Source organism: Faecalibacterium longum (genome assembly GCF_040094125.1).
In the GTDB taxonomy this organism is placed as follows: domain Bacteria; phylum Bacillota; class Clostridia; order Oscillospirales; family Ruminococcaceae; genus Faecalibacterium; species Faecalibacterium longum.
This window is the reverse complement of the sequence record NZ_JBBNIH010000177.1, coordinates 1-57,644: the sequence shown is the minus strand read 5'-3', so window position 1 is coordinate 57,644 and position 57,644 is coordinate 1. Positions and strand designations below refer to the sequence as shown.

The following is a 57,644-nucleotide window of genomic DNA, read 5'->3' as shown; positions in this document are numbered from 1 at the left end:
CTTGGTGCGGGCCTCGCATCCTGCTGGCCGCGGCCCCAACAGCGACTCCCTGTTTCCGCCGCTGGCGGCGGTCGTCGCCGTTGCCCCCAAAGGGAGAGGCTTTGGCATATCGGAATATCTCTATACACCAAAAGCGCCCGGCGGGTATCCGCCGGGCGCTTTTGGCATTGACAGAACAATGACAGGAGAATAATTGGGAATTGGGAAATTGGAATAGGTCTTAGTTTATGCGACCTTTGCCGGGGCAAAGACCAGAGCCTTCTTGCGGCGGTTCTGCATTGCGCGCACCACACAGCTCAGGGTGAAGTTGATGATGAAGTAGATGACACAGGCCGTGCCGAACAGCACCATGACGTCGGAGACGTTCACCGTGCCGAGACCGTTGTAAGTACCGGCGGCGCTCAGCAGCTGGCGGATGCGGGCCATCAGCTCGATGGTGGCCACGTTTGCCAGATAGGAGGAGTCCTTGATGGTGGTGATGACCTGGCTGAGCAGGGTCGGCACGATGTTGCGGTAAGCCTGCGGCAGGACGATGTAGAGCAGCACCTCAGCGGTGTTGAAGCCCTGTGCATAGCCGGCCTCGAACTGGCCCTTGGACACGCCGTTCAGGCCGCCGCGGACGATCTCGGCGATGACAGAGGAGTTGAAGAGGATGAGGGCCAGAGCGGCCTTGAACAGAAGCTTCATCTCCACGCTGGTCAGGCCGAACATCTTGCGGGCGAAGAAGCCCGGACAGGGGCAGAACACCACACAGATAAAGATCCAGAGCAGGTAGGGCGTGTTGCGGAACAGCTCGATATAGGCGGTAGCGAACCAGCCGAGGATGCGGGTCGGACCCTTTTTGCAGTAGGTGCGGGCCAGCGCCAGCAGAGAGCCCACGATGAGGCCCATGATGACGCCCAGCACCGAGATGATGCAGGTGAAGGCCACGCCGCGCAGCAGGTAGAGCATGACGCCTTCTCTTGTCAGGATGGAAAGGCTTGCAGCAAGCGTCTTCATATCAGGCAGCCTCCTTCAGCTCTACTTTCTTGGCAGCGGTCTTGAGACCCGGGTTTACACGACCCTTGCGCTCCTTGAGGGAAGCCTCCCAGCGGGCTGCCAGCGTGGACAGCGGGAAGCAGACCACGAAGAAGATGAGGCCGCAGACGATATAAGCGGGGGCGTATGCGCCGCCGGTGGAAGCACCGGTGACGAAGCTGTAGGTCACGCTGATGAGGTCAGCGCCGCCCACGATGTAGAGGCAGGAGGTGTTCTTGAAGAGGTTGACCACCTGGTTGACCATCGGAGGGAGCATCACGGGGATGCTCTGGGGCAGGATGATGTAGCCCATCCGCTGCAGATAGTTGAAACCCTGCGCCTGTGCGGCCTCGAACTGGCCCTTCGGCACAGACTCGATGGCGGCGCGGACGACCTCGCCCATGTAAGCGCCGGTGTAAACGCCCAGTGCAATGATGCCGGTGCGGATGACGCCGAGGCTCACGCCTGCAAATGCCAGCGCATAATACAGGAAGCACAGCTGCAGCAGCAGCGGGGTGTTCTGGACGAACTCGACGTAAATGCGGGCGATGATGCGCAGCAGCTTACTGCCGCTGGTGGACATCAGGCCCAGCGCAGCGCCGATGATGAAGGCCAGCGCCAGTGCGCAGACGGCGGTCTGCAGCGTGTTGCCCAGACCCAGCAGAAAACTCTCACGATGCGTCCAGACGGTGGACCAGGACTCTAACGAAAACAAGCCAGACATGGCAAACTCCCCTTTCCCTACGCTCTCTTGGTTCTGAAAAGTCTGGGCTTAATCCAGACCGTTGTCTTTGATGAGCTGCTCGATGGTGCCATCTGCCAGCCAGCCCTTGACGAGGTCGTCGCACAGGGTGGAGAAGTCGCTGCCCTTCTTGGTGGCGACGCCATACTCCTGCGGGCTGAACTCAGCGTCAATGTAGCTGCGGCCCTCGGTCTTGTAGATGGCGAGGATGGACTTATCGACGCAGAAGCCCTGCACTTCGCCTGCGCTCAGTGCGGTGCTGATGGCGGGATAGTCGTCGTACTGACGGAAGGAGATGCCATCCTTCCAGGTGTCGGCATTGAAGGTGTCGGCGTCGAAGTTTGCGCCGTCCAGCACGCCCTCGTCGATCATGGCCTTGACCAGAGCACGAGCGGAGGTGGAGCCGGAGGAGACGCCCACGACCTTGTCCTTCAGGTCAGCCAGACCCTTGATGCCGGTGGAGTCCTCCACCAGAACGGAAACGTAGTCGGTATAGTAGGGGGTGGAGAAGTCCCAGGTCTTCTTGCGCTCTTCGGTGATGGTGAAGGTAGCCAGAACGGCGTCGATGTCGCCGGAGTCCAGCAGCTCGCCGCGGGTGGCGGCGGTAACTGTGGTGAACTCAACGTCCACGCCGAGGTGCTCTGCGATCATCTCTGCGAGGCTGTCCTCGAGGCCCTTGTACTCGCCGGTGAGGGTATCCTGAAAGCTGAAGCCCTTAACTGCGTTCTTGACGCCCACTTTCAGGACACCGCGGTCCACGATGGCCTGGGTGTCAGCGCCCAGCGCTGCAGTGGAAGCGGCTGCGCTGCCGGTGGCAGAAGATGCCGTGGAGGATGCCATAGAGGCTGCGGTGGAGCTTGCAGAGCCGCCGCAGGCGGTCAGGGCAGCAGCAGCGCCCACCAAACCAGTGACTTTCAGGAAATCACGACGCGAGATCTTTTTCATAATAAACCACTCCTCTTTGTTTTTTTTTCGGCCCGAGCGGCTTTCCCTGTCCGCTCCGAAAACGGCCTGTTATCAACAACGGCGTCTCACCACAACTTGTGAGTCCCTGCCGTGTCAACCTTTGTTGTTCGTCCTCTCAGCGGACGATCTTGCTCAGGAACTGCCGGACGCGCTCGTTCTTGGGGTTGGTGAAGAAGTGTTCCGGCGTGCCTTCCTCAATGATCTGGCCGTCCGCCATAAAGACGATACGGTCGGCCACGTTTCGTGCAAAGCCCATCTCGTGGGTGACGACCACCATCGTGATGTTCTTCTCGTGTGCCAGCTTTACCATGACATCCAGCACTTCCTGGATGGTCTCAGGGTCGAGGGCCGAAGTCGGCTCGTCGAACAGGATGATCTTGGTCTGTGCGCAGAGGGCGCGTGCAATGGCGATGCGCTGCTGCTGGCCGCCGGACAGCTGCGGAGGGTAGACATCCGCTTTGTCCCGGAGGCCGACGACCTCAAGATAATGATATGCCAGCTCTTCGGCCTCTGCCTTGGTCTTGTGATGGAGCTTCATGGGTGCCAGCGTCAGGTTTTTGAGCACCGTCATGTGGGGGTAGAGGTTGAACTGCTGGAAGACCATGCTCATGTTGTCGCGGACGATCCTGGTCTTGTTCTTGTTGGTCAGCTCCTGACCGTCGATGTAGACGTGGCCGCTGGTCGGCTCTTCCAGAAAGTTCATGCAGCGGACAGTGGTAGATTTGCCGCTGCCGGACGGTCCGATAATGACCAGCTTTTCGCCCTCGGCGACCTCGAGGTTCACGTCTTTGAGGACGTGCAGGTCTCCGAAGTACTTGTCAACGTGTTCGAGTTTGATCACTGTGATCCCCGCCTTTCCCTATCCTGTTCTGTCGTCCGTGCTCCAGCGCCGCGGACAGCGCATCTTGTGCGGCTTTCCCGAACCGCACACAAAAACGAAAAAACAAAAAAGGCGCAAAGTGAATACATCCACTTAAGCGCCTTTGCTTTCGTTGGTTAAAGTATAGTCTTTTTTTGCTTGACTTTCAATCCATAAAGTGCAACAAAAATCAGAGCGGGTCAATCTGCATTTTGGAAAGCTGCACAAACATCGTACTTAAAATCCGTAAATCAGCGGGTCATCAGCAGGAGCAGCGCCGATGCGACGGCCTGCAGGATGAGCCAGCGGGCCACCACCTGCTCGTCGCTCCAGCCCATGCGCTTGCGCACATGGTCGTGCAGCGGGGTGAGGGTGTTCTTGAGGATGCTGATGTGGAGGAAGCGCTTGAAGCTGATCTTCAGGATGCCGAGGCTGCCGTCCACGATGAACACCAGCGCCGCCAGCAGGAAGGCGAACGGGTGGCCGCTTTTGAGGGCCATGATGGCGAGGAAGAAGCCCATGGCGCGGCTGCCGGCGTCGCCCATCAGGAGGCTGGAGGGCTTTGCGTTGGACCACAGGTAGGCCAGCAGTGCGCCGATAAAGACGATGGCAGCGGTGGAGTAGTCTCCCAGCTCCTCGCCGTAAGCCAGCAGGAAGGTGCCGATGCTCACCACCGCGAGGCTGGCGGACAGGCCGTCCACGCCGTCGGTGCAGTTGACCACATTGATGCTGGCCCAGATGAGGATGACGATGAGCAGCAGGTAGAGCGGATAGGCAATGGTGAAAGTAGTGCTCAGGAAGTTGACGCTCGTGCCGTTGAAGTTCAGGTAGGTAACACCTGCCACCACGGCGATGACGAAGTCGATGAGTCCCTTCTTGTACTCGTTCCACGCCGTCTCGGAGGCGTCGTCAAAGTAGCCCGACAGCATGGAGGCGATGAGCAGGACGGTATAAATAAGGTACTCCACCTTAAAAGGCACCACCGCCAGCGTCACCAGCGCGATGCAGAGCACGAAGATGAGTCCGGAACCCCGGGCCTTGCCCTTGGAGAGCTCGCCGTTGACGGCGAAGGCACGGCCATGGTCGTGGGGGAGCTTGTCGTGAAAGACCGAGTCCATCAGGGCGGTCAGGGCAAACGCCAGCAGGAACGCCAGCGCGTCCACGGTCTGCTGGCCGGTAGCTGAAATAAGCTGCAGCATATTTTGAACCTCTTTCAATGATATTCTTCTTACTCCGAGAGTGTATCACGCCAGAGCCAAAAAATCAATCGCCCGGTTTGACAATTTTCCTCCCCGTGCCTATAATAGTAAGATAACTTATCAACACAGAAAACAGGAGACGACATGACACTTTCTTTGGAGCAGCTCTCGGCCCGGATGCGGCAGGGCGAGGACATCCCGCTGTCCGACACGGCCCGCATCGCGCTGGCGCTGAGCATCCCTTCCATTCTGGAGCAGCTGGTGGTCACGGCGATGGAGTACATCGACGCCGCCATGGTGGGCCACATCGGCGCAGAGGCCACCGCCGCCATCGGCATCGTCAGCTCGAGCACCTGGCTGCTCCACGGCATCCTTGTGGGACTGTACACCGCGTTTTCGATCCAAATCGCCCAGTACCTCGGGGCCGACCGCCGGCAGGACGCCCGGGGCGTGCTGCGGCAGTCCATGCTCTTCAACCTCATCCTGGGTCTGGGCGCTGCGGCTTTCGGCGTCGGCATCAGCCGCTTCCTGCCCGGGTGGCTGGGGGCGGACATCTCGCTTCAAGCCGATGCCAGCGCCTACTTCGCCATCTGGTCGGCGGCCCTCCCCTTCACGATGGCCATGGGAATGTACACAGCCATGCTCCGCGCCACCGGCGACGCCCTGACGCCCAGCCTGATCAGCGTGCTGGTCTGTTTGCTGGACGTGGTGTTCAACTTCTTCCTCATCAACCCCACCCGGCAGATCCTGCTCTTCGGCCAGAGCGTCACAGTCTGGGGTGCCGGCCTCGAAGTCCCGGGTGCGGCACTTGGCACAGCGTTTTCCACGACCATCGGCGGTCTGCTGGCGCTGGGCGTCCTGCTACTGCGGGACGGCCCGCTTTGCATCCGAAAGCCCGGCAGCTGGCGCATCACTTCCGCCTGCCTGCGCAATCTCTGGCGGGTGGGTACACCGCTGGCCGCTGAGCGTGCGGCCCTCTCGTCGGCGCAGGTGCTGCTCGTCCGTATCGTCTCGGGCCTCGGCACGGTGGCCATCGCGGCCAACAGCCTCGGCGTCAGCGCCGAGGGCCTCTGCTACATGGCAGGCTACGGCATTCAGGACGCCTCCATCGCCCTCATCGGGCAGGCCGTCGGCGCACACCGCCGGGACATGGCAAAGCGGTTCGCCTGGCTCTGCACCATGATGGGCATAGGCATCATGGCACTGTCCGGCGTGGGGCTCTGGCTCTTCGCCCCGGCCCTTATGGGCATCTTCACGGCAGATGCCGCCGTCATCGCGCTGGGTGCGCAGGTCCTCCGCATCGAGGCTTTTGCAGAACCGATGTTCGGAGCCAGCATCGTAGCAAGCGGCGCGATGCAGGGCGCAGGCGACAGCACAGGCTGCTTCCTGCTGAACCTGTTCAGCATGTGGGGCGTCCGGCTCACCCTCGCCTTCCTGCTGGCTCCCCGGCTGGGCCTCGTGGGCGTCTGGGCCGCCATGTGCATCGAGCTCTGCATCCGGGGCGCGCTGTTCCTCATTCGGCTTGCAAGGGGCAAGTGGCTCGATAAGGGAGCACTGCAATAAAAAAAATAAACCTCTCCGTCATCGCTTCGCGATGCCACCTCTCCTACCGAGGAGAGGCCTTGGCAAAACCGGGAACTTTCCCTTTTCGCCAGAGGCTCCCCTCGATAGGGGAGCTGGCAAAGCCAAAGGCTTTGACTGAGAGGTTTTTCTTTTAATTACTTCCGGCCATGCAGGATGGGAGACAGAGGCTTATAGATGACCATGCAGAGCACGGCGTCCAGCAGACCCTTGACCAGCGTGAAGGGCAGGTTGAAGATGACGAGGCACTTTATGAGGCTGTCGGCAGAGGGCAGGATGGCCTGATACATGCCGAGGATGGCTTCCAGCGGCATATGGTAGAACTCCACATAGGCCGGGTAGGTGATGAAGTAGTTGGAGGGCACACTGAAGACGGCCATTGCGGCGGCACCCGCTACCGCGCCGAGGATGGCGGTCTTGCGGCTCTTATGATGCTTGTAGATGAAGCCCGCCACAGCGGAGAAGACAGCGCCCAGCATAAAGTTGCACAGCTCGCCGACACAGGCAGTGCTGGTACCCTTGACGACGATGTGGAGCAGGTTCTTCATGAAGCTGATGGCCACGCCGTACACCGGGCCGAGGGCGAACGCGCCCAGCAGGGCGGGCAGGTCGGAGAAGTCCATCTTGACGAAGGACGGGATGAGCATCGGGACGGGGAACTCGATGAACATCAGGATGAACGCCACTGCGCTGAGCATGGCGGCAACGGTCAGGTTGTGGGTCGTATCTTTTCTCATAATTTTCCTCCCGGGGCGGCTGCCCCATTCAAATAAAGACTGGAAAGCCCTTTTCTCGCTCGCTGGAACCGGGAAGACAAATGAAAACGCGCCCTGCCATAGCTTACACTATAACAGGGCGCGCACAAACAAATCAAATTGCCTGCCGTTTCTTGCATCCGGACTATACCGTTGGCCCCGGAGTCTCACCAGGTCAGCACTCTTTGGGAGTGGTCGCGGGCTGTACCGCCAGTGGGGAATCGCACCCCGCCCTGAAACGAACTTTCTTCGCAGAGTATAACGCGGCAGGTTTGTCTTGTCAAGCCCTTTTATGCATTTTTTAACAAGCCTCTCCCGATTTGCACCGCTGGCTGTAATATGATATACTGATTTTATTATTCGTCAGGAAGGTATCTGTTTCTATGCTTTTCACCATCAACGATCTCGGCTTTTCCATCGCCGGACTGCTGCTGGAAGGCTGGCTGGCCTTTGCAGCCCGGTGCGTCTGTGCGCTGGCCCTGCTGTTCATCGGCTGGGTCGTCAGCCGCTGGCTGCAAAAAAATCTCTTCCCCCGCCTGCTGAAGCGCAGCTGGCACTTTGCCTTTACGCACCCCCTGCTGGAAAGCTTTGCCCGCCCGGCGGCCCGCATCGCGTGGTACACCGGCATGTATCTGGCCCTGCGCAGCCTGCCCTGGGCCATCCCCGGCCTTGCGGCCCTGCTGCTCAAAGTCTACCGGATGATGCTGGTCTTCCTCATCGGCACCGGCTTCTACCACGCTTCCGGCATCGCGGCTCTGCTGCTGGCCTCGTCCAGCGAAGAAGTCCGCACCAACCGCACCCTGCTCACCCTGCTGGATAAAGTCTACAAAGTAGCCGTCGTGGTGCTCTGCGGCGCGACCATCGCACAGGAGAGCGGCCTGCCCGTGGGCAGCGTCGTGGCCAGTGCCGGTCTTATCGGCCTTACGATCTCTCTGGCCGCACAGGATATGGCCAAGAATTTCTTCAGCGGCGTGGTCATCCTGCTGGACAAGCCCTTCTCCATCGGTGACTGGATCACCGTCGGCGACGTGGAGGGCGAAGTGGTGGACATCAACTTCCGCTCCACGAAAGTCCGGGCCGTGGATAACTCCATCTACATCCTCACCAACAGCACCGTCAGCAGTGCCACCATCAACAACGCTACTCTCCGCAACAAGCGGCTCTACCGCTTCACGCTGGGCGTTACCTACGACACCACCCGACCCCAGCTGGAAAAGCTGATGGCCGACCTCGACGCCATGCTCAAGGCCAGCCCCGACACCTACGAGGACACCGCCTTTGTCCGGATGACCGGCTTCGGCGACTCGAGCATCAACCTGATGGTCTCTGCCTATCTGCGCACTGCCGACCTCGGCGTGTTTTTGCGGATGCAGAACGATTTGAACCTCAACATCATGGACGTGATGAAGGCCGACGGCGTGGATTTCGCATTTCCCTCCACGACGGTCTACCTCGCAAAAGAGAACTGACAGCAAAAAAGCCGATGCAGCTGCATCGGCTTTTTTGCTACAGCGCAATATCCAGCGCCATCATGAGGGCGAAACCCAGCACCACGCTGATGACGCCCGCCGGTTCGTCCTGCTCCACGGCTTCCGGTATCATCTCCTGAGCCGTCACGCAGACCATGCACCCGGCGGCGGCGCTCATGAGCCACGGCAGAGCCGCGCTCACCCAGCCCGCGAGGGCCAGCGCCAGCAATGCCCCCAGCGGCTCCACGAGGCCCGACGCAGCACCGGCGCAGAAGGCTTTCCGTCTCCCCTGCCCGGCCTGCACCAGCGGCAGGCTCACCGCCGCGCCTTCCGGGATATTCTGCAAGCCGATGCCCAGTGCAAGGGCCAGCGCCCCGCTGACGGCCTCCGGCTCACCCTGCAGGGCCAGCGCCGCCGCAAGTCCCACCACCATGCCCTCGGGCAGATTGTGGAGAGTCACGGCCAGCACCACCCGGCCCATCCGGCCATGCTCTTTTGACCCGGTGTGCATCAGCCGTCCGGCAGCCTCTTCCAGCCGCAGCAGGCCCACAGCACCCAGCACCAACCCCGCCGCCGGGGCCAGCCAGACCGGCAGTATCCCGGCCTCCGCCCTCTCGATGGCAGGCAGCAGCAGGCTCCACACGCTGGCGGCCAGCATGATGCCCGCCGCCATGCCGCAGAGCATCCGCCGGGTGCGGGGCTCGTCGGCCCGACGCACCAGAAAGACCCCCGCCGCTCCCAGCGCCGTACAGAGCGCCGGCAGCAGCAGGATGACCGCTGCAAACAGATAGATGTTCACATTGCATTCCCCCTTCCCACCGATGTATGCGGCGGAAAGGGGGAATGTGAAGAGAAAAAGCTCTCCTCATTCCGGCAGCTCATGCAGGGTAAATTCGTTTTTTGTTGTTTCCAGTATTCCCTCATCCCGCATTTTGCCCAGCTCTTTCGAGAGGGCGCTGCGGTCGAGGTTGAGGTGATCGGCCAGGCCCTGACGGTCGAAGGGGATGCGGAAACTTTTGCTGCCCGCCTTCGCGGCCTGATTGGAGAGATACAGCAGCAGCCGTCCCCGGACGGTCTTCGGGGCCGTGCAGAAGATGCGCTCCGAGAGGGCCAGGTTCTTGTGCAGCGAGATGTTGAGCAGGTTCTGCACGAGGACCGGCTGCCACTCGCTGTCCGGGTGAGGTGTGTGGATGAGGACATCCATGTTCAAAAAGAGCACTTCCGTCTCTTCCGCCGCCACCACGTCCACCATCATCGGCTCGCCGCAGAAGGCATAGGTCTCCGCGAACACCTGCCCCGCCGGGACATAGCTCAGGATGCTTCTGTTGCCCCAGAGGTCGATATTCTCGATGTTGACGCCGCCCGCCTGCACGATGCCCACCTCACGGGTGATGCAGCCCGCCCGCAGAAGGACTTCGCCCTTCGCGTAGGTCTTGCAGCGCGCACCGCCGCAGGTAAACATCTCAGCCAGCGCCGTCTCGCCAATGCCCTGAAAAAGGGGCGTTTTCTGTGTTTTCACCCTCAGCGCCCCCTTTTACCGCTTGACGTGGTAGACCTCGAGATAGACGCTCTTGCGCGTCTCATCCAGCGTTTCCTTCAAATCGCGGGAGAACTCCTCATCGTCCAACAGCGCCACCACCTCGGGCGCATAGCGGGTGCCTCTCTGGGCGCGGAATTCGCCCAGCAGCGTATCCACCGGCTTTGCCATCGTGTAGCAGCGGCCGATATTATCGGTGGCCGCGTCCAGTGAGTCGGCCACGGTCAGAGCGTCCACGATGGGCTTGATGTCCGCCGGGCAGGGCGGATAATTTTTCGGGTAGCCGCCGTGTCCGTCGTAGAAGGTATGGTGGTAGAGCGCCGCCGGGGCCAGGTCGTCCTTTCCGCCCACATTGCACAGCAGCTCGTAGCCGAACACCGTGTGCCACTGGATGCAGGTAAATTCCTCGTCCAGCAGGCGGCGGTAGTTGTTGCCGATGTACATGAACACATAGCTCTTGCCTACATCGTGGTAAAGGCCGCACTCATAGGCCAGCTCACATATTTCAATGCGATTGCGGCGGACTTCCTCCACCGTCTTGCAGCCCATGACGCCCACGAACAGCTCGGGCGACTTTTTGAGCATCTGCTTGACGAACATGCGGGTCAGTCCGGCCACCATCATGGAGTGGACATAGGTCGGCTTGTGAGCCACGAGGATATAATTCAGCAGACTGCGGCGGGCTGTTCCGGCCTCGGCCTGCATCTCCACCAGCTCGCGCACGGCACGGCTGACCACACGGGAGTACTGATTCTGGGGTACATTGTTCAGATACCGCAAGCTGCGGTCCATCACTTCTTCGGTGCGGCATGCCATCTCCCTACGGTCGGCAGGCGGCATCTTGACCTCGTAGGCCATCAGATAAGACACCGCCGTGAGGTTCTTGTTGATGCCAGTATCGCTGTAGTCCTGGATGTCGGTGTGGTGGATGATGTCCAACAGCTCTTCCACCACCTCGCGGGCCGTACACCGTCCGGCATGGAAGCAGGCCGCCTTATAAAGATAGCTGACACGCCAGTTCTGCAGCCGTGCCTCCTCGCCCTTATAGAGCACCCGGTCGCGGTAGATGGCTTCCGCCGACTCCATCACCTTGGCGGCGACCACTGGGTCGTTGTAGCGGCGCAGATAGCTCAGCAGCGTCTCCCGGTCCATATGCATCGCATACTCGAATTTGCCCCACGGAAGATCCGGGTCGAGCCGGTGGTAGTAAGGGTCGGTGATGATCCCCATCGCCTTGTCGAATACCTTCATGTATTCGGCGCATTCTTCCGGCGTACTGCGCGGCATGGACATCCGGCTGTTGCCCAGACAGCGCATGATGTAGCCTTTTGTCGTCTTATCAAAGGACTCATACTCCGCAATATAGCCTGCACCCTCCCGAAAAAGGCCGCGCACCTGCGTCCCGTAAGGGTTGATGGCATAGTCGCTGCCCTTGACATTGAGATAGTGGAGTGAAACCGCTTTTTCATACAGATAGCGGACGATGGCAGGCTTGTCGCCCCGGATGCGGGCGTTTTCCAGCAGGAGGCTGTAGACCTTGTAGGCGATACCGCAGTCCTCGCTGCTGGCGTAGTTGAACATCTTGTCAGCAAACTCCTGCAGGCTGGCAATTTCGGCACTCGTCAGCTCCGCAGGCGCACGCTGGAATACCAGCTCATTGAGGATAGCGTTGTTCTCCTTCATGTAGTCGAAGCACTTGATGGCGTTGGACTGGATGGTTTCCAGCAGCTCCTTCGCTTTCATATCCGGGGAGAATTTAGGCTGGGAGAGGGTGCGGACTGTCCTGAGATTTTCAATATAGCGCTCGAATCGTGCGTCCATCCGCTCTCCCCCTTTTCCGTTTTTTCACGCTCTGCTGTTGGCAGAGTCTTGTTTCCCATAATAGTTTATTATACCGTCTTTTCAAGTTAGAATCAACTGATTTTTCCAACCGGTCCGTTTCTGACGCACAAAAAGACTGCCGTGCATCGTCTTTCTGCACGGCAGTCTTGTCAAATCGGATCTTCAGTTACGGTAGCAGCGATCCTGGCCTACCAGCCAGTCCTCGCACAGGCGTTCGGCCTCTTCCCGGCTGCAGCTCACACAGCGGAACAGCCGCCCTTTCAGCGAGCAGTAAGAATAGCGAACTTTCGGCACCCCATTTGCATCCCGGAATGATTCCCATCGTTCCTGTCCCGGCATCAAATAGCTTTGTTCCATAGCTTTCGCGCTTCCTTTCCGGCTGCTCTGGCAGCACAACGTGTTCATTTTATCACGTTTTGGCCGGAAGGGCTATTCGCTCTTTCCACAAAAAGCGCTCTGCATTTTATGGGAGAATGTGCATTGACAAACCGCGATTCAACAGCGTTTCTTTTTCTTCCAGACAAAATACCCGGCGTATAGGACGAATACCGCCAGCGCTGCCAGCGAGACTTTACTGGCCAGGGAATAACCGTCGGCCTGATAGACGAAGTCGATGGTGTTCTCCCCCGCCGGAGCCAGAACGGCCATCAGCCCCTCGTCCACCCAGACAATGTCTGCCTCTTTGCCGTTGACGTAGGCCGTGAATCCATCGTCGTACGGTACGGAGAAGAAGACAAGGTTATCCTTCTTCAGCGTGATCTCCGCATGGAAGCCGGAGTTGGTCATCTGGAAGGTGCTGCAGGCCGAGGCGCGGCGGTCGGCGCAGTCAGAGACGTAGGTGTCGTACCACAGGTCGTCCAGCTTTGCGTCAGGCAGCTTCTTGAGGTACTTGCCGTAGGTTTTGGCGTCCTCTTCGCTGAGCACCAGCGCCCGCATCAGGAGGTTCGCGCGGGTATTTTTAACGGTCGTCTCGTAGGACTCCTCCGTAATATAGTAGTCGTAGGTAAAGCCCATGGGAACGTAGTTCTCGTTCTCGTAGAGCATGAAGCCGTCTTTGGTGTCGTAATAGCTCCATCCGTCGTCCGCAGCGGCGAGGAAATCTTCCTGCTTTTCGGGCGTGGTGATGAGGTATTTCACGCTCAGCAGCCCCCGCAGGGCGTAGTTGGAGATGTCCGGCTCACTGCGGACATCCCGCTTGACGCCCAGTGCCGGGTAGAAGCTGAGGATGCTGGGCGCAGCCGTGCTGCCGAAATATTGCAGGCTGCTCTTGTCGAGCCAGAGGCCGAGGTTGTCGTGGGTCTTGTAGGTATCCACGCGCCAGTCGCCCTCGGGCAGGTCATCCTTGAGCTTGATGGCAGAGGTGTACTGCTCCACAAGGTCGCTGTCGGTGTGCCACTGGCCGAACTTGCCGATGCCGATGTGTACCATGCTGAACACGCAGGCAAAGGCCAGCACCACTGCCGTCATCCGACGTGCAAAGGCCCTGCTCCCCCGCCAGCGGCGGCAGAGCAGGTGGTACAGGATAAGACCGCCGATGCCGAAGCTCAGGACGGCGACATACTGGCCGGGATTCTGCAGCACACCCAGCGACCATTCTTTGGTATCACTGTCCTGCACCGGCACCAGGGCAAACGCCAGCGTCGCGAGCATCAGCCAGCCGATGCCCCGGACCGGGGCGTCCAGCTCGTCGGCAGAGATGTCGGGGCTTTCCAGCGCACTGGCCGTCATGGCGCAGAGGATGAGCACCGGCATGTAGTACCACCGGGCGTAGTAGCTGGAATTGAGGGCGTAGAAGGCGCTGTTGAGCACCGGCACCAGCGCAAAGATGGCGCAGGTGGCGACGATTCGCTTTTTGCTGTCGCCCTTCCGCGCCCGCCAGTAGGCCATCGCGCCGGCCAGACTGCACAGGGGCAGATAGGCCGACATACTCGTCCACTTGATGATGCCCTCCGACCAGATGGAGGTGATGTAGGGCGAATCGGGCGGTAAGATCCAGCTCAGCAGGATGGCCAGATACTGCTGCACCTTCGAGTAGGTCAGAAAGCCCCAGCCCGACGACAGGTCGATGGTGCGGGGGTTCTGCAAAATGCTGAGTACCGCCGGCCAAAGCAGGACGAAGCCCAGAGCCGCGCCCAGCAGGCTCTCAAACGCCAGCCGGACGAAGAGTCGGACATTCATCGGGAAATCTTTCGTCGTCAGCTTGCAGATGAAGTAGATGACGAGGAAGAGGACCTGTCCGATGAAGAAGAAGTAGTTGTTAAGCAGGTTGACCCCCACCCAGAACGCGAAGAGGCCGTAGTGCTCTTCCTGCTCGTAGAGCGTTTCGTCCAGCGCCCAGAGCATCCACGGGAAGAGGGCCACCACGTCGATAAAGTGGTTGAAGAAGACATTGTAGATGCTGAAACCCGAGAAGGCATACAGGCAGGCGCCCAGCACCGCGTGATCGGAGCGGCGGACATAGCGGCAGAGGTAGCGGTAAGCGCCGCCGCCCGCCACAGCAAATTTCAGCACCAGCAGCGGCACCATGAGGTAGGGCAGCCAGTTCTGGGGGAAGATGAGGGACAGCCAGAAGAACGGCGAACCATACAGGTAGAACGAGTAGGCGTTCATCGCGCCGCTGCCCAGGTCGGTGGCCCAGGAGAAGGTGCTGCGGGCCGCGTCGGCCATGCCGTCCGGGTAGCCTGCCCCCTTGATGAAGCCGTTCATATAGCGGTAGAAGCTGATCTGCTGGCTGTTGAAATCGCCCGCGTAGTGGAAAAATCCACCGTCGATGATATAGAACGGCAGGAAGAATATCGCCGCCGTGAGCGCACAGAGCAGCATGGTGCGGAGCATCTGGTCCCGCCGCCCCGGCATATTGAGCAGCCGGGCATTTCCGGTCTGATTTTTTGAATCGTCCATTGTCTATCCTCTTTCCCCGCCCGGAGGGGCGGCACAGGCCCATCGCCCGCATCGTTCTCGCGTTCCAGTATAGCACGCGGCTGTGTGGAAAAAAAGAATTTTTGTGTTTTGCTTGACATTCGCCCGCCGGGCGGGTATAACCCTCTCAAAGACACTTCAAGGAGGCTGACATGAAGCTATACCCGTTCAGCGCCCTTCTGGCGCGGATGAAGTACATCACCCGGTGGAGTCTGATGCACTCCACCCGCCCGGAATCCCTCAGTGAGCACACCTGCGACACTGCCCTGCTGGCCCATACCCTCTGCCTCATCGCGCGGCGGTACACCGGCACGCCCTGCCGCCCCAAGACGGTGGCGGTGGCGGCGCTCTATCACGATGCACCCGAGATCATCACCGGCGATATGCCCACGCCGGTCAAGTACAGCAGCCCCGGCCTGCGGGACGCCTATAAGGCGCTGGAGGCCGAGAGTGTGGATTCCATGACCCGTCTGCTGCCGCCGGAGCTGGCCGAGGAGGTCAGCCCCTTCATCACCGGCAGCCTGCTGACCGCCGAGGAAAAGCGGCTCCTGAAAGCTGCTGACCGGCTCTCGGCCCTCATCAAGTGCATGGAGGAGCAGCGCAGCGGCAACCACGAATTTGACGCCGCGCTTCGTCAGCAGCGGGAGGCACTGGAAGGGATGCACTGCCCCGAGGCCGACTGGTTCATGGCGCACTGCCTCCCCTGCTTCACCCAGAACCTCGACGAGCTGACCCGCAGCGAATGATCACGGGAAGGGGACTTCCCGCACGTCGTCCGGGTCCAGCCCGGCCTTGCGCTGCTCTTCGAACACCGCCGCAATAAGCTCGTCCAGGTCTTCCAGGCGGGACAGGGTGCAGCAGTAGCGGCGGAGGGCGGCAGCGCCCTTGAGGCCCTTCATATAGTGCATGGTCTGGGCGCGGGCCTGAGGCATGGCGGTGTATTCGCCCTTCTGCTCCACCATCTCTTCCACCTGACGGCGGAGGGCGTTCATCCGGGCCTGCAGGTTCGGCTCCTTGGGAGCGGGCAGGCCCTCGATGGCGGCGTTCACCCGCTCGAAGAGCCACGGGTCGCCCAGCGCGGCACGGGCGATCATGACGCCGTCGCAGCCGGTATGCTGCATCATCTCCACGGCATCTTCTGCCGTGTGGATGTCGCCGTTGCCCAGCACAGGCACCTTCACCGCCGCCTTGACCTTGGCGATGATGTCCGGGTCGATGCCCGGGGTGTACATCTGCTCCCGGGTGCGGGCGTGGACGGCGATGAGTTCAGCCCCCGCCTGCTCGCAGGCTTTGGCGCACTCCACCGCCGTGATGTGGTCGGCGTCCCAGCCTTTCCGCATCTTGACCGTCACCGGGCGGGTGGTGTGGGCCTTGACCTGCTCGACGATGCGGCCGCAGAGGTCGGGATCCAGCATCAGCTTGCTGCCTGCACCGCCCGAGACGATTTTCGGGGCCGGGCAGCCCATGTTGATGTCCAGAAAGTCGAACTCGTATTCTTCAATGGCCGCTGCAGCCTCGCCCATGATCTGGGGTATCTCGCCGAAGATCTGCACGCCGTAGGGTGCGCCGTTGGGTTCGGCTTTGAGCAGGCTGACCGTTTTGTGGTCGTGGTAGACCAGCGCCCGGCTGGACACCATCTCGCTGACCGTAAATCCTGCGCCGTGCTGGGCCATCAGCCGACGACAGGGCGCGTCCGTAAAGCCCGCCATCGGGCCAAAAACTGCCCGGTGGGGCAGGGTGATATTTCCGATTTTCAGAGAATCCATCTTATCCCTCGTTTTGCTTGACAATGGCTTGCAAAAGCTCTATACTATAAACAAGAAAGGCACTGCCTGCGAATGGTCAGCGTCCTTCCGGCTTTAGATCAAAAGAAATGACCGCAAGCTTTGGGGGCGTGGCGGTCATTTCTTTTTGCTGTTAAAAATGGTCCAGCTGATCTGAAACGTGATGTAGATCGCTCCGCCAAGAAGCGAGAGCAGCAATACGACCTGTTCAAACGTCATGGAACATCCCCCCTTTCGCACCATGCGTCAGGGGATAGCAAAAAGTTCACCTCCCCGGCGCAGGGCCGGAAGGGCGTGACCACCTACATTGCAGACAGTACCTTGCTGCACCGGCAGCACCTATAGAATATCATATTTCCCGCACGAATACAACACCCCGGCTTCCTGCAGGCCGGGGTGTTCGTCTTGTCTATCGCAATTTCTCCTGCTATACTTAGGGCAAAGGAGCGGCGGGCAGACCCCCGCCGGAGAAATGGCTATGGAGTATCGTGATTGGACGAAAAAAGACGGCAGCGGGCGGGACATCTCCACCTCGCTGCTGGGCTACGGGTGTATGCGCTTTCCCACCCTGCCGGATGGCCGCATCGACGAAGTACGGGCCGAAAAGCTGCTGAACACTGCCCGGGAGGCGGGCGTCAACTACTTTGACACCGCTTTCCCCTACCACGGCGGTGAGAGCGAACCTTTCGTGGGCCGGGTCATTGCCAAGTGGCCTCGGGAGAGCTTCTACCTCGCCACCAAGCTGCCTGTGTGGAGCTGCAAGACCCTCGACGAGGCCAAAGACATCTTCGAGAAGCAGTTCGAGCGGCTGGGCGTGGACTACATCGACTTCTATCTGCTGCATTCCCTGCACAAAGCCCGCTACGATGCGGCCAAAGAGATGGGCATTGTGGACTGGCTCTGGGAGCAGAAGGCCGCCGGGCGCATCCGGAATTTTGGCTTTTCCTGCCACGACAACGCGGCGGGCTTCGAACACATCCTGCGCGACCAGCCGTGGGACTTCTGCCAGCTGCAGTACAACTACCTCGACACCGATGACCGTGCCGAGGAGATCGCAGGCGACCGGGGCTATGCTCTTACCGAAGAACTGAATGTTCCCCTCATCATCATGGAGCCCATCAAGGGCGGTACGCTGGCACAGCTGCCGCCGGACGCTGCCGCGCCGCTGAATGCACTGGACGCCGACGCCAGCGCGGCCTCGTGGGCGCTGCGCTGGGTGGCCAGCCACAAAAATGTGAAGGTCGTCCTCTCCGGCATGAGCGCAGAAGACCAGCTGGACGACAACCTCGCCACCTTCGGAGATTTCCGCCCCATGACCGACGCCGAGAACGCCGCCATCCGGCAGACTGCCGACGTCCTGCGCAGCCACATCAAAATCGGCTGCACCGGCTGCCGCTACTGTATGCCCTGCCCCATGGGCGTGGACATTCCGGACAATTTCAGCATCTGGAACAAGCTCGGGATGTTCGGCAATAAGGACGCCATCCGCCAGCAGTGGACAGCCTGCTTCCCGGATGCCGAAAAGGCCATTCACTGCGTCCGCTGCGGCAAGTGTGAGGCCATCTGCCCCCAGCATCTGCCGATTCGGGACTCTCTTGCAAAGCTCCAGACGGAACTGGACAATTTATAATGAGTGAAAGCGGGCGCTCCTCTGTCTCTCCGGACAGGTGGAGCGCCCGCTTTTTGTTTAACCTACGTTGATGTGACCCACCGGGAGGACTTTGCGCTTGTTGTCGTCGGGCTTTGCCGTCAAGCTGATCGCCAGCGACACCGGGCCAACGCGGCCCATGAACATACAGGCCATATACAGCAGCTTCGCGCCGGTGTTCAGCTGTCCAGTGACACCCACCGACAGGCCCACCGTACCGAACGCCGAGCAGGACTCGAAGATGCAGTCGATGACCGACACAGTCTCTGCGGTGTTGTAGTACACCACGACGGCAGAGCCGAACGCCGCCACCGCGCCGATGACGATGATGGTCAGAGCGCGGTAGACCGTCTTGGACTCGATGTGGTGGCCGCCGATGACGCAGTCGTCGCGGCCCTGTGCCACGCTGCGGATGGTCAGGATGAGCACCGCGAAGGTCGTCACCTTGACGCCGCCGCCCGTCGAACCGGGAGCCGCACCGATGAACTGCAGCACGCTCATCAGCAGCTTGCTGATGGGGCTGCAGGCCGCGAGGTCGATGGTGTTCATACCCGCAGTACGGGTGGATACCGACTGGAACAGCGCCGCCATTATCTTGCCCGGGACGGACAGGCCGCCCATCGTCCTGGGGTTCGACCACTCGAGCAGGGCCAGCAGCACCGCGCCGCCCACCCAGAAGATGACCGAGAACTGCAACACGACTTTCGCGTGGAGAGAGAGCCGCCGCTTTTTGCGGTACTCTGCCAGCTCCACCCAGACCATGAAGCCCAGACCACCGGCCATGATCATGAACATGATGACAGCCTGCACATAGTAGTTGTTGACGTACGGCACCAGCGAGGAGTAGGCGCCAAACCGTCCGAAGAGGTCAAATCCTGCGTTGCAGAAAGCCGAGATGGCCGTGAACACGCTGACCCACACACCCTCTGCGCCGAACTGTGGCACGAATGCGAAGAGCAGCAGCACGATGCCCACGGCCTCGAAAGCCGCCGCCAGCTTGATGACGATCTTCAGCACCTCAGTGGCCTTGGACAGGCCGTCTGCCGAGACGCTCTCGCCCAGCAGCCGCAGGTCGCGGAAGCCCATCCGCCGCCGGGCCGCCAGCGCGAAGAAGCTGGTGAGGGTGACAAGGCCGAGGCCTCCCACCTGAATGAGCATCAGGATGATTACCTGCCCGAACAGCGAAAACTGACTCCATGTATCCCGCACGACGAGGCCCGTCACGCAGGTGGCACTGGTGGCGGTGAACATGGCGTCGATGACGCCCAGCCGCCCCGTCCTGCTGGAAATGGGCAGGGTAAGCAGCAGCGTCCCCACCGCGATGACCAGCAGAAAGCTGCTGCAGATGGTCTGCGTCGCACTGCTGCCCGCCAGCCAGCCCTTGTTGGGCCGGCGTGTCCGCTTTTTGGTTTTGTTTTTTCCCATTGCAACCTCCCGGGGCTCCCCCCGGCCAGCAGCCAGAGGGGCGAGTCGTTCTGCCGCCCCTGCGCAAAGTTTCCCGGCGCAGGAGCCTCTCTTTATAGGATACACCTTTTTTCTCTCCGATTCAACTTGATTTTGTGCGCTGTTTGCGGTATCATATCTGTAATGTGTCTCAGTAGCTCAGTTGGATAGAGCGTCCCCCTCCTAAGGTTGTGCTCTACCAGCTGCCTTACGGGGAAAAGTGATCGTTGCCAGTCTCAATTTAATATAAGTCTCTGTAGCTCAGCAGGATAGAGCGTTCGCCTCCTAAGGTTGCGTTACAACGGCCACCTCAAAAAAAACTAAATAAGGGATTGCAGTTCGACTTTGATCGGGCTATAATCATATATCAGACACGTCCATATAGCTCAGCTGGATAGAGCACACGCCTCCTAAGCGTGGGGTCGGAGGTTCAAATCCTCTTATGGACGCCAGTGAACAACGCCGAAAGCCTTTGTTTTCAAGGGTTTTCGGCTTTTCTTATATAAAAAGCTACGAAAAAGCTCTTTCACTGTATGAGATAAAATTCTACTCCAAAATTTGATTTTTGACAACCCCTCCAGAATCGAACGGTTGTTATAAGACAAAATCGCCAGCTAATTTTTAGCAGAAAACGGGCTGTTCTTGCTAATGAAAATGCCCTTCCTGCTAATCAGCCCCAAAATCGTGCCAAAAATCCAGCTAATCAAAAAAGGCGGATGTTTTGAATACCATGCAGTTATAGCAGATAAAATTAAATATCGTTATGTACATAGAGCGTCTATTTGCCCCGCATTGGGGATGGATAGGCGCTCTTTTTTTATGCCCAAACCCATGGGCAAATACAAGAGATTGGAGGTGTTTTATTTGAGCAAGCCTGTTTATACCGCAGACAAGCCGAGCGACTGTCATTACTGCTACTTCTGGACGAATGGCAGAAAGGGCTGCCGTCTGGGTAGAAATAATTGCTACTACTTAATCTCTTTGCCGCCGAAACCCAAGTCGGAATGTGATGGCTGTCCCTATGGGCGAGATCACCCGTGCATTGGTTGGTGTACGAAGAAGGTTATGCGTGAAGTGGGGCTTCGTTGATATGGATGTGTATGAACAGGAATACCGCTTCTACTATTTTGCCCGATGTCCTTACGAAAAGACGGATACGACTTTCCGCAGCATTCCGCTGACAACAGAAAGTTTTCCGCAGAAAGAAGGTGGTGAAGCCGTGTGAGTTTTGATTATTTTTACGGTCAGCAATCCGATCTATTCACATTCTATCGAGTTCCGAAGGTGTTGTTCACGAACGAGAGGTTCTGGAATATTTCTGCCGATGCCAAGATGCTGTATGGCATTTTGCTTGACCGCATGAGCCTGTCTGCCAAGAATGGTTGGATAGATAAAAACGGTAGAGTGTATATCATTTTTACAATCGACGAAGCGAAGATGGCTCTGAACTGTGCTGAACAAAAGGCTATCAAGCTGCTCAGTGAACTTGAGAAGAAAGCAGGATTGATTGAACGTAAGCGCCAGGGTTTGGGAAAGCCCAACCTGATCTATGTGAAGAACTTTATCTCTGCTGTGGATTCACAACTCTTGAATTGTGAAAATCACAATTCTGGAACAATGGAAATCACAACTCAAGAACTTCCGAAATCACAATGTAATAATACTGATATTAAAAATACTGAATTTAGTGATACTGATTCTATCTTTCCTTCCGGAAATGGTGGAATGATGGACGAGAATGACCGGTATCAAGAATACTTTGATTATTTCTCGGATCAGCTCAGTATGGATTTGTTGAAGAAGGATTACCCTTACGATTCCGAAATGCTGGATAACATTCTGGAGTTGATCGTTGAAACAGTTTGCACGAAGCGACCGTTGATTCGCATTGGTGCAGAGGAGCGTCCGGCAGAAATTGTCCGCAGTCGGTTTATGAAACTGAATGCCGAACACATTCGATATGTTATGGACTGCTTCAAGGAGAACACCACAAAGATTAGAAATATCCGTCAGTATATGCTGACTACGATATACAATGCGCCGACGACAATAGACACCTACTACGATGCTCTTGTTCGGCACGATATGTCACACGGATATTTGGAAGGAGGATTTAAGAAATTGAAAATGAAGCGAGAGGAAGGAGAGTGACGATAAATGTCGAAAAAAGCAACCATCATTGCGGTGGTCAATCAGAAAGGAGGCACTGGAAAGACCACCACCACCGAGAATCTGGGCGTTGGCTTGGCTCTTGAAGGAAAAAAGGTGCTTCTGGTAGACACCGATCCCCAGGCTTCCCTGACGGTCAGTTTGGGCAATCCCTGCCCGGATGATCTGTCTCCGACACTTTCCGATCTGATGGGAAAGATTATGATGGAAAACCCTATTACTCCCGATGAAGGGATTCTTCATCATCCGGAGGGCGTTGATTTGGTGCCGTCCAACATCGAACTCTCAGGTATGGAGGTAGCACTGGTCAATGCCATGAGCCGGGAAACCATTCTCCGGCAATACCTGGATACAGTCAAACAGAATTATGATTACATTCTTCTTGACTGTATGCCGTCTTTGGGTATGCTGACCGTCAATGCGTTGGCAGCTGCCGACAATGTGCTGATACCGGTTCAGGCAGCATACCTTCCTGCAAAGGGTCTGGAACAGCTGCTTGGAACCATCAACAAGGTCAAGAGGCAAATCAACCCGAAACTGAGGATTGAAGGGATTCTTCTGACGATGGTGGACAGCCGCACCAACTACTCCAAAGACATCAGCAATCTGATTCGGGAGAGCTACGGCGGAAAGCTGAAGGTTTACAAGACCGACATTCCCCGCTCTGTCCGTGCAGAGGAAATCAGCGCAGAGGGAACCAGTATCTTCAAGCATGATCCCAAAGGCAAAGTTGCCGAAGCCTATAAAATTCTGACGAAGGAGGTGTTAAACAATGCAGAAAAAAGGCGCAAACATCAGCTTGAAGGGGTACGATGATATTTTCTCCACCGATCAATCCAGAGCTGAAGCCCAGCAGGAGCGTGTGCAGGAAATTCCGCTTTCTGAGCTACACCCCTTTGAGGGACACCCCTTCCGTGTGGTTGATGATGAAGAAATGATGAAAACGGCAGAGAGCGTCCGAGATTTCGGAGTTCTCACTCCTGCGATTGTCCGTCCTGACCCCGACGGTGGTTATGAAATCGTTTCTGGTCACAGGCGGCACCGGGCATCGGAGCTTGCGGGTAAGGAAACCATGCCTGCGATTGTTCGTGACCTGGACGATGATGCAGCCATTATTTTGATGGTTGATGCGAATTTGCAGAGGGAGAGTATCCTGCCGAGTGAAAGAGCATTTGCTTATAAGATGAAGCTGGATGCGATTAAACATCAAGGTCAACGCACCGATTTAACTTCATCCCAAGTTGGGATGAAGTTGCAGGCAATGGATATAGTCGGTCAGGAGGCAGGAGAAAGCAGAAATCAGGTACACCGTTATATCCGTCTGACCGAACTGATTCCGGAACTGCTGGATATGGTAGATACGGGTCAGATCAAATTCAATCCTGCGGTGGAGCTTTCCTATCTGGCAAGTGAAGAACAGAAGGATTTTCTTTCTGCAATGGATTATGCTCAAGCAGCTCCTTCCCTTTCGCAAGCACAGCGAATTAAAAAGCTCGCACAGGAGGGCGAGTGTACGCTGGATGCGATGTGCGAGATTATGAATGAAATCAAGAAGGGAGAGCTGGACAGAGTAACCTTCAAAACGGATTCGTTGCGAAAATACTTCCCGAAGTCCTATACCAACAAGCAGATGGAGGATAAAATCATTCAGCTTTTGGAGCAATGGCAGAAAAAAAGAGAAAAATCAATGGAAAGGTAAGGTAAAAAATGTTTACACCCAAAAACATTCAGGGCGCTTTGGAAGAACTCTACGACCTTTGCGATCCTGATTATATGGTAGATATGCTCGTAAACTACAGTGAGGAGTTCGATGATATTTCTCCTGCGCTTCTGGCAAAGTCGTTTCAGAAAAATGCCGAGATGATTAGCGAGTATCGAGTATTGTCCTCTGCTGGTGAGGGTATCGACTATCAGGGAAAGGTACTTCTGAACAGCAGAGCCGTGCGGCTTCTGTCCTATGTAGAAGATATGAGCGGCGATGAAAAAGTTCGCACGATTCAGAGCAAGGAGCTGTGGTTAGCAGAAGATATGACATTCTATGTGGTGTCCTGTATGTCTACGATCACGATGGACAAGGAAGAAGCCATTTGTCTTAACGAACACCGCAGCGTGGTTACTACGGTGGAATGCGAGGACGATATTTTCTTCGACATGGGTTCCCTGATTTGCGAACTGGACGATATTTGCTTGTTCGAGCTTTTAGCCGATGTGGATGCGACTATTTATGAACTGTAACAGGTTCATGGATGGTCGCTTTTCTTATTTCCAAAGAAACGGAGGTATCGAAACTTGAAAGAATACGATGTGAAGATCACCGAAACCTTGGAGAAAACGGTTACGGTGCAAGCAGAATCTCACGATGCGGCAGAGGAACAGGTTAGAGCCGCTTATTACAATTCGGAGTACATTCTGGACTCCGAAAACTTTACCGGTGTTGCGTTCGGCACGACCGAGGAACGGGAGGTTCAGAAAGAACAGGCAGATACCATGAATGTGTTGCTGGTAAAGCCGTTCATGTATCCGCAGGCTGTGCAGATCGGCTGTGAGCTGGAGGATTTGCAGAAAGCCGTAGGTGGCGATATTGAGGCAACTTATCCGTTCAATGAGCCGGTTGCACTGGTGATGCACGACGAAGGTAAACTCGTAGGCAAAGAACTGAACCGTGCGCTGCGTGATGATGACGGCGATATTTATGACATTATCGCCGGTGATTTTCTGGTTGTGGGATTGGGCGAGGATGATTTTTGTTCTCTGTCCCCGGAACTGATGAAGCAGTTTGAGGAACACTTTCATCAGCCTGAGACTTTTGTACGCATGGGGCGCAGCATTATGGCGCTTCCCCTGCCGGATGACATGGTGAAGAAAGAAGATGCACCTGTCAAAGCTGATTCGGTTCCCCACAAAAGTAACCCTGACCGAGATGTTCTGTAAGGAGGTTCTTATGCAAAGAAATTCGACGATTGGAGAGCTGATGGAGCGAAAGCGGATTCAGGATGGTGCCAAGGAGTACCAGGGACATACCTATATGGACTTGGCACGATTTGATGACGCCACCAAGCACATGATTATTTTCGATGTGCTGACCGATGAATCGCCTGTCGGTTGGAAAGGCGAAAGAAATCGCCTGTATTTGAGCGATGTGGGTTATCAGAAGGCTCTGGATAACCAGAAAGCTGGCAATATCAAGATTATCAGCCATGCCGCAGTTGCCAAGGGCAATCTGTATTACGACCACAGAGATATGGCACGATAATCTGTTCACTCTACTGCTTGCAGGAGGTGATGAATCATGCAGGAAGAAGTTGAAAACAGAACAGTAAACCTGGCGATCAGCACAACCAAGCTGACGGGGCGCACTATCATTGCCGGTATCCGCAAGTATTTGCAGCACCGGGAAAAAGTGAAGATGAAAAAGGCACGAGACCCTGCCGTTCATGGAAAGCAATCCGTGAAACAGCTTTTGGGACAGAATCAGGGTGCTACGAATGTTGAGATCGACAAAGAGAGTATCCGTGATTTTGAAAAGCTCGCCAAGAAGTATGGCGTGGACTTTGCCGTAAGAAAAGATAAGTCCGTTGATCCTCCCCGGTTTCTTGTTTTTGTCCGTTCTAAAGATGCAGATGCTTTGGATGCAATCTGCAAGGAACATCAGGCAAGGGCATTAACCAAGAATGAAAAGCCGAGCGTTCTGGCGCAGCTGAAGAAGTTCAAGGAAATTGTCGCAGCGATTCCGAAGAAGGTTCGAGAGAAGAAACAGGAGCGTGATCTGTGATGGATAAGAGAAAAATGAAAAAGCTCCTGATTCTGAATTTACCGTATTTTCTGGTAGGGTTGTTCGCTACGAATTTAGGAGAAGCATGGAGATTGGCTGAGGGGGCAGATTCATCTGCGAAAATCCTCAGCTTTTTTCATGCCCTTCCGATAGCCCTGAACAATCCGTTTCCCAGCTTTCACCCGTTGGATTTGCTGATTGGTATTCTCTGCGGCGCAGGACTTCGGCTGGCTGTCTATCTAAAAGGCAAAAACGCAAAGAAGTACCGACACAATGTTGAGTACGGTTCTGCTCGTTGGGGAACGGCAAAAGATATTGAGCCGTTTATTGCACCAAAGTTCGAGGACAATGTGATCCTGACGAAAACGGAGCGGCTGATGATGAGCAATCGCCCGAAGAATCCTGCCAATGCCCGAAATAAGAATGTTCTGATTATCGGCGGTTCGGGTTCCGGTAAAACTCGCTTTTGGTTGAAGCCAAACCTTCTCCAGATGCACAGTTCCTATGTGGTCACTGACCCGAAAGGCAGCATCGTGATTGAGTGCGGCAACGCCCTTTTGAAGCATGGCTACACCATCAAGATTTTCAACACCATCAACTTTCAGAAGTCGATGCACTATAACCCATTTGCCTATATCCATTCAGAAAAAGACATTCTGAAACTGGTGACAACGCTGATTGCCAACACAAAGGGTGATGGAAAAGCCGGTGATGAGTTCTGGACGAAGGCGGAAACGCTGCTCTACTGTGCCTTGATCGGATATATCCACTATGAAGCTCCGGTTGAGGAACAGAATTTCTCCACCCTGATTGAGTTCCTGAACGCAATGGAGGTGCGGGAAGATGATGAGGAGTTCCAGAACCCGGTGGATCTGATGTTTGAAGCCCTGGAAAAGAAAAAGCCGAATCACTTTGCAGTCCGTCAGTATAAAAAATACAAGCTGGCTGCCGGCAAGACCGCTAAGTCGATTTTGATTTCCTGCGGCGCTCGTCTGGCTCCTTTTGATATTCAGGAGGTCAGAGATGTGACTGCCTATGACGAGTTGCAGTTGGATACTCTCGGAGATAAGAAAACGGCGCTCTTTCTGATTATGTCAGATACGGATGCGACGTTTAATTTTTTGATCTCCATGATTTACACACAGCTGTTCAACTTGTTGTGCGAGAAAGCAGATGATGTGTACGGCGGCAGACTGCCGGTTCATGTGCGCTGCTTGATTGATGAGATGGCAAACATCGGTCAGATTCCCAATCTGGAAAAACTGGTAGCGACAATCCGAAGCCGTGAAATATCGGCTTGCCTTGTTCTCCAGGCACAATCACAGCTGAAAGCCATTTATAAAGACAATGCCGATACCATCATCGGCAACATGGATTCCCGAATTTTCCTGGGTGGTTCTGAGCCAACCACGCTCAAAGAACTGAATCAGGCATTGGGAAAAGAAACTATCGACACCTACAACACCTCCAACACCAGAGGTAACAGCCCGTCTTACGGCTTGAATTATCAGAAGTTAGGCAAAGACCTTGCGAGCGTAGATGAGCTTGCGGTTCTGGATGGCAGCAAGTGTATTTTGCAGTTGCGTGGTGTCAGACCGTTTCTTTCTGACAAGTACGATCTGACGCAGCACCCCAATTATAAGTACACATCAGACTTTGATAAGAGAAATGAGTTCAACATTGAGCAGTTTCTGAGTCGAAGGTTGAAGCTCAAGGCAGGTGATGAGTTTGTGGTAGTCGATGCGGATTAAGGAGGTTTCTGTTTGGAAAATCTGAAAACGGTATCTGCCCTGGTTAAGAACATCTTGGAACACGACCACAAGGCAAGAAATACCGACAATCATTTGTACCTGATGGTACTGGAACACTATTCCGGTCTGCGTGGCATCGACATTCATGCCATGACGGTTCCTGTGTTTTTGAAGGAACTGGATAGACGCAGCTTTCCGGGGTTTGAAACTGTCCGCAGAAGCAGACAGAAAGTGCAGGCAACCTACCCTGACCTTGCTCCCAGTGAAGCCGTAGGCAAGCGCAGAGCAAAAAATGAGGTTGTATATCGAGAATTTGCAGAAAGCGAGGTGTAAAAAAAATGACTTGGTGGATCACGGATACCTCTATTGGGCAGCGATTGAAGTTCGTTAGACGATTTCGCCGCCTTACCCAGAAAGAGCTTGGACTCCTGATGGGGTATTCCGAGAAAACAGCGGATGTCCGTATTGCTCAGTATGAGAAAAACGCTCGAACCCCTAATGCAGAAACCACAGCGAAACTCGCAGAGGTTCTGAAGGTTTCACCTGTCGTTTTTTCACCGACAATCTGTGCTTCTCGTGAAGATTTGTTGCAGTCAATGTATTGGCTGTTTCTTATGAAAGGTGGTGGTGATATATATGATTGTGAAACTGAATATGCAAGAAGCAGAATGGAACAGAAACTTGGCGTGATAACCGTCGAGGAGTTCCTTGAAAAGATTCTCGTAAACTAAGCCTTCCGTCCGGTTTTGATGCCGGTAGTACGGAGGGCTTTTTCTATTCTCAAAACAATTTCAAATTTTAGGAGGAAAATATTATGGCATTTTTCAATAGCGCAGTAACCGTTCTTCAGACTCTCGTTATCGCTCTGGGCGCAGGTCTTGGCATCTGGGGTGCAATCAATCTGCTTGAGGGCTACGGCAACGATAACCCCGGCGCAAAGTCCCAGGGCATGAAGCAGCTCATGGCTGGCGGCGGTGTTGCCCTCATCGGCACCACCCTTGTACCTCTGCTCTCCGGACTGTTCGGTTAATCACAAAACAAGGAGGTAATCGCCTTTGGACAGCATACTCCAACAGATCACAGACTGGCTGAAAGAAATGCTCGTTTCAGCTATTATGGGAAATCTGTCGGGGATGTTTGAGTCCGTCAACAACCAGGTTGGCGAGATAGCAACCTCCGTTGGCATGACCCCGGCGAATTTTTCGCCGGGTGTCTTTGCCATGGTACGAAACATCTCCGAGTCAGTGATTATCCCAATCGCAGGCTTGATTCTGACCTTCATTGCCTGTTATGAGCTAATTCAGATGATTATTGACCACAACAATCTGGCAAATTTTGAAACCTGGATCTTCTTCAAATGGGTGTTCAAGACTTTTGTTGCGGTCATGTTAATCACAAACACATTCAATATCACGATGGCTGTGTTTGATGTGACACAGCACGTTATAAACGCAAGCGCCGGTATCATATCCGGAAATACTGCCATAGATGCTTCGGCATTGGAAACAATGGAAGAAACGCTGATGGCAATGGATTTGGGTCCTTTGCTCGGCTTGTTCCTGCAATCCTTTATCGTGCAGGTCACGATGTCCGCTTTGGCAATCATCATCTTTGTGATCGTCTACGGTCGAATGATTGAAATTTATCTGATGGTCAGCCTTGCCCCGATTCCGCTTTCCACTTTTGGAAACAGAGAACAGAGCAATATCGGACAGAATTATCTGCGTTCGCTGTTTGCAATCGGATTCCAGGGATTCCTGATTATGATCTGCGTGGGCATTTATGCGGTGCTGATTCAGTCTATCGCATTCAGTGATGACATCATCGGTTCTATCTGGGGTGTTATGGGCTACACCGTCCTTTTGTGCTTCACCCTGTTTAAGACTGGTTCGCTTGCGAAGGGTGTATTCAGCGCTCACTAAGGGAAGGAGGAAATTGTTTGGCAGCGTATATTCCCGTACCTCGTGACCTGACGAGGGTAAAAACAAAAGTGTTCTTCAATCTGACGAAACGGCAGTTACTTTGCTTTGGTGCGGCGGCGCTCATCGGAGTGCCGATTTTCTTTCTGGTCAAAGCAACCGGAAATGTGAGCCTTGCAGCACTGTCCATGATGATCGTCATGTTACCGTTGTTCTTTCTGGCAATGTATGAAAAGGATAGTCAGCCGTTGGAAGTGGTTGTAGAACACTTCATTCAGACCAAATTCGTTCGTCCCAAGGTTCGCCCTTATCAGACGGACAACTATTATGACGCTTTGATGCGTCAGTACAAACTGGAAAAGGAGGTTGAACGAATTGTTTTTCAAAAAGAAGCCACAGGCAAGAAACATCAAAATGCCTGCAAATCTGAATCGGAAGCAGCAGCGAGAAATTAAAGCTGTTGTGGAACGGGCAAAGAAGGACAACGGTATTCCGCAGACTGCACAGCAGTCCATTCCCTTTCAGAGAATGTTCCCGGATGGCATCTGCCGTGTCACTGACAGTTATTACACCAAGACCATTCAGTTTCAGGACATCAACTATCAGCTGGCACAGCAGGAAGATAAGACTGCCATCTTCGATGAGTGGTGCAGTTTCCTGAATTTCTTTGACAGCTCCATTCACTTTGAGCTTTCCTTTATGAACCTGAGTACCGATGCTGAAAGCTTTGAAAAGAGTATCCGTATCCCGTTCAAGAAGGACAGCTTCAATCCCGTCCGTGCCGAGTATAGCCAGATGCTGAAAAAGCAGTTGGCGCAGGGCAACAACGGCTTGACCAAAACCAAGTACCTGACATTCGGCATTGAAGCCGAATCCATGCGGCAGGCAAAGCCGAGACTCAACCATATCGAAAACGATCTGCTCAATAACTTTCGGCGTTTGGGTGTCATTGCCACTACCATGAACGGCAAAGAGCGGCTGCATCTGATGCACTCTATGTTCCACATGGGTGATAATGATAAGTTCTTCTTCGATTGGAAGTATCTTGTGGAATCCGGGCTGTCCGTAAAGGACTTCATTGCTCCGACGGCGTTTGCCTTTAAGACCAACCGCACCTTCCAGATGGGCAGTATCTTCGGTTCGATGTCTTATCTGGCAATTACGGCATCAGACCTGTCTGATCGTATGCTGGCGGATTTTCTGGATATGGAATCCACGCAGATCGTGACCATGCACATCCAGTCGGTTGACCAGACTGCGGCGATTAAGACCATCAAGAGAATCATCACCGAGCTTGACCGTTCCAAAATCGAGGAACAGAAAAAGGCTGTGCGTTCTGGCTATGACATGGACATTATCCCATCTGACCTTGCTACCTATGGTAAAGATGCGAAGTCACTTCTGAAAGAATTGCAGAGCCAGAATGAGCGAATGTTCATGGTGACATTTCTGGTGCTGAACACCGGGCGCACCGAGCAGGAACTGGAGAACAATGTGTTCCAGGCACAGAGCATCGCCCAGAAGCATAACTGCAATCTGCGTCGTTTGGATTTTCAGCAGGAATCCGGACTGATGAGCAGCCTGCCTTTGGCACAAAACCTGATTGAGATTCGTCGTGGCCTGACTACCAGTTCCACGGCTATTTTTGTGCCTTTCACCACGCAGGAGCTGTTCCAGAATGGTGGAGAAACGCTCTATTACGGGCTGAATGCTCTGTCGAACAACCTTATCATGGTGGACAGAAAGAAGCTCAAGAACCCCAACGGACTGATTCTGGGTACTCCCGGTTCCGGTAAATCCTTTTCCGCAAAGCGTGAAATCACCAATGCGTTCCTGGTTACGGATGACGATATTATCATCTGCGACCCCGAAGCGGAATATGCGGCTCTGGTTCACAAGTTCAATGGTCAGGTGGTAAAAATCAGCTCCTCCAGTACCAACTATATCAACCCTATGGACATCAACCTGAACTACTCTGAGGATGACAACCCGGTAGCACTGAAAGCTGATTTTATCCTGTCCCTCTGTGAGTTGATTATGGGCAGTAAGGATGGCTTGCAGCCTATCGAAAAGACGGTTATCGACCGTTGTGTGCATCAGATTTACCAGAGATATTTCGACAATCCTGCCCCTGAGAATATGCCGATCCTTGAGGATTTGTATGATGCCCTTCTGAAACAGGACGAAAAGGAAGCCCACCATGTAGCGACCGCCTTGGAAATCTATGTTAAGGGTTCTCTGAAACTGTTTAACAACAGAACCAATGTGGATATTCAGAATCGTCTGGTGTGCTTCGACATTAAGGAGCTGGGCAATCAGCTGAAAAAAATCGGTATGCTGATCGTTCAGGATCAGGTCTGGGGGCGTGTAACTGCCAACCGTTCTGCCGGTAAATCGACCAGATATTATATTGACGAGTTCCATCTGCTTCTGAAGGAAGAACAGACGGCAACCTATTCCGTAGAAATCTGGAAGCGATTCCGTAAATGGGGCGGCTTGCCGACCGGTATTACTCAGAATGTCAAAGACCTGCTTCGTTCCCCGGAGATTGCCAACATCCTCGAAAACTCTGATTTCATCTATATGCTGAATCAGGCAAGCGATGACCGAAGTATTCTGGCACAGCGGTTGAACATTTCGCCGCATCAGCTGTCCTATGTAACCAACTCCGGTGAGGGCGAAGGACTTCTGTTCTATGGCAATGTGATTCTGCCGTTCATTGACCGATTCCCGACAGATCTGGAACTGTATCGCATTATGACCACGAAGTTAAACGAGGTGGCACAGGAAAAGGAGGCGTAATGTATGGCGAAAAGACCTACACGACTCCGTTTTACCGAAGATGACCTTGCAGATTCTCATGTGAAGAAAGCTGCCGACCGTGCAGATAAGGCGGTTGATAGGGCTGAAAAAGCGGCAGACAAATTGGCTTCTAAAAAGGCAAAGCCGAAGCTAAAGCTGGAAACAGATGCAGCCGGTTCCCGTAAAGCAAAGCTCCGTTTTGAAAAAGCGGAGTTTACGGAAATCGAGCGCCCATCTGTGGCAAAGCACATGGCAAGCCGTGGTGCCGCAGTCACGCTCACATCCAAAGCACATCGGGCGGTGTCAGAATATGAGGATGATAATATCGGCGTTCAGGCTGTGCAGGAAACGACCAAGGCTGTTGAATCCACTGTCTATACCGTCGATCATGCCGTTTACAGTCACAAGCTGAAAGCCTACGACAAGGCGGAAAAGCTGGTTGAGAAGTCAGATAAAGCAAATGTAAATGCCCTGTATGAGAAGTTCAAAAAGGACAACCCCGATGCCGGTTCCAATCCCTTTTCCCGTTGGCAACAGAAAAGGGCAATCAAGAAAGAATATGCTGCCGCCAAAGCCGGTAAGAATACCGCTTCGACAACGGCTTCTGCATCTAAGGGTGCAGGCAAGGCAACGGGCAAAGCAGCTCAGGGAGCCAAGAACATCACAGAAAGAGTAACGGAGTTCTGCACCACACACTCTAAAACGATTCTGTTTGTTTTGATTGCCGGACTGCTTTTTATGATACTCTCAGGGATGTTCTCGTCTTGTTCGGCTATGTTCCAAGGCGGCACACAGATCATTCTGGGAACTTCTTTTACTGCAAAAGAGGAAGATATTATTGGTGCGGACAATGATTACAAGGCTTTGGAAGCTGCGCTCCGCAATAAAATCAATAATATCGAGCGTACTCATAGCGGATATGACGAGTACCGGTATGACCTTGATGAAATCAACCACAATCCTTATGAGCTGGCGGCGTATTTGACGGTGAAGTTTGAGGATTACACCAGAGATGAGGTGCAGGCTACCCTGCAATGGCTATTTGAGCAACAATATGAGCTGACCCTGACGGAAGTAGTAGAGATTCGTACACGAACAACATCTTCTACTGATCCCGAAACGGGAGAGACAACAACAGAGGAAGAAGATTACGAATATTATATTCTGAATGTGAAGCTCAGAAATAAGGGCTTGAACAGTGTGATTTCAAATTCCGGCTTGTCGGAAGATGATATGGAGCGATATAGAATTTTGCTTCAGACAAGGGGCAACAGACCGGATATTTTCGGAAATGACATTTACGCCACCCCTGGCGGCGAGTACACCGATTATGATATTCCGGGCGAAGCGCTGACAGACACAAGATTTGCCAATATGATTCGGGAAGCTGAAAAATATCTGGGATACCCGTATGTGTGGGGCGGCAGCAGCCCGTCTACCTCCTTTGACTGCTCCGGATTTGTTTCCTATGTAATCAATCACTGCGGAAACGGTTGGAGTGTTGGTCGTTTGACCGCAAACGGTTTGATGGGCGTATGCGACATTATCCCGAAAAGCTCTGCCAAACCGGGAGATTTGATTTTCTTCCAAGGCACTTATGATACCTCCGGTGCATCACACGTTGGTATCTATGTTGGCAATGGTATGATGATCCACTGCGGAAACCCCATTTCCTACGCTTCTATCGAATCGAATTACTGGCAACAGCATTTTTACTGCTTCGGCAGAATCAGAAACTAAAGGAGGGATGGCGATTGAGTGCCAAGTTAGACAGAATAGGTGCAGACCTTGAAAAAGCCCGTAAGAAACGGGCAGAATGGGATGCTAAGGTGAAAGACCTGGAACGCAGATACCGTGAGGAGGAAAATTCCGAAATCCATGAGATGGTTCATGCTGCGAACCTGAATCCCGAACAGCTTTCCGAGCTGCTCCGTATGTTTGCTGCGGATATGGCTCCGAAGCCTGATACGATCAATACTATGAATGAGGAGGAAACGCAGAATGAGATTTAAGAAAATTGGAGCCGCATTGCTGGCGTGTGCAATGTGTTTTGGCGTGTTTTCTACAACGGCATTTGCCTATGTAGATGAAAGCGTAGCGACTGAAGAACCTGCGGTCGAAGAAAAAGTTCCCGAAACAGAGCCGGAGGAGCCGATGCTACCGCTTACTCCCGACGGCAATCTGACTTTGGTTGATGACGCTGGCTCGCCTACGAAAAGCGGAAAGCAGTTCATTACCGCTGTAACCAAAAACGGAAACTACTTCTATATCATCATTGACCGTGATGATAAGGGCGAGGAAACCGTGCATTTTCTGAATCAGGTGGATGAAGCCGACCTGCTCAAGCTGATGGACGAGGAAGAAGTTGCAGAGTTCACCAAGCCGGTTGAGGAAACAAAGCCGGAAGTAGTTGAAACAGTTCCTGAAATTACAGAACCGACACCGGAGGAAAAGCCGAAATCCACAAATATGCTCCCGGCGATTCTTACTCTGATTGTGCTTGCCTGTGGTGGTGGATTCTTCGTATTTAAGAAAGTCCAGGAAAAGAAGAAGGCACAGGAAGCGGCAAAGCCTGACCCAGATGCTGATTATGTGGACGATGACGAGGACTATGGGTACGATCCGGAGTTTGAGGACGACGATGAAGATAGCTCCGTCGATGAAGATGATAATGAACCTGTGTAAACAGGATAGGCTTGATGCCTGGGGCAGCCTTCGGGTTGCCTTTACATAGTTTCCGCTTTCAAAAAATAAAAAAATTTGCGTTTTTGAAAGTGACATCTTGCATATACTATTAGCAGACAGTATAATAAGTACAGCGAAGCGGTTTCGAGAAATGAAAAAACTTCAATTTTTGAAAGCGGGTGACTATATGAAAACAATCACGAGAGCAAAATATCTCGATAGAATCATTGAACTGAATGGTACTCCTGACATCAAGATCATCACGGGCATTCGTCGATCTGGTAAGTCCAAATTGATGCAGGCGTATATTGCGTATCTGAAAAGCAATTTTGAAAACATCAATATTATCTTCATCGACTTCATGGATTTGGCGTATGAAGAAATCAAGGAATACCATGCCTTACACGCCTATGTGGAAGAACATTATCAGGAAGGAAAAACGAACTACCTGTTTGTAGACGAGGTTCAGATGTGTCCCAAGTTTGAGTTGGCAATCAATAGCCTGTACTCTAAGGGAAAATACGACATCTATGTAACAGGCTCTAATGCTTTCCTGTTGAGTGCAGATCTGGCAACTCTGTTTACCGGACGCTATATTGAAATTCATGTGTTTCCTTTCAGCTTCCAGGAATATTGCCAGTATTATGATGATATTAGTGACAAAGATAAGCTCTTTGATGAGTACGCTATCAAGGGCGGTTTAGCAGGTTCCTATGCTTATAGAACCGAAAAAGACAGAACAAACTATATCAAAGAGGTCTACGAAACGATTGTTACAAGGGATTTGGTACAGAAATATACTCTCCCGGACACTTTGGTTTTACAACGTCTGAGCGAGTTCCTTATGGATAATATCAGCAACCTGACTTCTCCGAATAAGGTCAGTCAGCTACTGACAGCAAATGAGACTCCAACCAATCATGTAACCGTCGGCAAGTACATTAAGTATTTGTGCAATGCTTTTGTATTTTATGATATTAAGAGATATGACATCCGAGGTAAGAAATACCTTGAAAGCTCTGAAAAGTTCTATTTGTGTGACAGCGGTATTCGATATGCAATACTGGGAAGCAGAAATATAGACTATGGCAGAGTATATGAAAACGTTGTTTGTATCGAGCTTCTTCGCCGTGGATATGATGTCTATGTCGGCAAGCTCTATCAAAAGGAAATCGACTTTGTTGCTCAGAGAGGTAGCGAAAAGATTTATATTCAGGTCAGCGACAACATTTCCGGGCAGGAAACATTTGAGAGAGAATGCTCTCCTCTGCTTCAGATTCGAGACGCTTATCCGAAAATGATTATTGCCAGAACCAAACATCCCCAATATAGCTATGAAGGAATCGAAATTCACGATATAGCCGATTGGTTGCTACAAGAATAAGCAAGGTGAAATATCTCCGTCATTCTCTTTTGAAATGATGGAGATATTTTTATTATGACGGAGATTGTAGAACAGAAAATTGTATCAGGTTGCAAAAATCCTTTCCGAACTTTTTACATAGCAGTCATGCACTACGGTGTGTGGCTGCTTATTTTTTTGTGAAAGGAGCAGATGCAAATGAAATTAGTTTTGGCTGAAAAGCCTTCGGTTGCACAGAGTATTGCCAAAGTGTTAGGTGCTGCCAAGCGTGAGGATGGCTACTTAGAGGGAAACGGATATGTGGTCAGCTGGTGTGTAGGGCATTTGGTGGAGCTGGCACAGCCGGAAGTCTATGATGCGAAGTACAGCAAATGGGCTTATGCAGACCTTCCTATCTTCCCGATGGACTGGCAGTATGAGGTTTCTGCCGGTACGAAAAAACAGTTTGGGATTCTGAAAAAGCTCATGGCCAGAGAAGATGTTGCGAGTCTTGTGTGTGCAACAGATGCCGGTCGTGAGGGCGAGCTGATCTTTCGGTTGGTGTACCACAAAGCCGGGTGCAGAAAGCCGTTTGAGCGGCTTTGGATTTCCTCGATGGAAGATGTAGCAATCAAGGAGGGCTTTGAAAATCTCAGGTCTGGAACGGAATATGATGCTTTGTATGAAGCAGCACTGTGTCGAGAACGAGCCGACTGGATTGTTGGTATTAACGCTACTCGACTTTTTTCGACCCTTTACGGGCAGACCCTGAATGTTGGTCGTGTTATGACCCCTACCCTTGCTATGGCTGTTATGCGAGAAGCTGCCATTTCCGCATTCAAGCCTGAACTGTTCTACACAGTTCAGATTGGATTGGATGGTTTTACGGCTGCAAGCGAACGCTTCAAAACCAAGGCAGCAGCCGAAGCTGTCAAACAAAGCTGTTCGGTGGCAATCGTTCAGAAAGCTGAATGTAAGGAGAAAACAGAAAAGCCGCCTGCGCTCTATGACCTGACCAGTTTACAGAGAGAAGCCAACCGTGTGCTTGGCTACACGGCACAGCAGACCTTGGACTACACGCAGAACCTCTATGAAAAGAAACTGGTCACTTATCCCCGTACCGACAGCAGGTTTCTGACGGAAGATATGGCACATAGCCTGACCGACCTCGTAAAGCTGGCTTTCCACACATTCCCCGTGGAGGATGTGGATAACATACCAGTTCATGCAGAGCAGGTTGTGAATAACAAAAAGGTCACAGATCACCATGCCATCATTCCGACCAGAGAATTGCAGAAATGCAATCTGAGCGAACTTCCCAAGGGTGAACTTGCAATTTTGCAACTGATCTCGAATCGGTTGTGCGTAGCTGTTGGCGATCCGCACCGATACGCAGAGACAGTTATTGAGCTGGACTGTGGCGGTACCGTGTTTTCCACCAAAGGCAAAACTGTTGTGCAGGATGGATGGAAAGCTCTGGTTCAGAAAAATGATTCGACAAAATCCGACGAAAACGTGCAGACACTCCCTTCTGTTTCCGTTGGTGACGAAATGACCGTCAGCGGCACGGAAATCAAGGAAGGGAAAACATCTCCCCCTAAACACTTTACCGAGGATACTCTGCTTTCTGCTATGGAAACTGCCGGTGCGGACGAAATGCCTGATGAGGTGGAGCGCAAAGGTTTGGGAACGCCTGCGACCCGTGCCGGTATCATTGAGAAGCTGGTTCGCATCGGTTTTCTGGAGCGTAAGGGTGATAAGAAAACCAAACACCTGATTCCGACCCACAAGGGTACGGCTCTGGTAACAGTCATGCCGGAACAGATTCAGTCCCCATCCATGACGGCGGATTGGGAAGAAAAATTGTTGCTCATTGAGAAAGGCGAATATGCCAGCGAGGACTTTATGGACGAGATCAAAGATGTGATTGCCGGTCTGATTCAGAACTATGAAGTAATCCGTGATTCCGAGGTTATGATGTCGAAAGAAGCCAATTCTATCGGCAAATGCCCGCTCTGCGGCAGTGCTGTAGAGGACAAAGCCAAGGCATTTTTCTGTTCCAACAGAGCTTGCAAATTTGCCCTCTGGAAAAACAATCGCTACTTTGCGAGCATCGGCAAGAGCATGACTTCTGCCACGGCGCAGAAATTGCTTGGTTCCGGCAAGGTAAAGCTCAAGAATTGCAAGTCCGAAAGAACGGGCAACACCTTTGATGCCACCGTCTTTATGGAGGTATCAGATGATGGCAAAACGAAGTTCAGTATGGAATTTGAAAATGGAGGAAAGCGCAAATGACAAATGAGTACAACCCGGATGGTAAGGAAATCCGATTTATCGACAGCCATTATAAGGATTTGTTTCATATCCCCGATGGCAGCTGTGTGCAGATTCACTACCCGGATGAAATGGTTGTGAAGCCCTGCACCTTCATTGACGAGTATCATACGCAGATCGGATACAATGTGTTTCATATCTGCCAGTTTGCAGAAATTATGGAGCGCAACGGCGCAAGCTATATGCCGGAGCCTGAGATTATGGGCGATGAAGCCGCATGGAAGGTCGGAAAGGATAGAATCCTTGCGGTGCAGACCTGCGAAGATGGTTACGACTACACCCTGTTGGATGAAAACTACAACGAGATTGATGGCGGTCAGGTTGATAACCCTGAACTGTCCATGCTCGAAGTCCGCCGGGATATTCTGGAATCCTTCGGGCTGGAGCGCCGGGAACTGCGGGCAATGTTCTATGAGGATGTCATGGAGCAGGCTTTTGAAGTCGGCAGACAGGCGGTGGTGGTCAATGACCCTATCGCTGAGCTTGCTTTTAAGCTCGACCGTTTTGCAGAGAACTTCGACCCCTATGAATATATGGATCAGGTCGATGATGTGCAGGCGCATATCCAAGAAATCAAGGCAGATCTTGCCGCTGGTAATACGGCTCCGTATCGTGAGTTCCTGAATACAGCCATTGAAGAAGCCCGTGAGGAAACTGCGGTTGAGGTTGCCAAAGTGCTGAAAAGTCAGCTGGATAAGCTCGACTCTCCGAAGCGTGAGTCGGTCATGGAAAAACTGGCACAGGCCGCAGAAAAAGCTGCGCCTGCCAGTCCCTCTCCCAAACGCAAAGAGCCTGAACGATAAGGAGGACACGGATATGAAAAACGAAAAATGGGATGATGTTCACGGAAATACCACCCCGGATGACAGAATGGTTGCTTTTCTGGAAAGCCCCACGGATTCCTATGCGATTCTTCAGCTGCGGGAAGATGTAGACGATAATATCCCGCTCATGTTTGCAAATTACAGCTACCTTCAGAAGAAAGAAATGGAGCCTGAGATTGACCGTTACGAGGTGGTCTATCATGGCTCCATTTCTATGTCCGAGGATGTGAATCGGCAGCTGGAAGATTTGTATGTAAAGTTCAATATTGACCACCCGGATGATTTCCGTGGTCACAGTATGTCGGTCAGCGACATCGTAGCCTTAAAGGTAGTCGGTGAGGTATCCTTTCACTATGTAGATTCTGTTGGGTTTCAGAAGCTGGAAAACTTTATGAAGTCCGAAAACTACCTGAAAAACGCAGAGATGGCAATGGAAGATGATTATGGGATGATTGACGGTATCATCAATAACGGAAAAGCGTCCGGATTAGAGGAACGTCCTTCGGTGTTGGAGCAGTTAAAGGAAAAGCCCGTGCCGGATGTTTCCCATAAGCCGCCCAAGAGCCACCCGGAAAGGGAGATTGAATGATGGATTTCACACAGGATGAGCGGAACATGATGATGCTTTACAGCCCTGGCACAAGGTCAGGGCTGTGTGAAGCACTGACACTGATGAAGGAACAGCTTTCGGAGGACGAGTCAGAGCTTTTTGCTTTGGCAGACTCGGTTCTCCGTAAAGTTTCAGCCATGGACGATGCCGCCTTTGAGAAGCTGAACCTTTATCCGGATTGATAGGATTGGAGGGATACAATGAACGCAAAAGAGCGATTTTATTCCGGATTAGCAAAAGAAACGATTGGGAAAATCACCTCGAACACAGATAACTGGACTTCGTTTTTGAGAACGATGTCCCGCAACTATGAGTTCACCTATCCGGAACAGGTGATGATTTATGCTCAGCGCCCCAATGCGACCTTTTGCAAGCCCTATGAGGACTGGAACGCTGAAAATTACCGCAGATATGTAAAGCGTGGCTCTACCGGCATTGCTCTGTTTGTGATGAACAGGGATAAACCGTATCTGCGCTATGTGTTTGATGTGGCGGATACCGGCGTTCGCCGTTCTTCCCCGGAACTGAAACCGTGGGAGGTGACGCCTGAAAACCGCTCCTATGTCATGGAAGCGATGGAGCGTACCTTCGGTGTTGCCGCTGACGGGGTACTGGAAGCACAGCTTGAAGATATTGCATCCGCACTGGCGGCTGAGTATTGGGACGATTACAAAAAGCAGTTCCTCGACATCGTTGCCAACAGCTTCCTTGAGGAGTATGATGAACTCAACATCGAAGTAGCTTTCAAAAATGCGGTGGCAAACAGCGTATCCTATACGATGTATTGCCGGTTCGTGGAAAGTCCCGACAACTACTTCGAGCATGAGGATTTCCAGAAGGTGTTTGATTTTAACACCAGACAGACGGTAAATGCCCTTGGTACTGCGGTGAATGCCATCAGCACAAGGATGTTTCAGGAAATCGAAAAAGCGATTGGAGAACATGAGCAGATTAAAGCTACCGAAAGGAGTACAGATTATGAGCGAGATGACTTACAGACAGGCCGGAGATTATCAGATTCCGAACCTTCAGTTGGAGAACGAGGGAGAGAAACCTCTGGGCAAGTACGGCAGGATGCGTCGAGCATTTTTGGAACAGAACAATCCGATGCTCCTGAACGACATGATTCTGACGGAGAGCCTGTTCCCGCACCTGTGGGAGATCGAGGAAACAGCGAAAGCCAGAGTGGAGTTTCTGATGGAGCAGTACCTGAAGGACAGCCCCGCACCGGACAAGGAAACGCAGCAGATGGCGTGGGTGCAGCACATGAACAGCCTGAAAGCACAGGCGGAGGAAGTCGTGATGACGGAGCTTATCAACAGCTGAGTCTGAACCTTTTCCTCTCCGAAAATGAACAAATCAGTTTTATCGACCGAGCAGAGAGCTTTACGCCCTCTGCTTTTTCTTTTGCCCAGGAAGAAATCGACCACTTCCTTCTGCTTGGTAGCAATACCGATGAAGCCCGAAAAGTCGTAGCGCTGGAATATATGAAGCAGAAGCCGTTGGAAGAAATCGTTCAGACCTTAAAGCAGGTCTATCACGGCGGCTATGGTCTGAAAGAAGATAGCGGGAATATCTGTGCGTGGTATGCCGAGGACGGTATCCACCTTGCCAAAGGTTCCTCTGCCATTGACAGCCCCAGAGCGCAGATCGTTTCTTGGGAAACGGTTGCCGAGCGCATTGGAGAACTGCTTGAAAATGGTCGGTTCGCAACTAATGTGGAACTGGTAGAAGCATCCGGATATGAGCGTCAGAAGTTGGCAGAATCCCTGTGGCATCTTTATCACGATTTGAGTGAAGAAGCCCGTTCCAGCAACTATCTGGCAATTCTTCATCAGGAACCGTTTCGTGGTTTCCCTGACGAAACCGCAGACTTGGCTGAAAAGTTGGATGACCCTCGTTTCCACGCAACCTTGGTACAGCAGTATTCGGAATTTAGAAAAACCCTTGCGGAAAATCCCGATCTGCTTCGTTTTCACTATCACAAGCTGAATCTCATTCAGAAACAGCTGTATGAGTTGAATATGCCTTTGCGTGAGTATCAGACCGATATGATGCAGATGCCCCTTGTCCGCCAGTTCATTACGGATGATGAAGTCAATGCAGACTTGACCCGTGGAAGCGGCTTTTCCGGTGGTAAAGCCCGTATTTATAACTACTGGCAGGAGAATCATTCTGCCAAGGAAAAGATGGACTTCCTGAAGCATGAATACGGAACCGGTGGTCATTCCCATGCCTGCTCTGGTGCAACGCACAGCGGTCAGGATCACGATGCCAAGGGTGTTGCTTACACCAAGAGCGGTTGCGATAAATTGCAGATGTCCTGGGCGCAGGTGGTGCAGAGAATCGACGGTCTGATACGAAAGGGACGCTACCTCAGCCCGGAGGAAGAAGCGGAACGACAGGCTATCGAAGAAGCTAAAACTGATCCGTTGGAAGATGTTTATGACCGTTTCGCAGTGATTGATACCGAGGATGGCGAGTATGCGATCTGGGATAATCAGACCGATGACTACTATGTAGACCCGGAAGGCGTTACGGAATACTTCACGGACGAATGGCTTGCCAATGACTATTTGGAGGAAGTTCGTCAGTCCGTAGCTGCGATGGAGTCGGTTCAGCCAGAAGCGCCTGTGGCAGAGCCTGCCGAAGTTGTGGAAGCATCTGCTTCCGAGGAACCGAAATGGAATTATCAGGTCGGTGACACGGTATATCTGGACGATACAGCTTTCCGTGTGGAGCAGATCACGGACAGAGAAGTTCAGCTGCGTGACCCTACGCTTGCTTATCCCATCTTCCGTGCCGAGAATCGTGAGAATTTCGAGCGTATGCTCTCTCAGGACGAAAGAAACCATGCGGTAAGGGTTGATGCCCAAACCGAAGAAAAGCCCGTTACAGAGGATTTTCTGGGCAAAACCGAACCGAGGGACTACACCCCTGAGTATCAGCTGTTAGACCGTCTGCGTATGGACTGCGAATACTTCCTTGGTGCAGGACAGCACAGCGAAAAGCATCTGTGGGCAGGCAACCGCCATGCACAGATTGCCAAGATGCGTGAGCTGTATGAAATGATTCCCGACAAACCAGAATGGCTGACACCTGAGATGATTAACAGCTACGAGGAGCGCATGGCTCCCCGCTATCTGGTTGCCGCCTACCATCACTTTGAAAACGGCTTCGATGATAAACTGGACTACTACACTCTGGAAGAAGCGGAAAAAGCTGCCCAGGGCTATGTGGACGGAACCATGGAGGATGACGGATTCAAGTACGATGGTGCTGCCGTTTACGATCAGCAGGAGCATAAGTGCATCCGTATCTATGGGGACTACCCTGACGAAAAGGCACACGCACAGGTCAGAGCCAGTGCGGAACCCGAACAGCAGGAACCGGAACACTTCATCGATCATTTTTATGTTGCCGAGGACATTCAGAAGCGGGGTGCGCTGGACATCAAGGAATACAGTTCCTTTGATGATGCCCTGCGAGCCTACTATGCACTTCCTGACACGCAGAGAAAAGCCCTGGGTGCAATGAATACCAGAGATCTGCCGGGTAGTCTGGACTTCGTACAGTGCGTAGATGGAAAGGACACCATCATTCAGGATTATGCCCAGGTGGACGGATGGCAGAATGCCGAAGTCATGGACATTATCGCTCAGCTTGAGCAGTCCATCACCACCAGAGAAATCCCACCTGTTCCTGCGGTGAACTTCCACATCACGGATGACAACATCGGTGAAGGTGGACCGAAGCAGAAATTCGCAAGAAACATCGCAGCCATTGAAACTCTGTTCAAACTGGAAAGCGAGAACAGGAACGCCACTACCGAAGAACAGGAGATTTTGTCGAATTATGTCGGTTGGGGCGGTCTGGCAGATGCCTTTGACCCGGACAAGGGAAATTGGGCGAAGGAGTATCAGACACTGAAAAACCTGCTTTCCGAAGATGAATATGCTGCGGCAAGAGCTTCCACCCTGAACGCACATTACACCAGCCCTACGGTCATTCGCTCCATCTACGATGCGGTCGGACAGATGGGCTTTGAAACAGGAAATATTCTGGAGCCTGCTATGGGTATCGGCAACTTCTTTGGTATGCTCCCTCCTGAAATGCAGAGCAGCCGTTTGTATGGTGTGGAACTGGATTCCATCACCGGCAGAATTGCTCAGAAGCTCTATCCCAACGCAGAAATCAAAGTAGCCGGTTTTGAAACGACAGACCGCCGAGACTTTTACGATCTGGCTGTGGGTAATGTCCCTTTCGGCAACTACAAAGTGTCCGACAAGCCGTATGACAAGCTGGGATTCTCCATTCACAACTATTTCTTTGCCAAGGCTTTGGATCAGGTTCGTCCCGGTGGTGTGGTCGCTTTTGTGACAAGCCGTTACACCATGGATTCCAAGAACTCTGACGCAAGGCGATATATGGCGCAGAGGGCGGAACTGCTTGGTGCAATCCGTCTGCCAAACGATGCCTTTAAGAAAAACGCAGGCACGGAAGTCGTGTCCGACATCCTGTTCCTGCAAAAGCGTGACCATCCGATTGACATTGTACCGGAATGGGTAAACCTTGACCGCACCGAAGAAGGACACACCATGAACAGCTACTTTGTCGCTCATCCTGAAATGGTTCTGGGCGATACGGTGGAAGAAAGTACCGCCTACGGCATGGACATTACAGTGCGTCCCATTGAGGGCATGGAACTGTCCGAACTTCTGAAAGAAGCAGTTTCCCACATCCAAGGAACCTATCAGGCTGTGGAGCTTCCCGAAGCTGACAAGGGTAAGGAAATCGAAACCATTCCTGCAACCCCGGATGTAAAGAATTTCTCTTATACCGTGGTGGATGGCAATGTGTACTTCCGTGAAAACTCCCTGATGCGCCGTGTAGACCTGAATGAGAAAGCAAAAGACCGTGTGATGGGCATGGTGGAACTTCGTGGTATCGTCAACGAGCTGATCGAATATCAGCTTGAGGATTACCCGGATGAAATGATTACTCAGAAACAGGCAGAACTGAATGATGCCTACGATGCGTTTGCCGCAAAGAACGGGCTTATCAATAATCGAGCCAATGGTCAGGCATTTGCTGACGATTCCTCCTACTATCTCCTGTGTTCTCTGGAAAATGTGGATGAGGACGGCAATCTGAAAAGCAAGGCGGATATGTTCACCAAGCGAACCATCAAGCCGGAACGCAGAGTGACGAGCGTGGATACGCCGTCCGAAGCTCTGGCAATCTCTATCGGTGAGCGTGGCAAGGTGGATTTGCCGTTTATGGCACAGCTGCTTGGAACACCTGGAGAATACGATGCGATTCAGGCAGAGCTTCGAGGGGTGATCTTCAAAGACCCGATGGCTCCCGATGCTGTGGAAGTTGGATGGCAGACTGCCGATGATTACCTTTCCGGTGATGTAAGAAGCAAGCTGCGTGTCGCACAGATGGCGGCAGACAGGGATTCTTCCTTCCACATCAATGTGGAAGCCTTGCAGAAAGCACAGCCGAAGGACTTGGATGCGTCCGAGATTGATGTGCGTTTGGGTGCAACATGGATTGATGCCGATTATATTCAGCAGTTCATGGAGGAAACCTTTGAAACGCCGTATTACTTGCGCCGTTCCATTGAGGTCAAGTTCTCCGAGCTGACCGCAGAGTGGCGCATCAACGGTAAGAGTTCTCCCAACTACAACGATGTGGCGGCGTATGTCACCTACGGTACAGAGCGAGCCAACGCATATCGGATTCTGGAGGAAACGCTGAATCTGAAGGATATTCGTATCTATGATACGATTGAAGATGCAGATGGTAAGCAGAAGCGTGTCCTCAATAAAAAAGAAACTACCCTGGCACAGCAGAAACAGCAGGCAATCAAGGATGCGTTCCGAGATTGGATTTGGAGAGATCCGCACAGACGAGAAACCCTTTCCACCAAGTACAACGAACTTTTTAACTCCACCAGACCTCGTGAGTATGATGGCTCTCATATCCGTTTCGGCGGCATGAACCCGGATATTACCCTCCGTGAACACCAGAGAAATGCTATCGCTCATGTGCTATATGGTGGAAATACGCTGCTTGCACACGAAGTTGGTGCGGGCAAGACCTTCGAGATGGCTGCATCGGCTATGGAGAGTAAACGGCTTGGATTGAGCCAGAAATCCCTGTTCGTTGTGCCGAATCACTTGACCTTACAGTGGGCAAACGAGTTCCTGCACCTCTATCCGAGTGCCAAGCTCCTTGTTGCCACCAAGAAGGATTTTGAAACAGCAAACCGTAAGAAGTTCTGCGCTCGTATCGCAACGGGTGACTATGATGCAGTCATCATCGGTCACAGCCAGTTTGAAAAAATCCCGCTTTCTGCCGAACGACAGGAACGGCAGCTGCGGGAGCAGATTGATGAGATCGAGGGTGCGATTGCGGAGCTGAAATGGCAGCGTGGCGAAAACTTCACGATCAAGCAGATGGAGAAAACACGAAAATCATTGGAAGCCAGACTGGACAAGCTCCTTGCCGCTGACAAGAAAGATGATGTCATTACCTTTGAGCAGTTGGGTGTAGACCGGCTGTTTGTGGACGAAAGCCATGCGTTCAAGAATTTGTTCCTCTACACAAAAATGCGAAATGTGGCAGGTCTGTCCACCTCCGAAGCCCAGAAATCTTCGGATATGTTTATGAAGTGCCGCTATATGGATGAGCTGACCGGCGGGCGTGGTGTGATCTTTGCAACCGGTACTCCAGTAAGTAACTCGATGACCGAGCTTTATACGGTCATGCGCTATCTCCAGTACAGTACGCTCCAGCAAAAGAACCTGACCCATTTTGATTCCTGGGCATCGACCTTCGGAGAAACAACAACTGCGATTGAGCTTGCACCGGAGGGAACCGGCTATCGTGCCAGAACCCGATTTGCGAAGTTCTTCAACCTGCCTGAACTGATGAATATGTTCAAGGAGGTTGCCGACATCAAGACCTCTGACCAGTTGCATCTCCCTGTTCCCGAAGCAAAGTTTGAAACGGTTGTGGTTCAGCCCTCTGAGTACCAGAAGGATATGGTGGCTTCCCTTTCAGAGAGAGCAGCAGATGTTCATGCCGGTATTGTAGACCCGTCCGTCGATAATATGCTCAAGATTACCAGCGACGGACGAAAATTGGGACTGGATCAGCGGCTAATGAACACCCTGTTACCCGATGACCCTGACAGCAAGCTCAATGCCTGCGTGGGAAATATCCTGCGTATCTGGCAGGACGGTCAGGCTGACAAATTGACCCAGTTGGTGTTCTGCGACCTTAGCACACCGAAAAATGATGGAACCTTCAATGTCTATGATGATGTCAAAACCAAGCTGATTGCAAACGGTGTGCCTGCGGAAGAAGTTGCCTTTATCCATGATGCAGATACCGAGGCAAAGAAAAAAGACCTCTTTGCCAAGGTTCGTACCGGGCAGGTGCGAGTGCTTCTTGGCAGTACGCAAAAGATGGGTGCAGGAACCAACGTCCAGGACAAATTGGTGGCAGTTCACCACTTGGATGTGGGTTGGCGTCCGTCTGATATGACCCAGAGAAACGGTCGTATCATCCGTCAGGGCAACCGGAACAAAGAGGTTCAGGTGTATCAGTATGTGACCGAGGGAACCTTCGATGCCTACCTGTATCAGACCTTGGAAAACAAGCAGAAGTTTATTTCTCAGATTATGACCTCCAAATCACCGGTTCGCTCCTGTGACGATGTGGATGAGCAGGCGCTGTCCTATGCGGAGATCAAGGCGCTGTGTGCCGGCAATCCGCTTATCAAGGAAAAGATGGACTTGGACATTGATGTGGCAAGGCTGAAGGTGCTGAAAGCTGACCACCAGAGCCAGCAGTACCGTATGGAAGATAAGCTTCTGAAATACTTCCCGGCTGAGATTGAAAAGCAGACAGGCTATATTCATGGCTTTGAAGCTGATATTAAAACCGTGGAAGCACACCCGCAGATTGCCGATGGCTTTTGCGGCATGGAAATCATGGGCAAAGCCTACACCGAAAAGGCAGATGCCGGTGAAATCCTCCTTGCGGCTTGTAAGGACACGAAAAGTGCCGATCCGGTTCCTCTTGGCAGTTACCGTGGCTTTCAGATGGAGCTTTCGTTTGACAGTTTCCGGAACGAGTTCGATGTGACCCTGAAGGGCGCTGTGAGCCACAGAGTAGCCCTTGGAACGGACGCACGAGGAAATATCACCCGACTGGACAATGCCCTTGCAGGCATCCTTGAGCGCTTAGAACGAGCCAATGAGCAGTTGAATAATCTCTACAATCAGCAGGAAGCAGCCAAGGCGGAGGTTGGAAAACCGTTCCCGCAGGAAGCAGAGCTGACAGCCAAAAGTCAGCGACTGGCAGAACTGGATGCAGCCCTGAATATGGAGGACTCTGTGGAAAATCGTGACGAAAGAAGCGAGTCAGAGCGTCCTTCTGTGTTGGCTGATCTGAAATCCAAAGCGGAGCATATCCCGCCTGCAAAATACTCTGAAACCCGTGAGGAGGTGTTGTAATGGCAAAGCGAGATCAGGATGTTCATTTCCTTGCATCCAAGGAGGAGGTCGAGCGAATCCATGAGAAGATGGACGAGCTTGGCATCCGCAGCATGGGAGCCTATCTGCGGAAAATGGCTCTGGATGGTTACTGTATCAGACTGGATTTGCAGGATGTGAAAGCCCTGGTTTCGCTCCTGCGAATCTGCTCCAACAACCTGAACCAGTACGCAAAGCGAGCGAACGAAACAGGCAGCATCTATCGTGCTGACATTGAGGATTTGCAAAAACGGCTGGAGGAGATCTGGACGGACATGAGAGAAGTTCTTGTTCGCCTGTCCTCAATCCAGTAATCCGACAACTTGTTGGGAAGTCGCAGTTTCGGCTGCGGCTTTTACATAAGGGTTGACATCATTGCGTTATGGCAGATACCCTTGTACAATATAATTAAAAGAAAGGGGTTGAGCCTATGAAGCTGGTATTGAAGATATTGGCACTGCCGGTGCTGTTCGTTGTAAAAGTGATTTGCATTCTTGGAAATCTGCTTACAAATGTTGTGTCCTATGTAATTGGTTTATTGCTCTTGGTCATTGGCGGATCTGCGATTTACTGCATTGTAAAGGCTTTGTGGCAGTCCCTGCTTATTCTTGTGGTTCTTGGAATTGCGACAATAGCAGCGGTGTTCTTGCTCGTCTGGGCTGTTATGAAAGTCGAGAATATTGGAGAAAGTCTGGGAGCATTTATCAGGTCATAAGATAATATCAGAGAAAAGTCACCGACCGGTGGCTTTTTCTTTTTGGGAAGGAAGTGATGGGAATGGCAGCGACAAGATTGATTGCACTCCATGTGAATAAGGGAAAGACGGTCGCTCAATGTTTGGCAGACAGAACCGACTACTCACAAAATGCCGCAAAAACCAATGATGGCGAATTTATCAGTTCCTATGAGTGTGATCCAAAGACAGCAGATGAGGAATTTCTGCTTTCCAAACGGCAGTATCAGCATATTACCGGCAGACAGCAGAAGAACAATATCATCGCATACCAGATACGCCAGTCCTTTAAGCCGGGAGAAATCACCCCGGAAGAAGCGAACCAAGTCGGCTATGAAACAGCGATGCGATGGACAAAGGGAAAACACGCTTTCATCGTTGCGACCCACATCGACAAATCCCACATTCACAATCATATCATTTATAATTCGACCTCGCTGGATGCCACACGGAAATTCAAAAACTTCTTTCTTTCCGGTCTGGCGGTGCAAAGACTCAGTGATATGGTTTGCCTGGAACACGGGCTGTCCATTATTACACCGAAGCCGTATCGGGAGCGCCAGAAAAGAACTGTTTATCCCAAGAAGCGTACCCAGCGTGACGAATTATGTGATGCGATTGATGCGGTGCTGAAGCAGAAACCAAAGAGCTTTGATGGCTTTGTTCAGGCTCTGGCTGACATGGGATTTGAGTTCAAGGATGGAAAGCAGCCTGCGTTCAAGGGCGAGAATCAGAAGCGTTTCATTCGGCTGCGTTCCCTGGGCGAAGGATATAGCAAAGAGGAAATTCAAGCGGTTATCTCCGGCAAGAACCTGCACAAATCAAAAGGCGGCTCTGCCAAGGCTCCTGCCCCGAAGCAGTTCCAGATGCTGATTGATATTCAGGCAAAGATGGCCGAGGGCAAGACGGTCGGTTATGAAAAGTGGGCGAAGAAGTTCAACCGAAAAGAAGCTGCCCGAACGGTAATCCTACTGAAAGAAAAAGGCTTGGGCAACTACGACGATCTGACTGCTCATATTGAAAATCTGTCTGCCCGGTTCGATGCGCTTTCTGATTCTATCAAGGTCGCAGAGAAACGTATGGTTGAGGTTCAGGCGTTGCAGCAGCACATCAAAAATTATCGCAACACAAGGCAAATTTATATCGAGTACCGCAAGTCTGGATATAGCAAAAAATTCTTTGAAGAACACCGTCAGGAAATCACAATTCATAAAGCGGCGAAGCAAGCCTTTGATGAATTGCAGATTACAAAGCTCCCGTCCATGCAATCATTGTATGAGGAGTTTCATCAGCTGGCAGTCCAGAAAAAGCAGGACTACGCTGAGTACCGTCAGATCAGAAAAGAGAAAGAAGAACTGCTGATTGCCAAACGGACGGTTGAAACGATTTTGAATATCGACAGGCAGAAAGAGCAGGAAAAAGAGAAAGAGAAAGAGGAAAAGAAGAACTTCCGTTAAAGCAAAAAGCCACGGTCTGCACTCCCCAAAGGGTGCGGATCGTGGCTGCTTTTTTGCTTTTCGATTTCGGTGCTTTCAACCATTGGCAAATTTTTATTCTACTGTTCTTTGAGAAACGATTGAAAATCGTGTAGCCATCATCGGCAGATGATGTTCAAAGGGGATTGGGGATGCTTCCCCAACAAGCAAATTTGCGAAGATTGCACCGAAGGGAAAATCGAGAAAATGAGTGAACCTGTACAGGTTTACACTGCTTGCCAATTTGTGAGATTATGAATTTAGTATCGAGAATAGGGTACACCTAAATTTTGCAATGCTGCAACCCTATCATCGTTGCATGGATGAGTTGAGTATATTGCACTGAGAAAACCATCATGCGGAACATCTGAGATATGTTGGTCTAATACCGTCGCTAATTCAAGACCAAAACCAATTTTATAAGCAAATTCATCAGCCAGATACTCATTTTGTCTCATAGACCACATCAGAAAAAGCATACAGAACTTTACCCATAACCAAGAAAGTGCTGTTGATATTCCTGCGAAAACTGCGGTAATTATACCCATTACACCACTACGAGAGCATATTGCGAACAGCCCCATGATTGCAGAAAAAATCCAGTAGGATATTTTGATTAACAGGAGGCACCCGGATATAAATATATTGCCCCCGCCAATCAATAATTGGATAACAGTATGTCCGTATGAGAGATGTCCGATCTCATGGGCGAGAATTCCAAGTATCATATCATCGGAGAGTAAAAGCAATCCGTCAGTTATGCATAGTGTTTGCCTACCTAGAGCAAATGCATTTGGAGCAGGATCATGGATAATCTTCACTTTCACTTTTTTAGGACAGTATGATGTGTTCTCTTTTGCTTTATCTAAAACATATTGAACCAGCGGGACAACTCGAAGTTTTATATCTACTCTTTTTATATCGCTTGCTCCTGCGAAGGCAGCCAGGCACATTTCGCCTAATGGGGATAAGCTGATAGCTACTGTGAAAAAGTAAATACAAATCAGTTCAACAATGCTTCCTGACGAACCGAACACAGCAACAATCAGCAGAATATTAAGAGTAAAGAACAGAAGAGTTCCTAAGTTTGAGAAGCGAACAATTCTGCCTACACGATGCCAAATATCCATAATGCACCCCCCTTTTATCGTGTTGTTGGTTTGAGCTTGCATTGTTTAATTACTCAAATGTAAAGAAATCTTTGTTTCGCTCTTTGAACAGAGCAAAGACAGTCTCTAACACAAATTCGTTTTCAACACCAACATATTCTTCTGTTTCATCGTCAATTTCTTTCAGCTGCAAAATAACAACTTGCCCATCCGAATCTCCAATAGGAAGCAGGACAACATATTCGTTCTGGCGATACGGTATTAAGTCAAGAAATTCAAATTCAACTTCGTTCCCATTCTCATCATTCAAAGTTATAATGTTGTCTTCATCCATGTCGTCGTTCCTTTTCTTAATATAAATAATTATCGTTGATAATGATGCCTAATAGTTCAAAGAGATTATCCTTTTTGGAAAGAATGCATTTTTTCATGGCTTGTTTAATTTGTTCCGTTGAAATGCTATCAGGCAACATTTCCCTTGGGACACCATGACCGAATTGCCGAAAATACTGTTCTTCGATTTCATAATACTCATTATCAATTTTCGGTTCAGGTGTATTAAGGAAGCTATTCATAAAATCTGCAACGCTCTTGTTTTTGTCCATTGTATGCACCTACCTTTCTCTGCTCAAGACCCTAACATGATTATCTGGTCTAATAGAATCAATCATTGAAGAAAAAATACCAAACGCTGTAGGAAAGAAATTTGCTAATAGCTCTAATTTGCCTTGGTCTCCCATAGACGCTTCAAAAAAGTGGGCAAAGGCTTCTGCTTGTAGATTGCCCGGTCTCGTCCAATAGTTCCTTGAGTGACCATAATTTCCGTGCAATTGACCATTTGTTGTCGCATCAATTAAGTCCGAGAAGGAGTGAGCTGAATCCTGCCTAATACGGGTCAGAAAAGCAGTTTGCTTTTCCACTGGAAGATTGTTATATAAGCTCAGGATTCTTTGTCCGTCCTCAACCAGTGCCTCAGCAAATTCTGGAGTATTGGATAGATTGCTCCGATAGTTGCACGAAGCATGGTCGATCATGTGAGCAAGCTCGTGGAAATAAGTTGTTCCTGCACCTCTTGGATTTGTCATATCAGAAGCTGCATTGTAGTAGACTCCTCGTGAATGCCCTATATAATTTCCCGGTGAGTAATGTGCTGTCTGATCCGGTGGATATTCAGAATCTTGTATCATCAGTTTACCAGCGAAATGGTCAAACACTTCTCTGACATTCTGCTCTGCATTTTCATGGCGTTGTGATATAACAGCGATATATCCGTCTGGTGTGCTACCTTGGGTTAGCACGCCAAGGCAATACTGATAAGACGAATTACCAACATTAGGTGTTTGCAGACCCTGGAGGAAAGAATTTCGTGCAGAAGGAGTGTCCAAATTAACATTATCATATTCTTGTACACTTTTGGCAAGTGAAGCAACGTATTTTTCGGCCTGAAGCATAATCTGTAAAATATCATTCAGGGCTTTGTTGCAATCTTTTACGATAGTTCCCAGCTCATCGTACTTCTTGTCATTCCATCCAATTCCCAATTGCTGATATTTCATCTTCACAGAACTTCTTGTAGTTTCGATAGAAGAAATGGAGGTCCGCATATTTTTCAGTATTGTCAGTAATTGAGTTGCATCAGCATTTACGTTGCTCAAACACTCACCTCCTCATTTGTTAATCATTTCGAGTGTAGCTACCTGTTACTAAAACCGGGATATATGTATCAAGCGATTGAGCTGCAAGTGTTCGATGTCGCCCATCACTCTGAAATACATAATAAGAACCTACCTGCGCAACCTGGACAGGATTATTGTAATAGCTACGAATGGTATCATCTAACACTGGGTTTTGTGAAAGCTCATCCAAAGACATTCCTGACTCAGTATTTTGACGAACATCTTGGATGTGCGAAGCTCGCCTTAGAATGTTTTCTCTCGACCATCCCTCTCGACCATTCCGTGTCCAAAATCCTTCCGGGTTCCCAAGTTCTCGGTCACTGAGATAAACTCCTTCAATATCCCTTGCTCTAACGTATACGAGTTCTGGATTTTCATTTCGAGAAAAGGTATAGTTCCCGTTCTCCCAATAATCTCGATATTCTTCATAGTGATTTCCACGGGAAAAATATCGTTCAGCTGATAGTCTGTCTTGAACAAATGCAAGATTAGAACCAAAGGTATTTGACTCAAAGGTGGTTGTATCTGCACTTGATGGTGTAACAGCAAAACTACTGGTCTGAGGTGTGCTTGCAGATATTCCATTTGTAGATCCTAGTTGAACACTTTCGTATTCACTAAGGCTCTTGGCGAGTAAAGCCACATATTTTTCTGCTTGAAGCATAATTACCAATATGTCATTGAGAGCCTTGTTGCAGTCTCTTACAACCACGCCCAACTCGTTGTATTTTTTATCTTGCCATCCAGCACCTAACTGTTCATATTTCATCTTTACAGATTTTTTGGTAGTTTCGATGGAGGAAATGGAATCCTGCATTTTTTTCAGCATTGCGAATAGCTGAACGGAGTCAGCATTTACCATACTCATTTCATCACCTCCTGGCAGCGGATTTTGTGAAGTGCAAAGCGGCGATGTGTCAGGAAAGTCTGACACATCACTGCTTCGGCAAGATTTAATTTAGAGAGGAAAGAAATTGTTCCAACTCAGCAGCGGTCGGTGCAATGTACGGTTTCATCTGGTAAGTATCCTTAACACCGTCTGTGAAGTATACGCTCCTTTCTTTTTTCGTTTTGTTGGTTCATTTTCGCCAGTGTGTTCGTGTCGTTTGCTGTGACGAGAACGCAACATAGACACAAAGAAAACACAAGGGCGAGCTTGCTCGTTTATATACCCTTGTGTTTTCGACTGGATATGTTAAGGTAACAAACAGTAAATGACACGTTACAGACTGCAAAATGTACCAACTGAAAAAAGAAAGAATACCGTTGTGTGCTTTATTTCTCGATCAGCTTTTCAAACATGAGGAAAGGTTTTTATAAAAAAAGAGTAGTTACCGTTTTTTGGTAACTACTCTTTTCCTTTTTTAAGGTTTAAAGTCCTGGAAGTTTAGGTGTTTTGGGTATTGGTGGTGTAGGTAGCTGCAAGCTTTCCAATTTTTGTTGAATTGCTTTAAATTCAGGGGTTTCTTGGTGTTGATTTTGAACCATTTTTTGCTCTATTCTCTCCAAAGTCGGTTGAATTTCTTTCCCTGATACTTTACGATTTAATTCTCTTTCTAAGGTCTCTTTCGGACTAATGGAAGGCGTTTCTAAACTTGAATAGAAGTTTCACTCCTTCTCTATTATAAAGCCTTATATCGCTAAATAAGCCCGTTTTATGAAGGGTTTCTAAGCTGAAATGAACGGGTTTACACCCGGCCTTGACCTCCGCCCGCTGTCCCGCTGAATGGGTGGACAAGGCGGCCAATCCCTCAAAGTGCTTGGACGCTCTCTTTCTGATTTTGGAGCGTTTCTTTTCTAAAAATTGAAATGGGCGGGAAGCCATTTTAGGGCTTTCCCGCCTTGATTACTTTTTAGCAAAGACGGGCGTGACTGTCAACGGCGGCGCATGAAATGCGCCGTTCATCTTGACCGTTGACTGGCTCGGCTGGCTTTGCTATCTTCCTGACAAATGGGAATGTCTAAGATAGTAAAGACGTCCCACATGCAACTCTTTCTTTTATTGCGGAAACCGTATCTTTAATTGTGAATGTAGTTGTGTCTATGACATTTGATTCATATATCCCCAAACCGGAAAATTGCTCCCACATTGTTTCCACTAATTCAATATTTGTTTTTCTATCTAATTTTGAGCGTTCCACAGCTCGCTTCATAGTTTCTTTTTTACTCGCTCTTAATACAATATAGTGTACCTCGTAATCTTCTTGGGCAAGAGCTTTCCATGGCTCCAAAAACCATGGCCCGACAATCCCATCTACAATTACATCATATCCGCCACGAGCATATCGCTTTGCAGCTTCTAAAAAGGCTTCAATGACAACCAGATTTTGCTTGTTGGATTCTGGCAAATGTGGTGGTATTGCGCCTTTGCTTAAGTAATGAAAAAAGTCATCGGTGTGCATATGCACTGATTTATCCATATCTGATTCCTTTGCGACAATTGACGCAGTTGTTGTTTTTCCTGTCCCCGGTGAGCCTGTAATCACAATAATTCTTCCTTGATTCATCTGTATTTTCCCTCACAATTTGAATTTATCACTTTGTTCCTGCCTGCTCAATCATCTTCTTCGCAAACTGGTTTTCCCTGACCCTGATTGCCCACCAAGTAAAAAAGCGGTTGGCGATTCAACCGCTTTTTTACTTGAACCAATTCTTCTAAATTATCATTTAAGCGATTCTCAAACTGTTTGTCAGTAAAATTGACTATATTTGCCATATTAAGCCACTTTCTCTTTATTCAAAACTTGTTTTGAGTAACGATTCATTGACCGCCAATACTCATGAACGGCTTGTAATTCTTCTAAAGAATAATCAAAAAGATTTACACGTTTTGCAAGCTTTAATTGGTTTAATAAATTGACTTCCAATAATTGAGAGTCATTTTTATTTAATTCATGGTTCAAAACATAGTTTAATTATTTCCTCCCGTTAAATAATAGATAACTATTAAAAATAGACAATACTTGCTCATAAGTAACGGTACTTAAATTGTTTACTTTGGCGTGTTTCATTGCTTGATGAAACTGATTTTTAGTAAACAGTTGACGATATTCTCGATTGACCCATTTTGAAACAAAGTACGTATATAGCTTCCAATATTTATCTGGAACATCTGTGGTATGGCGGGTAAGTTTTATTAAGACACTGTTTACTTTTGGTTTAGGATGAAAGCATTCCGCTGGCAGCTTAAGCAATTGCTGAATCGAGACTTGAGTGTGCAAGAGCAACCCTAGTGTTCGGTGAATATCCAAGGTACGCTTGTAGAATCCTTCTTCAACAATCAGATAGATGTCAGACGCATGGCTTTCAAAAACCACTTTTTTAATAATTTGTGTGCTTAAATGGTAAGGAATACTCCCAACAATTTTATACCTCTGTTTGTTAGGGAATTGAAACTGTAGAATATCTTGGTGAATTAAAGTGACACGAGTATTCAGTTTTAATTTTTCTGACGATAAGTTGAATAGATGACTGTCTAATTCAATAGACGTTACCTGTTTACTTATTTTAGCCAGTTTCGTCGTTAAATGCCCTTTACCTGTTCCAATTTCGTAAACGGTATCGGTTTCTTTTAAATTCAATTGTTTTATTATTTGGTTGAGTACTTTTTCACTCGTTAAAAAGTTTTGAGAATATTTTATATTTTTGTTCATGTAATATCCCTTTTTATTTGCTGTGAATATTCGCTCATTTTTCTTCCTCAATAAAAACTCTACCAGCTAACCAACATTCGTCTAATTCATTTGGGAATAATTCAAGCTGGCGAATCATATAATGTGTACTTGGAATGTAATCAAAATAAAACAATAGTGCTAGATATAAACTCCATGGAATTGGGCGTGTCCGATTTTCGTAGGCACTATAAGTTTGTCGTGAAATACCAACAGCCGAAGCAATTTCTTCTTGTGATGCACCAACTTTTCCTCTGAGTGCGGGTAACTCAATCGCCAATTGAGTGGCCAAGTTCTCTTTCTCATCTTTACTAAAATTCCAAAACTGCTTATAAGCATCTCGCCCTACAAATTGAATCAATAAATCTCCTCCTGGGTATACTCTTTCGTAGAGTACATTACTCCACGAATCGCATTCTTCTCTGTTTTTTTTAGTTTATATCTTTATTTTACAAATTGTCG

General features: G+C 51.1%; 55 protein-coding genes, 1 tRNA gene and 1 riboswitch. Of the genes, 33 read left to right on the top strand and 23 right to left on the bottom strand.

Annotated features, from left to right (window positions below; all coding sequences use genetic code 11):
* Positions 1–193: hypothetical protein (locus AAAU26_RS14100; RefSeq protein WP_227619256.1), on the top strand; the 193-nt coding region annotated here is incomplete at its 5' end.
* 32 nt (positions 194–225) lie between these two features.
* Here the strand turns inward: AAAU26_RS14100 and AAAU26_RS14095 are convergent.
* The 5 genes from AAAU26_RS14095 to AAAU26_RS14075 form a co-directional block, all read right to left on the bottom strand.
* Entirely contained in the window at positions 226–999 is a 774-nt protein-coding gene (locus tag AAAU26_RS14095; protein ID WP_227619255.1) for an amino acid ABC transporter permease, read from the bottom strand.
* A gap of 1 nt (position 1,000) precedes the next feature.
* Complete coding sequence (locus AAAU26_RS14090; protein WP_158388212.1) at positions 1,001–1,741, bottom strand: amino acid ABC transporter permease; 741 nt, start codon at positions 1,739–1,741, stop codon at positions 1,001–1,003.
* Between the two features lie 48 nt (positions 1,742–1,789).
* Positions 1,790–2,704: a transporter substrate-binding domain-containing protein gene (locus AAAU26_RS14085; protein ID WP_227619254.1), complete on the bottom strand. Its 915-nt coding sequence runs from the start codon at positions 2,702–2,704 to the stop codon at positions 1,790–1,792.
* Positions 2,705–2,840: 136 nt separating this feature from the next.
* Entirely contained in the window at positions 2,841–3,566 is a 726-nt protein-coding gene (locus tag AAAU26_RS14080) for an amino acid ABC transporter ATP-binding protein (protein ID WP_158388220.1), read from the bottom strand.
* 269 nt (positions 3,567–3,835) lie between these two features.
* Positions 3,836–4,783, bottom strand: a complete 948-nt coding sequence (locus AAAU26_RS14075; protein ID WP_227619253.1) for an MraY family glycosyltransferase — start codon at positions 4,781–4,783, stop codon at positions 3,836–3,838.
* A 144-nt stretch (positions 4,784–4,927) separates the two neighbouring features.
* Here AAAU26_RS14075 and AAAU26_RS14070 point away from each other — a divergent pair, with 144 nt between their 5' ends.
* Positions 4,928–6,346 carry an MATE family efflux transporter gene (locus tag AAAU26_RS14070; RefSeq protein WP_217211242.1) on the top strand — a complete coding sequence of 473 codons (1,419 nt, stop codon included), beginning with the start codon at positions 4,928–4,930 and terminating at the stop codon, positions 6,344–6,346.
* 155 nt (positions 6,347–6,501) lie between these two features.
* Here the strand turns inward: AAAU26_RS14070 and AAAU26_RS14065 are convergent, their stop codons facing one another.
* Positions 6,502–7,101, bottom strand: coding sequence for an ECF transporter S component (locus AAAU26_RS14065; protein WP_158400013.1), 600 nt, complete (start codon positions 7,099–7,101; stop codon positions 6,502–6,504).
* A gap of 142 nt (positions 7,102–7,243) precedes the next feature.
* Positions 7,244–7,364: riboswitch (FMN riboswitch) on the bottom strand.
* A gap of 138 nt (positions 7,365–7,502) precedes the next feature.
* Between AAAU26_RS14065 and AAAU26_RS14060 the strand changes: the two genes are divergently transcribed.
* Positions 7,503–8,588, top strand: coding sequence for a mechanosensitive ion channel family protein (locus AAAU26_RS14060; RefSeq protein ID WP_227619252.1), 1,086 nt, complete (start codon positions 7,503–7,505; stop codon positions 8,586–8,588).
* Positions 8,589–8,625: 37 nt separating this feature from the next.
* Here the strand turns inward: AAAU26_RS14060 and AAAU26_RS14055 are convergent, their stop codons facing one another.
* The 5 genes from AAAU26_RS14055 to AAAU26_RS14035 form a co-directional block, all read right to left on the bottom strand.
* Positions 8,626–9,261 carry a ZIP family metal transporter gene (locus tag AAAU26_RS14055; RefSeq protein WP_227619257.1) on the bottom strand — a complete coding sequence of 212 codons (636 nt, stop codon included), beginning with the start codon at positions 9,259–9,261 and terminating at the stop codon, positions 8,626–8,628.
* Positions 9,262–9,453: 192 nt separating this feature from the next.
* Positions 9,454–10,107 carry a Crp/Fnr family transcriptional regulator gene (locus tag AAAU26_RS14050; protein ID WP_227619251.1) on the bottom strand — a complete coding sequence of 218 codons (654 nt, stop codon included), beginning with the start codon at positions 10,105–10,107 and terminating at the stop codon, positions 9,454–9,456.
* A 15-nt stretch (positions 10,108–10,122) separates the two neighbouring features.
* Positions 10,123–11,946, bottom strand: a complete 1,824-nt coding sequence (locus AAAU26_RS14045; protein WP_227619250.1) for an HD-GYP domain-containing protein — start codon at positions 11,944–11,946, stop codon at positions 10,123–10,125.
* Positions 11,947–12,129: 183 nt separating this feature from the next.
* Positions 12,130–12,324, bottom strand: a complete 195-nt coding sequence (locus tag AAAU26_RS14040; protein ID WP_158388227.1) for a DUF3873 family protein — start codon at positions 12,322–12,324, stop codon at positions 12,130–12,132.
* A gap of 138 nt (positions 12,325–12,462) precedes the next feature.
* Complete coding sequence (locus AAAU26_RS14035; RefSeq protein WP_227619249.1) at positions 12,463–14,868, bottom strand: YfhO family protein; 2,406 nt, start codon at positions 14,866–14,868, stop codon at positions 12,463–12,465.
* 170 nt (positions 14,869–15,038) lie between these two features.
* Here AAAU26_RS14035 and yfbR point away from each other — a divergent pair, with 170 nt between their 5' ends.
* Positions 15,039–15,632 carry a 5'-deoxynucleotidase gene (gene yfbR, locus AAAU26_RS14030; protein WP_217211248.1) on the top strand — a complete coding sequence of 198 codons (594 nt, stop codon included), beginning with the start codon at positions 15,039–15,041 and terminating at the stop codon, positions 15,630–15,632.
* On the opposite strand, the gene dusB is transcribed toward yfbR, so the two are convergent.
* Positions 15,633–16,652, bottom strand: coding sequence for a tRNA dihydrouridine synthase DusB (gene dusB, locus AAAU26_RS14025; protein ID WP_227619248.1), 1,020 nt, complete (start codon positions 16,650–16,652; stop codon positions 15,633–15,635).
* A 496-nt stretch (positions 16,653–17,148) separates the two neighbouring features.
* On the opposite strand from dusB, the gene AAAU26_RS14020 reads away from it, so the two are divergent.
* On the top strand, positions 17,149–18,300 hold the full coding sequence (locus tag AAAU26_RS14020) for an aldo/keto reductase (RefSeq protein WP_227619247.1): 1,152 nt from the start codon (positions 17,149–17,151) through the stop codon (positions 18,298–18,300).
* 57 nt (positions 18,301–18,357) lie between these two features.
* On the opposite strand, the gene AAAU26_RS14015 is transcribed toward AAAU26_RS14020, so the two are convergent.
* On the bottom strand, positions 18,358–19,743 hold the full coding sequence (locus AAAU26_RS14015; protein ID WP_158400019.1) for a TrkH family potassium uptake protein: 1,386 nt from the start codon (positions 19,741–19,743) through the stop codon (positions 18,358–18,360).
* Between the two features lie 393 nt (positions 19,744–20,136).
* Here AAAU26_RS14015 and AAAU26_RS14010 point away from each other — a divergent pair.
* From AAAU26_RS14010 to AAAU26_RS13865, 28 genes are all read left to right on the top strand, one after another.
* Positions 20,137–20,213 (top strand) — tRNA-Arg (locus tag AAAU26_RS14010).
* A gap of 569 nt (positions 20,214–20,782) precedes the next feature.
* The gene (locus AAAU26_RS14005) at positions 20,783–20,986 is read left to right on the top strand and encodes a hypothetical protein (RefSeq protein WP_223385014.1); all 204 of its coding nucleotides are present in this window, start codon (positions 20,783–20,785) and stop codon (positions 20,984–20,986) included.
* A complete protein-coding gene (locus AAAU26_RS14000; RefSeq protein ID WP_002304312.1) occupies positions 20,983–21,912 on the top strand; it encodes a DUF6017 domain-containing protein in 930 nt (309 codons plus the stop codon). Before AAAU26_RS14005 ends, AAAU26_RS14000 begins: the two co-directional genes overlap by 4 nt.
* Positions 21,913–21,918: 6 nt before the next feature.
* Positions 21,919–22,746: a ParA family protein gene (locus tag AAAU26_RS13995; RefSeq protein WP_002304313.1), complete on the top strand. Its 828-nt coding sequence runs from the start codon at positions 21,919–21,921 to the stop codon at positions 22,744–22,746.
* Entirely contained in the window at positions 22,703–23,629 is a 927-nt protein-coding gene (locus AAAU26_RS13990; protein WP_002304314.1) for a ParB/RepB/Spo0J family partition protein, read from the top strand. The genes AAAU26_RS13995 and AAAU26_RS13990 overlap by 44 nt, the downstream gene beginning before the upstream one ends.
* 8 nt (positions 23,630–23,637) lie before the next feature.
* Positions 23,638–24,165 (top strand): hypothetical protein, encoded by a 528-nt coding sequence (locus tag AAAU26_RS13985; protein ID WP_002304315.1) that lies wholly within the window; start codon positions 23,638–23,640, stop codon positions 24,163–24,165.
* A 54-nt stretch (positions 24,166–24,219) separates the two neighbouring features.
* The gene (locus AAAU26_RS13980) at positions 24,220–24,861 is read left to right on the top strand and encodes a DUF3846 domain-containing protein (RefSeq protein ID WP_002588969.1); all 642 of its coding nucleotides are present in this window, start codon (positions 24,220–24,222) and stop codon (positions 24,859–24,861) included.
* A 10-nt stretch (positions 24,862–24,871) separates the two neighbouring features.
* On the top strand, positions 24,872–25,183 hold the full coding sequence (locus AAAU26_RS13975; RefSeq protein WP_002304317.1) for a DUF5720 family protein: 312 nt from the start codon (positions 24,872–24,874) through the stop codon (positions 25,181–25,183).
* Positions 25,184–25,219: 36 nt separating this feature from the next.
* Positions 25,220–25,702 (top strand): PcfB family protein, encoded by a 483-nt coding sequence (locus tag AAAU26_RS13970; protein ID WP_002304320.1) that lies wholly within the window; start codon positions 25,220–25,222, stop codon positions 25,700–25,702.
* Entirely contained in the window at positions 25,702–27,453 is a 1,752-nt protein-coding gene (locus AAAU26_RS13965) for a VirD4-like conjugal transfer protein, CD1115 family (protein ID WP_002588968.1), read from the top strand. Before AAAU26_RS13970 ends, AAAU26_RS13965 begins: the two co-directional genes overlap by 1 nt.
* Positions 27,454–27,465: 12 nt before the next feature.
* Positions 27,466–27,786, top strand: a complete 321-nt coding sequence (locus AAAU26_RS13960; protein WP_002304332.1) for a hypothetical protein — start codon at positions 27,466–27,468, stop codon at positions 27,784–27,786.
* A gap of 5 nt (positions 27,787–27,791) precedes the next feature.
* The gene (locus AAAU26_RS13955) at positions 27,792–28,184 is read left to right on the top strand and encodes a helix-turn-helix domain-containing protein (RefSeq protein ID WP_002304334.1); all 393 of its coding nucleotides are present in this window, start codon (positions 27,792–27,794) and stop codon (positions 28,182–28,184) included.
* Positions 28,185–28,267: 83 nt separating this feature from the next.
* A complete protein-coding gene (locus AAAU26_RS13950) occupies positions 28,268–28,483 on the top strand; it encodes a Maff2 family mobile element protein (RefSeq protein WP_002576404.1) in 216 nt (71 codons plus the stop codon).
* Positions 28,484–28,508: 25 nt separating this feature from the next.
* Entirely contained in the window at positions 28,509–29,375 is an 867-nt protein-coding gene (locus tag AAAU26_RS13945; RefSeq protein WP_002304374.1) for a VirB6/TrbL-like conjugal transfer protein, CD1112 family, read from the top strand.
* 17 nt (positions 29,376–29,392) lie between these two features.
* Positions 29,393–29,827 (top strand): PrgI family protein, encoded by a 435-nt coding sequence (locus AAAU26_RS13940; RefSeq protein ID WP_002304375.1) that lies wholly within the window; start codon positions 29,393–29,395, stop codon positions 29,825–29,827.
* The gene (locus tag AAAU26_RS13935; RefSeq protein ID WP_002588967.1) at positions 29,787–32,174 is read left to right on the top strand and encodes a VirB4-like conjugal transfer ATPase, CD1110 family; all 2,388 of its coding nucleotides are present in this window, start codon (positions 29,787–29,789) and stop codon (positions 32,172–32,174) included. Before AAAU26_RS13940 ends, AAAU26_RS13935 begins: the two co-directional genes overlap by 41 nt.
* A 3-nt stretch (positions 32,175–32,177) precedes the next feature.
* Positions 32,178–33,914: a C40 family peptidase gene (locus AAAU26_RS13930; RefSeq protein ID WP_002304377.1), complete on the top strand. Its 1,737-nt coding sequence runs from the start codon at positions 32,178–32,180 to the stop codon at positions 33,912–33,914.
* A gap of 14 nt (positions 33,915–33,928) precedes the next feature.
* Positions 33,929–34,186 (top strand): DUF4315 family protein, encoded by a 258-nt coding sequence (locus tag AAAU26_RS13925; RefSeq protein ID WP_002304378.1) that lies wholly within the window; start codon positions 33,929–33,931, stop codon positions 34,184–34,186.
* Entirely contained in the window at positions 34,176–34,859 is a 684-nt protein-coding gene (locus AAAU26_RS13920) for a DUF4366 domain-containing protein (protein WP_002578950.1), read from the top strand. Before AAAU26_RS13925 ends, AAAU26_RS13920 begins: the two co-directional genes overlap by 11 nt.
* Before the next feature lie 151 nt (positions 34,860–35,010).
* Entirely contained in the window at positions 35,011–36,243 is a 1,233-nt protein-coding gene (locus tag AAAU26_RS13915; protein ID WP_002304383.1) for an ATP-binding protein, read from the top strand.
* A gap of 177 nt (positions 36,244–36,420) precedes the next feature.
* Positions 36,421–38,496, top strand: coding sequence for a DNA topoisomerase 3 (locus tag AAAU26_RS13910; protein ID WP_002578949.1), 2,076 nt, complete (start codon positions 36,421–36,423; stop codon positions 38,494–38,496).
* A complete protein-coding gene (locus AAAU26_RS13905) occupies positions 38,493–39,338 on the top strand; it encodes an LPD16 domain-containing protein (RefSeq protein ID WP_002304387.1) in 846 nt (281 codons plus the stop codon). Before AAAU26_RS13910 ends, AAAU26_RS13905 begins: the two co-directional genes overlap by 4 nt.
* Positions 39,339–39,351: 13 nt before the next feature.
* A complete protein-coding gene (locus tag AAAU26_RS13900) occupies positions 39,352–39,948 on the top strand; it encodes a YodL domain-containing protein (protein WP_002304389.1) in 597 nt (198 codons plus the stop codon).
* Positions 39,945–40,151, top strand: coding sequence for a transposon-transfer assisting family protein (locus tag AAAU26_RS13895; RefSeq protein WP_002578948.1), 207 nt, complete (start codon positions 39,945–39,947; stop codon positions 40,149–40,151). Before AAAU26_RS13900 ends, AAAU26_RS13895 begins: the two co-directional genes overlap by 4 nt.
* An 18-nt stretch (positions 40,152–40,169) precedes the next feature.
* Complete coding sequence (locus AAAU26_RS13880) at positions 40,170–48,500, top strand: LPD11 domain-containing protein (protein WP_002304391.1); 8,331 nt, start codon at positions 40,170–40,172, stop codon at positions 48,498–48,500.
* Complete coding sequence (locus AAAU26_RS13875; RefSeq protein WP_002578947.1) at positions 48,500–48,832, top strand: plasmid mobilization protein; 333 nt, start codon at positions 48,500–48,502, stop codon at positions 48,830–48,832. Before AAAU26_RS13880 ends, AAAU26_RS13875 begins: the two co-directional genes overlap by 1 nt.
* 116 nt (positions 48,833–48,948) lie before the next feature.
* On the top strand, positions 48,949–49,233 hold the full coding sequence (locus tag AAAU26_RS13870; RefSeq protein ID WP_002578946.1) for a hypothetical protein: 285 nt from the start codon (positions 48,949–48,951) through the stop codon (positions 49,231–49,233).
* Positions 49,234–49,295: 62 nt separating this feature from the next.
* The gene (locus AAAU26_RS13865) at positions 49,296–50,708 is read left to right on the top strand and encodes a relaxase/mobilization nuclease domain-containing protein (RefSeq protein WP_002578945.1); all 1,413 of its coding nucleotides are present in this window, start codon (positions 49,296–49,298) and stop codon (positions 50,706–50,708) included.
* Positions 50,709–50,986: 278 nt separating this feature from the next.
* Here AAAU26_RS13865 and AAAU26_RS13860 read toward each other — a convergent pair whose 3' ends face one another.
* The 10 genes from AAAU26_RS13860 to AAAU26_RS13810 form a co-directional block, all read right to left on the bottom strand.
* Positions 50,987–51,856, bottom strand: a complete 870-nt coding sequence (locus AAAU26_RS13860) for a zinc metalloprotease HtpX (protein ID WP_002588966.1) — start codon at positions 51,854–51,856, stop codon at positions 50,987–50,989.
* A gap of 49 nt (positions 51,857–51,905) precedes the next feature.
* Positions 51,906–52,169 (bottom strand): DUF1292 domain-containing protein, encoded by a 264-nt coding sequence (locus AAAU26_RS13855; RefSeq protein WP_002304397.1) that lies wholly within the window; start codon positions 52,167–52,169, stop codon positions 51,906–51,908.
* Between the two features lie 16 nt (positions 52,170–52,185).
* Positions 52,186–52,440, bottom strand: a complete 255-nt coding sequence (locus AAAU26_RS13850; RefSeq protein WP_002588965.1) for a hypothetical protein — start codon at positions 52,438–52,440, stop codon at positions 52,186–52,188.
* A gap of 9 nt (positions 52,441–52,449) precedes the next feature.
* Positions 52,450–53,490 (bottom strand): hypothetical protein, encoded by a 1,041-nt coding sequence (locus AAAU26_RS13845; protein ID WP_002304399.1) that lies wholly within the window; start codon positions 53,488–53,490, stop codon positions 52,450–52,452.
* 19 nt (positions 53,491–53,509) lie between these two features.
* Positions 53,510–54,379 carry a hypothetical protein gene (locus tag AAAU26_RS13840; RefSeq protein WP_002578944.1) on the bottom strand — a complete coding sequence of 290 codons (870 nt, stop codon included), beginning with the start codon at positions 54,377–54,379 and terminating at the stop codon, positions 53,510–53,512.
* Between the two features lie 1,093 nt (positions 54,380–55,472).
* Entirely contained in the window at positions 55,473–56,018 is a 546-nt protein-coding gene (locus tag AAAU26_RS13830) for a P-loop nucleotide/nucleoside kinase family protein (protein ID WP_002304402.1), read from the bottom strand.
* 47 nt (positions 56,019–56,065) lie between these two features.
* Positions 56,066–56,227, bottom strand: coding sequence for a hypothetical protein (locus tag AAAU26_RS13825; RefSeq protein ID WP_002304403.1), 162 nt, complete (start codon positions 56,225–56,227; stop codon positions 56,066–56,068).
* A gap of 1 nt (position 56,228) precedes the next feature.
* Complete coding sequence (locus AAAU26_RS13820; RefSeq protein WP_002293774.1) at positions 56,229–56,414, bottom strand: epsilon antitoxin; 186 nt, start codon at positions 56,412–56,414, stop codon at positions 56,229–56,231.
* Positions 56,415–56,426: 12 nt separating this feature from the next.
* The gene (erm(B), locus tag AAAU26_RS13815) at positions 56,427–57,194 is read right to left on the bottom strand and encodes a 23S rRNA (adenine(2058)-N(6))-methyltransferase Erm(B) (RefSeq protein WP_255420040.1); all 768 of its coding nucleotides are present in this window, start codon (positions 57,192–57,194) and stop codon (positions 56,427–56,429) included.
* A 4-nt stretch (positions 57,195–57,198) separates the two neighbouring features.
* Positions 57,199–57,543, bottom strand: a complete 345-nt coding sequence (locus AAAU26_RS13810) for a helix-turn-helix domain-containing protein (RefSeq protein ID WP_198957774.1) — start codon at positions 57,541–57,543, stop codon at positions 57,199–57,201.
* Positions 57,544–57,644: the final 101 nt, after the last annotated feature.

Bases quoted from the DNA above. Each gene is read 5' to 3' on its own strand.
- AAAU26_RS14095 (WP_227619255.1), bottom strand. From the start codon at position 999: ATGAAGACGCTTGCTGCAAGCCTTTCCATCCTGACAAGAGAAGGCGTC.
- AAAU26_RS14090 (WP_158388212.1), bottom strand. From the start codon at position 1,741: ATGTCTGGCTTGTTTTCGTTAGAGTCCTGGTCCACCGTCTGGACGCAT.
- AAAU26_RS14085 (WP_227619254.1), bottom strand. From the start codon at position 2,704: ATGAAAAAGATCTCGCGTCGTGATTTCCTGAAAGTCACTGGTTTGGTG.
- AAAU26_RS14075 (WP_227619253.1), bottom strand. From the start codon at position 4,783: ATGCTGCAGCTTATTTCAGCTACCGGCCAGCAGACCGTGGACGCGCTG.
- AAAU26_RS14070 (WP_217211242.1), top strand. From the start codon at position 4,928: ATGACACTTTCTTTGGAGCAGCTCTCGGCCCGGATGCGGCAGGGCGAG.
- AAAU26_RS14065 (WP_158400013.1), bottom strand. From the start codon at position 7,101: ATGAGAAAAGATACGACCCACAACCTGACCGTTGCCGCCATGCTCAGC.
- AAAU26_RS14060 (WP_227619252.1), top strand. From the start codon at position 7,503: ATGCTTTTCACCATCAACGATCTCGGCTTTTCCATCGCCGGACTGCTG.
- AAAU26_RS14055 (WP_227619257.1), bottom strand. From the start codon at position 9,261: ATGGCGGCGGGCATCATGCTGGCCGCCAGCGTGTGGAGCCTGCTGCTG.
- AAAU26_RS14045 (WP_227619250.1), bottom strand. From the start codon at position 11,946: ATGGACGCACGATTCGAGCGCTATATTGAAAATCTCAGGACAGTCCGC.
- AAAU26_RS14040 (WP_158388227.1), bottom strand. From the start codon at position 12,324: ATGGAACAAAGCTATTTGATGCCGGGACAGGAACGATGGGAATCATTC.
- AAAU26_RS14035 (WP_227619249.1), bottom strand. From the start codon at position 14,868: ATGGACGATTCAAAAAATCAGACCGGAAATGCCCGGCTGCTCAATATG.
- yfbR (WP_217211248.1), top strand. From the start codon at position 15,039: ATGAAGCTATACCCGTTCAGCGCCCTTCTGGCGCGGATGAAGTACATC.
- dusB (WP_227619248.1), bottom strand. From the start codon at position 16,652: ATGGATTCTCTGAAAATCGGAAATATCACCCTGCCCCACCGGGCAGTT.
- AAAU26_RS14020 (WP_227619247.1), top strand. From the start codon at position 17,149: ATGGAGTATCGTGATTGGACGAAAAAAGACGGCAGCGGGCGGGACATC.
- AAAU26_RS14015 (WP_158400019.1), bottom strand. From the start codon at position 19,743: ATGGGAAAAAACAAAACCAAAAAGCGGACACGCCGGCCCAACAAGGGC.
- AAAU26_RS14005 (WP_223385014.1), top strand. From the start codon at position 20,783: ATGGGCGAGATCACCCGTGCATTGGTTGGTGTACGAAGAAGGTTATGC.
- AAAU26_RS13995 (WP_002304313.1), top strand. From the start codon at position 21,919: ATGTCGAAAAAAGCAACCATCATTGCGGTGGTCAATCAGAAAGGAGGC.
- AAAU26_RS13990 (WP_002304314.1), top strand. From the start codon at position 22,703: ATGCAGAAAAAAGGCGCAAACATCAGCTTGAAGGGGTACGATGATATT.
- AAAU26_RS13985 (WP_002304315.1), top strand. From the start codon at position 23,638: ATGTTTACACCCAAAAACATTCAGGGCGCTTTGGAAGAACTCTACGAC.
- AAAU26_RS13975 (WP_002304317.1), top strand. From the start codon at position 24,872: ATGCAAAGAAATTCGACGATTGGAGAGCTGATGGAGCGAAAGCGGATT.
- AAAU26_RS13970 (WP_002304320.1), top strand. From the start codon at position 25,220: ATGCAGGAAGAAGTTGAAAACAGAACAGTAAACCTGGCGATCAGCACA.
- AAAU26_RS13965 (WP_002588968.1), top strand. From the start codon at position 25,702: ATGGATAAGAGAAAAATGAAAAAGCTCCTGATTCTGAATTTACCGTAT.
- AAAU26_RS13955 (WP_002304334.1), top strand. From the start codon at position 27,792: ATGACTTGGTGGATCACGGATACCTCTATTGGGCAGCGATTGAAGTTC.
- AAAU26_RS13950 (WP_002576404.1), top strand. From the start codon at position 28,268: ATGGCATTTTTCAATAGCGCAGTAACCGTTCTTCAGACTCTCGTTATC.
- AAAU26_RS13935 (WP_002588967.1), top strand. From the start codon at position 29,787: ATGCCTGCAAATCTGAATCGGAAGCAGCAGCGAGAAATTAAAGCTGTT.
- AAAU26_RS13930 (WP_002304377.1), top strand. From the start codon at position 32,178: ATGGCGAAAAGACCTACACGACTCCGTTTTACCGAAGATGACCTTGCA.
- AAAU26_RS13920 (WP_002578950.1), top strand. From the start codon at position 34,176: ATGAGATTTAAGAAAATTGGAGCCGCATTGCTGGCGTGTGCAATGTGT.
- AAAU26_RS13915 (WP_002304383.1), top strand. From the start codon at position 35,011: ATGAAAAAACTTCAATTTTTGAAAGCGGGTGACTATATGAAAACAATC.
- AAAU26_RS13910 (WP_002578949.1), top strand. From the start codon at position 36,421: ATGAAATTAGTTTTGGCTGAAAAGCCTTCGGTTGCACAGAGTATTGCC.
- AAAU26_RS13905 (WP_002304387.1), top strand. From the start codon at position 38,493: ATGACAAATGAGTACAACCCGGATGGTAAGGAAATCCGATTTATCGAC.
- AAAU26_RS13900 (WP_002304389.1), top strand. From the start codon at position 39,352: ATGAAAAACGAAAAATGGGATGATGTTCACGGAAATACCACCCCGGAT.
- AAAU26_RS13895 (WP_002578948.1), top strand. From the start codon at position 39,945: ATGATGGATTTCACACAGGATGAGCGGAACATGATGATGCTTTACAGC.
- AAAU26_RS13880 (WP_002304391.1), top strand. From the start codon at position 40,170: ATGAACGCAAAAGAGCGATTTTATTCCGGATTAGCAAAAGAAACGATT.
- AAAU26_RS13875 (WP_002578947.1), top strand. From the start codon at position 48,500: ATGGCAAAGCGAGATCAGGATGTTCATTTCCTTGCATCCAAGGAGGAG.
- AAAU26_RS13870 (WP_002578946.1), top strand. From the start codon at position 48,949: ATGAAGCTGGTATTGAAGATATTGGCACTGCCGGTGCTGTTCGTTGTA.
- AAAU26_RS13865 (WP_002578945.1), top strand. From the start codon at position 49,296: ATGGCAGCGACAAGATTGATTGCACTCCATGTGAATAAGGGAAAGACG.
- AAAU26_RS13860 (WP_002588966.1), bottom strand. From the start codon at position 51,856: ATGGATATTTGGCATCGTGTAGGCAGAATTGTTCGCTTCTCAAACTTA.
- AAAU26_RS13855 (WP_002304397.1), bottom strand. From the start codon at position 52,169: ATGGATGAAGACAACATTATAACTTTGAATGATGAGAATGGGAACGAA.
- AAAU26_RS13850 (WP_002588965.1), bottom strand. From the start codon at position 52,440: ATGGACAAAAACAAGAGCGTTGCAGATTTTATGAATAGCTTCCTTAAT.
- AAAU26_RS13840 (WP_002578944.1), bottom strand. From the start codon at position 54,379: ATGAGTATGGTAAATGCTGACTCCGTTCAGCTATTCGCAATGCTGAAA.
- AAAU26_RS13830 (WP_002304402.1), bottom strand. From the start codon at position 56,018: ATGAATCAAGGAAGAATTATTGTGATTACAGGCTCACCGGGGACAGGA.
- AAAU26_RS13825 (WP_002304403.1), bottom strand. From the start codon at position 56,227: ATGGCAAATATAGTCAATTTTACTGACAAACAGTTTGAGAATCGCTTA.